Below are 57671 nucleotides of genomic sequence, written 5' to 3'. Positions count from 1 at the left end.
CGTCGCGTTTCGGATTTTCGACGGCCGACGAGTTCTGCACGGCCGATTCCATTCCCAGAAATGCCCATAACGTGAGCGAGATGCTGGAGCCCATGCCTTCGATCAGCCGCAAGCCTTGCGGATTCCACGCCGCCGCGAAGGTATCGGCGCGAAACCAGAACCACCCGGCTATCGACATGAAGCCGACGGGCAGAATGACACCCCATACCGTCACGGAGCCGATGCGCCCCGTCAGCTTGGGGCCGCCGAAGTTGGCCACCGTGGTGAGCCATAGCAGCGCGATCACGCCGACGCAGGTCGCGAACGGCGACGATGTCAGCACGGGGAAGAAAGCGGCGAGATACCCGAGCGCCGAACTGGCGACCGCGACGTTCGCGATCGCGAGAGAGAGGAAGTACAGAAAGAAAACCTGAAAGTAGCCAGGCTTTCCGTAGGCGTCTTCGGCATAGGCGGCCATTCCGCCCGCTCGCTGGTTGAGAATGCCGGCCTGTGCAAAGCCGTAGGCAATGGCCATCGACCCGAGCGCCGTCACGACCCACGACAGCAACGAGATGGCACCGACTTTCGCCATATTGGTGGGGAGCATGATAATGCCCGACCCCATCATGTTGACGGTAACGATGAACGTCAGTTGCACGACGTTCATCTTTTTGGGTTGATCAGCCATGGCGCACACTCCTTGATGGCCTTCCTTATCGCTTATTCACTGACCACATAGGTATAAAAGCGGATACGACCGTCTTCACGTTCCTGGAATACGCCCTGAACCTCGTAGTTGAAGCCAGGGAACCGGTTGAACGATTCCTGGAACGCCATGAAGTAATTCAACATCGGTTGGGCCCGGTCATCCCAACGTTCGCCCGGAAGCACGACGCCGATTCCAGGCGGGTAGATCAACGCCAGGGTTGCGGACACGCGGTTTCTGACCTGATCGAGCGGCACGTACTCGACCCGGTTCGCGACGAGCGCCTCGTACGCTTCTTTGGGCGACATCGCGAGTTCGGGAAAGCTCGACGCGCGGAAGCACAGCCGCTGCAGTTCCTTGACGTTCGCTTCGCGGTAGAAGCCATGCATTTCGTTGCAGACCCGGCGCAGCGTGTAGCCCTCGTAGCGCTCGCTGTGGGCGTTGCACAGCGTAGGCAATACTTCCGCCAGCGAGGCATCGCGATCCCACAGGTTCTTGAACTTGACGAAGCGCGCGATCAGGGTGTTCAGCTTGCTTTCGTCCTCGGCCGGCGTCATCAGGAAGAGGATGCTGTTCAGATCGCATTTCTCGGGGACGATGCCTTCCTCGCGCAGGTAGTTCGCCACGACAGTCGCCGGCACGCCGAACTCCAGATAGTCGCCTGTCTTCCGGTCGATACCTGGTGTCAGCAGATTGAGCTTGTTCGGGTCGACCATCACGTAGCCGTCGGCATACCCCGTATAGCCGTGCCAGGACGCTTCCGGACGGAATTCCCAGCACTGCTGCTCGCGTTTGATGACGTCAGTGGGAATGTCCTCCCATGCGACGTTCGACGCATCGGCCATGAAACGTGAATTGTGGATATCCACGACGTCAGGAACGAAGGGATCGAAGAACCATTGCTCCTGCGCGCTCTTGCCCGTCGTCTCATAGTGGCGCGCGAACTGTCGGAATTTCTTGCGCGCCTCGATGCCGAGTTCGATGCAGCTATCCCACAGCATCTCGCCCGCTTTCCCCTCGTGTACTTTTGCATTGACGTCGAGCGATGCGAAAAGCGGATAGAAGGGCGACGTGCTGGCATTGATCAGAAAAGATTCGTTGAAGCGCTTGTGCTCGATATAGCGTTTCTGTCCGCGAATATGATCGTCCCGCTTGTGAATCTGGGACGCCTGGGAAAAACCGGCTCCCTGCTTATGAACGGATTGTGTCGAGAACAGTCCCGGCATCTGTGGCGTCAGATCGTCGAGGCGCATGGGGCTGTGATCGTCGAACAGCGGGTGGAACGCGTTGTAGCCAATCCACGCTTCGTCCCACAGCACGTAGTCACACAGGTGGCCGATTTTCTCGAGCACCTTGCGGACGTTATAGATCGTCCCGTCATAGGTCGCGAGCTGGATACAGGCGAGCCGGAACGGCCGTTCCGCGTTGCTGCGCTCCCGGTCTTCGACGAGCGGGCTGTTTCGGATCTGCTCGCGAAGATAGCTCTCGTCCCACGCCTGCCAGTCGACTGCGCCGATCATGCCAAACGCGTTACGCGACGTCGGCAGGAAGATGGGAATCGCGCCTGCCTGCACCAGCGCGCCCTGATGCAGCGATTTGTGGTTGTTCCGGTCGAATAGCACGAGATCGCCGCGTTTGAGCACGGCGCCCGTCACGATCTTGTTCGAGGTGCTGGTTCCGTTCAGGACGAAGTAGGTCTGGTCCGCGCCGAACACTTCGGCAGCGTGACGCTCCGCGTCCGCGGCAGCGCCTTCGTGAATCAGCAGGTCACCCAGATTGACGTCGGCGTTGCACAGGTCGTTACGAAAGATGCTTTCGCCGAAATGCTTGAAGAACAACTGTCCAGCTGGGGACTTTCGATAGAACTGCCCTCCCTGATGCCCGGGGCAATCGAAGGCGATGTTGGCTGCCGCGTCGTAGGCGACAAGTCCGCCGAAGAACGGCGGCAGCAGGCTCAGGCCGTATTTGACGAGGCTTGCTATCACCTGCTTCGCGTAAAACGCGGGTGTCTGCAGCCCGAGATAGATGTAGCCGTCCACTTCGCCCAGTCCGCCCGTCACGGCGAGATCCGACAGGCGGTGCGAGTTGGCGAGCGCCCAGAGCGGCGTCCGGAAGCCGAGCGCGCGCACGGAAGCCGCAAGGTTGCGCGCGGCCTCGAGACGAGTGCCATCGATCAGGGCGATGTAAGCGCCGACATCCGCGTCTTCGTTGACGTCGCGTACCAGGCTATCGGTGACTTCGACGCGGAAATGCTCCGACGTGATGTGTTCGAGCAGTTCATTTGTTTGCGCGTCGCTACGGTCCACGATCGCGACCACCTTCAGAAGCTTCTGGAAGGGAATCGGGATGGTGGGCGCCTTGAAAGGCCGGGGGACCATGACCACTCCTTGACTTGTCGGCTGCGCACGTCAGGTTTCACCCAGCCGGCGCGAGTCCGTCGCACCCAGGCGAAGACGAATCGTTCTGCGCGTAAGCATCCGGCGATGTATGCAATGTATGGCTTGGCTCCGCGAGGTACTGGACGGCGGAACAAACGTAAGTGGACTAACGAACTCAGGTGCGATGTGGATGCGAAATGACAACTTGCAGCAATGCGTTGCTGCCGGTCTCCCACTATTTCGTGGTACCCGGCCGAGAGATCGTCAAAGCGGGTTGACGTACTGGCCGGGAGGTCTACGTATATAGTTGGATAGCTTTCAGTTCAATGCAAATTTTTTTTGAGTGACATCGCTCAATAACGTTGACTGCGTCAAATATCAGGCTCGGTGCTGTTGCTATATTTGGTACGAAGGACTAAAGAGTTTCGATAAGAATCAACAAGGCATAGTGTTTTATGACGAGCGAATCGCATTCGCATTGGCATTTTCTGTTTTCTCGTTGTCCGCGTCGTGTTGGGCGGACTGCACCGGCTTGCGCCCACGCAAGATGTCACCTATAACAGCCGACAGAAGTTTATGTGCTCGGCCCAGCTTCACGTTTTATCTCATCGTGTGCGAATTCGGAGATCTTACAAACCGGAGAAGGTTATGAAAATCATCAGCGTCATATCAGCTGGCGCGCTCATTGTGTTCGCATCGAGCGCGGTCGCGCAAAACGAGGCGGCGCCGCCGGCTGCGGCACCTGCTGCACAGACAGGTAGCAATGATGCGATCGTGAAAATGCGTCATGAGGAAGCCGCCGCGAATCGCGCTTACGACAAGAAGGTGGCCGCTGCAAAGAAGGTTTATGACCATAAGAAGGCAGAAGCGAAGAAAGAGCGTGATTCTGCTATTGCCGCAGCGCGATATGGAACGAGTCAATAAGCAGCATGCTTATCTGATGTCCACCTGAAAGCGTAGGGGGAGCTTGAAACCCGCTTGTTGCGGGTTATGTTTCTGTGTGCATCAAAAGCAGATTTGCTTTGGGTATCGCGCCGCGACGGCGTGATACCTCGTGCTGGTGGTTCTTTCCTTCCTTGAACAATACACATTTATCAACCAGAATTTGTTGCAGAAGCTGTTCGGAGAAATTAGTAGCCGACGTACGAAAGTACTCTTCACTAAACGAATAAAAGCGGCAACAGACAGGCATGCACTTGCATAAATAAAAAAGTAGTCCTCTGCTCCGAAGAAAATCGGGAGTCTGGCGAGCCGAATCATGTCTCAACCGGGACGCTGACTCGCGTCGTTCTGTTCGCAGCAATCATCCAGGCTTCGGTCCTCACTACGGATCCATGCCCCTCTCTTTGCAGATGGGAGAACGCGATGAATGCAGATGTCACGAGGCTCGGAGCCTACTCCGAAGTGGGCAAATTGCGCATGGTGATGGTCTCGTCGCCGGGGCTTGCTCATCAACGTTTGACGCCTAGCAATTGCGACGAGCTTCTTTTCGATGATGTGATCTGGGTGAGTCAGGCCAAACGCGATCATTTCGATTTTGTGACGAAGATGCGCGAGCGCGGAGTAGAGGTGCTGGATGTACACAACCTGCTCACGCAGACAATGGACAATCCGGAAGCACGTCAATGGGTGCTCGACAGAAGAGTCGGCGACGATAGCGTTGGCGTAGGACTGAGCACCGAAGTGCGCGCGTGGATGAACGAACTGGATTCACGCCGACTCGCCGAACTGCTGATTGGCGGTGTGTCGCTGGACGATATCCCGGGCAGTGACGCGCCTGTTCTGAAGCTATTTCGCGAGTATCTGGATTACTCCAGCTTCCTGCTGGCACCGCTGCCCAATATGGTGTTCACGCGCGACACCACATGCTGGATCTATGGCGGCGTGACACTCAACCCGATGTATTGGCCCGCGCGGCGGCAGGAGACACTGCTCGCCGCGGCTATCTACAAGTTTCACCCGACCTTCGCCAATGCAAACTTCGAGTTCTGGTACGGAGACCCGGACAAGGATCATGGCGCCTCCACGCTCGAAGGCGGCGACGTCATGCCGATCGGCAAAGGTGTCGTCCTGATCGGCATGGGCGAACGCACATCGCGTCAGGCAATCGGGCAGGTTGCTCGATCGTTGTTCGACAAGGGCGCGGCTGAGCGGGTGCTGGTCGCCGGCATGCCGAAATCACGCGCTGCGATGCATCTCGACACGGTGTTCAGCTTTTGCGACCGCGATCTCGTGACGATTTTCCCGGAAGTGGTCGGACGGATCGTCACGTTCTCGATCAGGCCCGACGACAAGACGGCATACGGCATGAGCATCCAGCGCGAAAGCAAGCCATTCGTCGAAGTCGTCGGCGACGCATTGGGACTGAAGGAGTTGCGGGTCGTCGAAACAGGCGGAAACCGCTTCGCCGCGGAACGGGAGCAATGGGACGACGGCAATAACATGGTGTGTGTCGAGCCCGGCGTCGTGATTGGTTACGACCGGAATACGTTCACGAATACGCTGCTGCGCAAGGCGGGCATCGAAGTGATCACGATCGCGGCGAGCGAGCTTGGGCGCGGACGGGGCGGCGGGCATTGCATGACGTGTCCCATTGCCCGCGACGCTGTCGATTATTGAGGTGTTGGCACTGTGCGCCGCGGATCCGGCGCGACCGCCCGACAAACGGAGACAACTCATGGCTTTCAACCTGCGAAACCGTAGCCTGCTTAGCCTGATGCATCACAGCGGCCGTGAACTGCGCTATCTGCTCGACCTGTCGCGCGATCTCAAACGCGCCAAATACGCAGGCACGGAACAGCAGCATCTGCAGCGCAAGAACATTGCGCTGATCTTCGAGAAGACCTCGACGCGTACCCGCTGTGCATTCGAAGTCGCTGCGCACGACCAGGGCGCGCACGTGACCTATATCGACCCGAATTCATCCCAGATCGGACACAAGGAGAGCATGAAGGACACGGCGCGCGTGCTCGGCCGCATGTTCGACGCGATCGAATATCGGGGATTCAGTCAGGAAGTGGTAGAGGAACTCGCACAATACGCGTCCGTACCCGTCTTCAATGGCTTGACGGACGAATACCATCCGACGCAGATGCTCGCGGACGTATTGACGATGCGCGAATACGCCGACAAGCCGCTACATGACATCAGTTACGCGTATATGGGCGACGCGCGAAACAACATGGGGAATTCCCTGTTGCTGATCGGCGCGAAGCTCGGCATGGATGTGCGAATTGGCGCACCGAAGTCGTTATGGCCGAATGAGGCGCACATCGAGGCGTGCCGGCAGTTTGCCAAGGAGAGCGGCGCACGTGTGACGCTCTCGGAGGACCCGAAGGAAGCCGTGAAGATGGTCGATTTCATTCACACCGACGTCTGGGTGTCGATGGGCGAGCCGGTCGAAGCCTGGGACGAGAGAATCAAGGTGTTGCTGCCGTATCAGGTGAACCGGGCGTTGATCGAGGCGACGGGCAACCCGCGAACCCGCTTCATGCACTGTCTGCCGGCGTTCCACAATTGCGAGACCAAAGTGGGTCAGCAGATCTCGGAGCGTTACCCAAATCTGGTGAACGGTATCGAAGTGACGGAAGACGTTTTCGAGTCCGATTACAACATTGCCTTCGAACAGGCGGAAAACCGGATGCATACGATCAAGGCGATCCTCGTTTCGACGCTGGCCGATATCTGACCATACTGGCCCGTGCTCCCTATCCGTTGTCCTGCGGCGCGTCGTTAGTCGCTGGGCGACGCGTTTTCAGGAGGTCATATCATGCGCCTTGTCATAGCGCTAGGTGGCAACGCGCTGCTGCAGCGCGGTCAGCCCATGACGGACAGCCAGCAGCGCGAGAACGTCAGGGTTGCTGCCGCGCAGATCGCGAGGGTCGCGACGGGCAATGAACTGGTCATCGCGCATGGCAATGGTCCGCAAGTTGGACTGCTGGCATTGCAAAGCGCCGCGTACACGGAAGTCGCGCCGTATCCGCTCGACGTGCTCGGTGCGCAGACGGAAGGCATGATCGGCTACATGATCGAGCAGGAGTTGGGGAATCTTCTGCCGTTCGAAGTACCCTTTGCGACGATCCTGACTCAGGTCGAAGTGGATCTCGCGGACCCGGCGTTCGCGCATCCGACCAAGCCGATCGGACCGGTGTATTCGAAGGAAGAAGCTCAGAGGCTTGCGCGCGAGAAAGGGTGGAGTATTGCCGAAGATGGCGACAAGTATCGTAGGGTGGTCGCGAGCCCGCGACCCAAGAGGATCTTCGAAATTCGTCCGGTGAGGTGGCTGCTCGAAAGAGGGACGGTCGTCATTTGCGCGGGCGGCGGCGGCATCCCGACGTGTTACGACGACAATCGCAAGCTGCGAGGCGTCGAAGCTGTCATCGACAAGGACCTGTGTTCCGCGTTGCTTGCGCAGGAGCTCGAGGCGGACCTGCTGATCATCGCCACCGATGTCAACGCGGCTTATGTCGATTGGGGTAAGCCGACGCAAAAGGCCATCGCCGAGGCCCATCCCGACGAACTCGAAAAGCTGGGTTTCGCGTCGGGGTCGATGGGTCCCAAAGTGCAGGCCGCCATCGAGTTCGTGCGCAATACCGGTAAGGACGCAGTGATCGGCGCGCTGCCGGATATCGTCGCGATCACGCAGGGCAGCGCCGGTACGCGGATCGGCCTGCGCACGCGCGGAATCGGGTTCTATCCGTCTGCGTAGTACGGCGAGAGGTGTTCGCGCCGTGCCGGTGACACGCTACGGCGCGACGGCAGGGCCGGGATTCGACGAGGCGGGCGAAGGATCGGCAGTGTGGGGTACGCTCAATCGTCCATCGGACGATGTGTCCCGCCCGCCGCGTGGCGTCATGGTCCGAAGCAGGATGAAGTCCCGTTCGGGATCGGGCATCGCGATGATCGCGTGCAAGGTCACTCGCGTCATCCAGCACATATCCGATGCCGTTGCCTTCGACGGATTGGACGCGTAATACGCATATCGTTCCATGTTCATCTCGTCGCCGTGCAGTTCCGCGATAAGCGTGCGCGAGAGTTGCTGATCGGCGGCCTCATTCTGTTGTGGCGTTCCCGTTGGAACGGGCGCATTCGACGCCTCGATCACGAGCACCTTGAACAGCAGCGAGAAGTACAGGTCGACGTCGGAATCCGTCATCTCGCGCAACGAGATGCGATTCATCACCGAGCGCATGTCGGACAGACCGAAGCAGTTGACGGGAACCAGCTCGTCGAGGAATCGGGTCAGCAATGTCACGTATTTGAGCCGGTCTGAAGGCGTGAGATGGGCCAGTCCGTTCGACATGTAACTTTCACGTGCGGCCGGATCGAGAAAGATCTGATCGATGCGCCGTGTGTCACCGTTGGTGCCCGTCGCGATGTCGGGGTCGTGCCGGATCTTCTCGACCCACCTGCGAATGATGTGAGCCTTGTTCGAATCCGGATCGATGCTCGCCCTCAGAAGCAGGCTTTCCAGATCGACCTGTTGCGCATCCGTCGGAGCATCGGAGAAGGTGGGGCCGACCGTCAGCGAGTCGAACGCGGGATCGCGGCGTATCGCGGCGCCAGCCAGTGTCGTGGCCGCCAGTGCGACGATCAGCAAGGCGATACAAGAGGCGGAACGTCTCATGTTGCCTCCCCGCATTGAGCCGCTTTACGCGTGTGTTAGCCCTGAAAGTCGGGAATCAGGGAAGACACGGGCTGTTTGCCACGAGGGTCCGTTGTTGTCACGGGCTTACGCGGCAGACCGTTCATCAAGTGTGCGTCCCGACTTCAAGGCTGCACCTTCGCCCAGCCGGGTCCAGGGTCGAACGACGAAATGGCTTTCGCCTTCGCCGCGCTGTCGGGCCCGAGATCGCGTTCATAGACCTGACCCGCATGACTGACCATGAAGCTCTTGATGCCCGTGTCCCCATAGCGCACAGGCCACGCGAGAACGGCGAAACCGCCGAACAGCTTGCCGTGCGCGACATAGTCATAGGCACCGCCCGGCGCATGCGGACCTTGCGAGGTCAGTAGCTTGTAGTGGTAGCCGTGATAGCCCGCATCCGCGGCATTGCGAGTGGTCGCCTGCACGAAAGCCGGGCCGAGCGGGCTGGGAGGCGCATTGGGTTCGGTCGGCCAGTACAAACCGTCATGCTTTCCGGGTGAACTCGACAGTTTCGATGCATACCGGAGCAGGCCGACGCCATCGTGGTCGGTGAGGGCATATTCGCGCTGCGCGTCGTAGATCGCGAGCATCGTCTGAATGACCGCGAGTTCGTTTCGGCCGATGCGACGCAGGCGCATTTCCTCGACACCCGCCTGCATATCGAAGTGCCATCCTTTTGCGCTCTTCACGAGCGGAATGGGAAAAGTCCATCCGTCGTTGCCGACGCCGATGCGGGCATGCTTGTCGCCCGTCTGCTCGACTTGATGCGCCTTGCCCCATTCGTCGAGGAAGCGGCTGCGGATGTCGGCGCCGACGGGCGGAATCAGGTTGCGAAAGTCGCTCCCGAAGATGGATTGCAGCGTCGCCTCGTCGTTGTTCGTGACGGCCTCGCCGAATGCGTTCATTGCGGCATCGGGCGTACTGAAGTCCTTCTCGGCCTGCGCCGCCGGCAAGGCGCCGAAACACAGTACGCATCCCACGACAAAGCTGCGCAAGATGCCCACAAGCCGTTCCGAACGAAATCTCGAGGTGGATGTCATGCTCGTGTCTCCCTAGCGTCTTCCGCCGCGCCCGCCGCCCGCCCGCATGCCGCCGCCGCCGCTCGGTCGGCTGAAGCCCGAGCCCTGCATGCTGGAGCGTCCCCGGTCATAGCTGCGTTGTGTGGCGCCGCCTGCGCCTACACCCTGAAATGCGTTGTCGCGTCCGCCACTGACGCCGCCACCGCCACCACCCACGCGATCGGCGGCGCGCGACAAGTCGCTGGTGCCCGCGCGGTTCGCGCCGCCGCCGAAATTACCGGCCGCGGATCTGTCCGCGCCACCGACACCACCCGCGCCACCCCGATCGCCCATGTTCGACCTGTCCGCGACAGATCCGCGATTGCCTGCATTTCCTCGGTCGGCTGTGTTGGCGCGTCCACCTGCGCCCCCGTCACGCCCGCGGAAATCATTGCGTCCCTCGGCACCGCTGACGTTGCGCGAATACTTGTCGCGAGTTGCATTGTCGCGGTACGCCACGCCCTGGCGATGGCTGCCGTCGTGCTGCCAGCGTCCACCTTCCACCTTGGTGCGGTCGAAGTTGCGATCGATGTTCGCGGCCTTGTTGACGTTGATGTTGACGTCGCCGCCGCCCCAGTTGCAGTTGCTGAAGATCGCGCCCGCCGCGGCGAGCCCGATGCCCCACGCGAATCCCGTCATCAGCGCCGCGCCTGGATAGTAGGCAGGATAGGGCGGCCAGTAGGTCGGCGGATAGGCGGGATAACTCCACGCGCCGTAGACCACCGTCGGGTTGTATGCGGGAACGTAGATCACTTGCGGATTCGCAGGCTCGATCTTCACGATGGTCTGGGTTTGCCCGCCCGCGGGCGCCGGTTCGACGACCACGTTCTGCTGTTCGTTCGACTTGAGATTGCCCGAGTCTTTCGCGCGGGCGCGCAGTCGCTGCACTGCGGCGAATACTTCCTTTTGCTGCGCGAGGAAAGCGTCGCCGAGTTTCTGGGTCCAGTCGAGCTTGTCATTCATCGGCTCGAGAATTTGGGGGAACGCAACGAGCGATTTCACGCTGACATCCCACGGCTCATTTTCGACGGCCTTCACGGCAGCGTCACCCTTGACGTTGGGATTGGCCTTGACCCAACGCGCCGCGTGCACGATCTCCAGCGGATAAGTCGACGCCATCAATACCTGCGACAGCACGGAATCGGGATACAGCGCGATCGGCGCGACCAGTGCCTCGATCTCTTCCGGCTTGAATGATTGGGCTGGCGCGGGCTGCGTATTCTGGGCTTCCTGGGCGAGCGCGGTGCCCGCGCCGAGCGTCAGCACGACAAGCAGCCAAAGACACGTGGCTTTGGCCCGTCGTAGGTTCCACGAGGACATGGCCGCTCCTTCAGACTGGATGACAGGAACCTCGACGAATCGGTCCTGTTGCGACTGACGGCAGATTGCAAATTGGCTTGCGGGATATTGCGGCGTCTTCTCAATACGATGTTAGAACATCTATCGCTTCTTGCGGATTAAATAGTCAGTGCTTTTGGCGCAGGGTAAGTCGGGTGGCGATGATCGATGACGGCTGCTAGAGTGCCTTTACATCTCTGCATTGTGATCGGCTCATTCTTCATCGCATTCAATCAGGCGCGGAGCGCAACGGCTCGCGTTTCGTGAAGCCAAATAATTGCACGTTTTAAGCCTTGCACCGTAATCCGCCTTTCCCAGATCGATGAGTAGGCATCACAAGGCGTGCTGCGTGTGGGTTGTCGTTTGCGGAAGGCGAATACCAACGGCTGACGTCAATGATGACCTTCGACGGCAGCCATTGATGACAGTCGACGTCGGTCCGGGAGTTGACCTTGGTACGTCTCGCACAATGCGGCGCGGCAGTCCTGGCGGTCTGCCTCTTCCTCATAGCGGTTTCAACCCATGCGCGCGCAGCCGACGGCGACACGCTCGCGCAGGTACGAGCACGCGGCGTGGTGAGATGCGGTGTCAGCGAAGGCGTCCAGGGGTTTTCCATCAAGGATCGATCCGGGCTCTGGAGCGGAATCGATGTGGACTTCTGTCGCGCGGTGGCCGCTGCGGCGTTGGGCGATCCATCCAAAGTGGCTTATGTGCCGCTCAGAGCTGCCGCGCGTTTCCCGGCACTCACAGAAGGCATGATCGATCTTCTCGCCCGCAACACCACGTGGACGCTGCGCCGCGAAGCGGCACTCAAGGTGCAGTTCGCGGGCGTTCTCTTTTATGACACGCAGGGATTCCTCGTGCGTAGCGCGCGCGGCGTCCAGACGGCCGCTGGGCTGAAGGGCGCAACAGTGTGTGTCGAAAAAGGAACCTCCACGCAGGTGCATTTGCGCGACTACTCCGCCGACAACCAGCTGGAAATCATACCGTTGGTGATCGACTCCGCCATCGAAGCGCGCCGGGCTTTTTTCGCAGGGCGTTGCAGTGCCTATGCAGCCGATTCGGCACAGCTCGCGGCAGTGCGCCTGGAAGCTCCCGATGGGCCGCAATCCGTGCAGCTCCTGCCGGAGCGGATCGCCAAAGAACCGCTCAGCCCAGCCGTTCGCGGCGGAGATCAAAGCTGGTTGACGCTCGTACGCTGGGTGCTGTTCGCGCTGGTGGCGGCAGAAGAGTTGGGTGTCACGCGCGATAACCTGCAATCGCGCCTGAGCGAAGTGGCAGTCAGGCGCGCGCTCGCCGATGGCGACGAAAGCGATCGCAGCCTGGGCGTCGAAACAGGCTGGCGGGCTCGCGCCGTGCAAAGTGCCGGCAACTACGGGGAAATGTTCGATCGGAACCTCGGACCCGGTACATCGCTGAAACTGGACCGCGGCCTGAACCGGCTGTGGACGCAAGGCGGCTTGATGTATGCGCCGCCTTTCCGCTAAAGATCTGGACGGTGACATGAGCCAGGTGCAGATCTATATCACGGTTGCCGTATTCGCGGCCGTCATTCTGCTGATCGCATTCAATGTGATCGACATGGCCGTCGCGGCATTGACGGGCGCATGCATCCTGATTGCGCTCGGCATCCTGGACGAGCAGGACCTCGTGGAGGCGACCCGCACGGCTGCCGGTCCGCTTGGCTTGCTGTTCGGCGGCATGGTCGTGGCACGCGTCCTCGCCACCACGGGCCTGTTCGACGTCATCGGCGACGTCTATCTCCGGGCGACGGGCGGAAGCGGAACCCGCTTTCTGCTGATGCTGATCGCGCTGGTCGCGCCAATCTGCGCGGTGTTACCGAATGCCACGACGGTCATTCTTCTTGCGCCCATCATCGTGCGCGTGTGTATTGCGCTCGACGCTGACTACGTCAGGCCTATGGTGCTGACGGCGATCATCAGCAACTCGGCTGGATTGCTCACGCTAGTGGGCGATCCAGCAACCTTCCTGGTGGGAAGCGCGATCGGCATGACCTTTGGCGAGTACCTGCGCCGTGTGTCGCTCGGAGGGCTGATCGCGGTGCTTGTCATCGTCCCGCTTCTGCCCGTTCTGATGCGGGACCTGTGGGACCTGAAGCGCGCGTTGCCGCCGCGCGGCCCGGCGAAACGGATTGAACGGCCGGTGTATGCGACGCTCGCTGGCGCCGTGCTCTTTTTCATGATCGCGTTATTCGTATTCGGCGAAAACCTGCCGACGCGTATCGTGCCGCCCGCGGTCGCGCTGATCGCAAGCGCGCTCGCATTACTGGTGGGCTTTGCCGCCAAAGTCGAACCCACCGATAACGTACTGCGCGACGTGGACTGGAAAACCCTGGTCTTTCTTGCGAGCATCTTCTGTCTGGTACAAGCCATGGCGAAGACAGGACTGCTCCAGATCCTGGCGTTCAAGCTGTATCAGGTATTCGGCGTGCAGTTGACGCTCGTTGCGCTGACGCTGCTCGCTGGCATTGGGCTGCTGTCGAGCCTGCTTGCCAATGTACCTGTCGCCGCCGCGTCGATCGTCATGGTCAAGGGTTATCTCGTGATGGCCGAAGTCGTGCCTGAAACCGCGCTTTCGGCGGGCTTTTCCCAATGGCCCGCCGCGTCAGTGCCGGTATTCATCGGCATGATGTTCGGCGCAACCCTCGGTGGCAATGCGACGCTCGTCGGCGCAGCGGCTAACATCGTTGCGGCGGGCATTTGCGCGCGTCAAGGAAGGCCCATCACGTTTGGCACATTCCTTCGGTATGGATTGCCCATCACGCTGGCGCAGCTTGCCATGTCCGCTTTGTATTTGCTCGCTTTGACGCGCTTCTTACGTTGAGGGGCGAGAAGAGTTCGTCACGATACGACCTAACGTCGGCCGCCACGTCCGCCTCCGCCGCCGCCACGTGCTGCGCCGCCCCCACGGTTGAAGTTCGAAGACTGTGCGCTCGCCTGCCCACGATTGAAGTCCCGCTGCGTCGCCCCCGCACCCCCGCCGACGCCCTGGAATGCCGAGTCGCGGCCGCCGCCCCCGCCTGCACCTCCGAAGCCGGTCTGTGCGTTCGACGAGCCGACACGCGTGGGTGTTTGCGCGCGATTGCTCGCGGCCGCACTTCGATTGGACGTCTGCGCGCGATTGCCGGCTGCGGCGTCGCGGTTGGCTGTCTGCGCGCGATGGTTGGCGCCAGCGCCAGCGGTCCGGTTGGCCGTCTGTGCGCGGTTGCCGGCTGTAGCACTTCGGGCCGTCTTGTCGGACCGATTGCCGGCGCCTGCGCTTCGGCCTGCGCGGTCGGCGGTACTCACATTGTTCTGACGACCGGTGCGATTTGTGCCTTCCGCCCGATTGGCGACTCCCGCACGCTCGGTGGCGCCGCCGGTGCGACCGCGATAATCGCGTCGCGCGTCGGCGCCCTGGACACCGTTCGCGTACTTGTTGCGAGTCGCATTGTCACGATAGGCGACGCCCTGACGATGTCCCGCATCGTGTTTCCATTTGCCGCCCTCTACCTTGGTGCGGTCGAAATTCCGGTCGATGTTGGCGGCCTTGTTCACGTTGATGTTGACGTCGCCGCCGCCCCAGTTGCAGTTGCTGAAGATTGCGCCCGCTGCGGCGATGCCGAGCCCCCATGCGAACCCGCTCGCAAGCGCGGCGCCGGGGTAGTAGGCGGGATACGGCGGCCAGTAGGTCGGCGGATAGGCGGGCGCGCTCCAGCCGCCGTAGACGACGGTGGGGTTGTAGGCGGGCACGTAGACGACCTGGGGATTGGATGGCTCGATGCGCACGATGGTTTGCTGCGCGGGAGCGGCCTGGCCGCCTGCACCCGGAGCAGCAGGTGCTTCGACAATGACCTTCTGTTGTTCGTTAGACGCCAGGTGTCCGGCCTTTTGCGCACGCATCCTCAACCGCTGCACCGCGTCGAGCACGTCCTTCTCATTGGCCAGGAACGCATCGCCGAGCCTTTGGGTCCAGTCGAGCTTGTCGTTCATCGGCTCCAGCACCTGCGGAAACGCCACCAGCGACTTCACGCTGACGTCCCACGGCTGGTCTTGCACTGCTTGCACGGCGGCATCGCCCTTCAGGTTCTTATGCGTTTTCACCCAACGGGCAGCGTGCACGATCTCGAGCGGATAGGTCGACGCCATCAGGATTTGCGATAACAGCGAGTCGGGATAGAGCGCAATCGGCGCGACTAACGCCTCGAGTTCTTCCGGCGGGAATTGCTGGGCCTGAGACTCGGGCGCCGAGGCGGGGAGCGGTACGGACGCAGGGGCCGCGACAGATGCCACGGCCGGCGCCGACGCTGGCGCGGAAGCGGGCACAGAAGCCGGCGCCGAAGCGGCCTGGGTCTGAGTCTGCTGATCCTGTTGTTTCGATGGGCAGCCCGCCAGCAGGACGACGAGGCTGGTGCTCAACAGTCGTGCAATCCGTATCGACATGGTCACCCCTGTTTCTTCGTCAGGCAGCGAATTGATCCAGGGCTTCGAGGCACGCGGCCGGATGAGCAGGCGGATGAAATCGCTGATTGATAGATTGACGCGACGCTGCACTGCGATCCGATGATTGATCATTCACTAGATTAGTACTCGTCGCACGATCGGTACAGTTCGATGCAGTGTGATCGAATACTGCAAGTCCAAACGATGACAGTGCGCGCAAAGTACTCCGTCGCGAAGTTGGCGCGTAGAGCGGCATTCAATTAGAGTCATCGAGAGAAGAAAAGCAATAAGCGCGTCGACACGACGCGCTTATTGCGCGCTGCTCTCGTTTACACATGAGTTCACGCAACCATCTTTTTTGAAACAATCAGGCCAATGGATTCGCATTTCGCATTGGTCGCGACGCCTGTTTCGGGTAGCGAATGCCATGTTTATTTCGTTCGTGCGTCAGAATCCGGAATCCGGCAGCGATGTCCATCGCGTGCACAGGATTCGCACCATGCGGACGGACGTTCTCCGTTGCCCTGCAAATTGTTCGAGAGGACGAAGGCGTCCTCGTTATGACGGGTGGTTCCGGGCAGCGTGGACCGCGGCGATTTTTTCGGCTATCGCCCTCACGCCGGTTGACGCGCACGCAAGTGATGAATCTCTCAGTTTCAGGGACCCGGATGACGGGCAATTCGACGTAAGCGACTTCCTGCTCAAACACAAAGGCGCGTTACCCGTACCCATTCTGATCACCGAGCCCGCGGTCGGCTACGGCCTTGGACTTGGACTATTGTTCTTTTCCGATCCGGCTTCCGACGCCGGGCCCGCTCCGCCGCGCGATAGCAAGGATCGCGTGCCGCCCAACGTGACGGTACTGGGCGGCCTGTACACCCAGAACGGTACGTGGGCCGCTGCTGCAGGCCACTTCCACACCTGGGACAACGACCGCTACCGATATCTTGGTGCGATCGCCAAAGTAGATGCGCATCTCGACTACTTTGGCCTTTCCAGTCAGCCGAGATCCTATACGCTCCAGGGCGTTGCCTTGATCCAGCAAATGCTCATGCGTATCGGCAGTAGTCGCTGGTATGCGGGTTTGCGCTATATCTTTTTCGATTCGTCGTCTACGTTCGGTTCTGGCGAAATACCGGGAGAACTCGGCAGCGTGCAAAAAGATCAGCGCATTGGCGCCGGCAGTATCGTCGTGGACTATGATTCCCGAGACAATATTTTCTACCCGGGTGAAGGCAGTTTCCTCGAGATCGAGGCGCAGGCCGCCCGGGCGGCTTTCGGCAGCACGCAAAACTACGATGTCTACGCTGCGCGAGGCTACACATGGCAACCGTTGACCCGTACGCTGATACTCGGCCTGCGCGTGGACAGCAAATTTTCCACCGGTGACATTCCGTTTTACGCACAACCGTATGTCGATCTGCGTGGCGTTCAGAAGGGCCGGTACCAGGACAGGAATGCCTTGACGGCCGAAATAGAATTGAGATGGGATCTCATACCCCGCTGGTCATTGCTCGGCTTTACAGGCGTGGGCAAGGCATATGGACGGTGGCACAGCTTTTCTGAATCGCAGAATGTACAGAGCGTCGGCGCGGGCGTGCGCTATCTGATCGCACGCAAGCTCGGCCTCGCGGTAGGCATCGACGTCGCACACAGCAAGGATCAAAACGCGTTCTACATACAGGTCGGCAGCGGGTGGCGGTGACGGAATCGGTGCGCCCGCACATCAGAGGATGAAACCGATGAAGACGATGCGTGGCGAGATTCTCGGTGCGGTCGCTTTATGTGCTGCGATTCGGAGTGTAGAAGCCAGCCCGATTGACTTGTCGAACGCCTTGCCTAATTTTTTTGGAGGCGGTATCGGATCGACGACGGAGTATGCGGGTGGCAAGGACCGGATAGTCGGCGTCGTGCCGGGCATGCGCTATGTGACGAGCGGCGGTCACTTGCTGGAGTGGTATGGAACCTACGCACAATATAACTTCGGTGACCTTTCAGGCTTCCAGTGGGGCCCAGCTCTGGCATTGCGGCTGGGTCGGCGAAATGTGGACGATGCCGTGGTCTCGCAGGTTCACAGCGTGGACACGACGCTGGAAGGTGGCGGCTTCGTCGGATACGAATACAGCCACGTCGGCGATATTCCGTATCGCCTGCGAGGAGAGGTCACGGTCGTCACGAATGCGGGTGTGGTCTATTCAGGCGCGCGCGTCTCGCTGAACACCAGCGCGTGGTTCCCGGTACATCAGCGGATGTTCGTCGGAGGCGGGCTGGGGGCGACGTGGGTGAGCGCAGGTTTCAACGAAACCTATTACGGCGTCACGGCAGAGGACGCCGCCAAAAGCGGACTGCCCATGTATACGCCAGGCGGAGGACTGAATCAGGTGACGGGATGGCTTGCCGCTATCTATCAGATCAATCCGAGCTGGTATGCGGGCGCCATGATCTACTACCAGCGCATCAGCGGGGACGCAGCCGCGAGTCCGATCGTCACGCAGCGGGGCACGCGGAACCAGCTGACCTATGGAGTCGGCATCGCGTACGCCTTTCGCTAAGTGTTTGCTCGCATCGGTTGGCAGCAACATCTGGCAGGATTAGTTGGCCGGATCGCATGTCGACGGATTGACGAAGTGGATGTGAACAACCACGATACAGAGATTGAGCCGCGGCTTCAGCAACCCGGCGTGTTTCGAGAGCCGCGCGCGGCCGCCAGGCGAAGACGGGTCGCCATCAAAGGAAAGCAACCTGACGCGTCAATTGACGGGAGGGCTTGATGCGGTTTCGCACCATTGAGTCAGCTTGCAGTCTCGAAGACGATCGCCAAGGCACCCTGGAGACGGCCATTTTCCGCCGGCCACGGCCGCGTTGCACGCTATGCCTCGCGATGAGCGCGTGCCTGATCCTCGTCTTGCTGCCGCTTCCGGCACGCGCCCAGCAAACACCGGATCAACAGCTGTCGAACCGCACGGTGATCGGCGGCAACGTGAAGCAGCACGCCGACGCAGTGCTCGCGGTGATGAGCTACACGACGGTCCCGGATGTCACGACCAGTTCGCTTTCGATCAACAACGGTACTTCCGGAAATCCTGGTTTCGGTCAGTCACAACTGGGGGGCGGGTTTACGCTCAGCAGGTCCTTTCCGTTGTACGTAGAGGGCACGCTCGCCTATAGCCGCTACGACCCGACGTTCCTCGCCACGGACGGTGCCCAGCAGCGTGAATTGCCAACCCGATGGAACACCTTCAGCACCACGGTCGGGATCGGCTGGGACTTCCGGATCACCAATGAACTGGTATTCCGTCCGATTCTCAACGGTACGATTGGACGCGTATCGAGCGATCTGAAGATCGGGCAGTCGGTCGTCAACCATGTGACCGACCGCAATCTCCAGTTCCTGCAGAATGGATCGCTGGATGCATATGGCTATGGCGGCTCGCTCGTGCTCGACCTCGAACACTACCGCGAAACCTATGAGATCGACGCTGAATTGCGCGCGACGGACATTTACCTGCGCAGCTTCGGCAGCACGTCGGATGCCGTTCAGGGTTCGGCGATGGCGCAGCAAGTGAGCCTGTGGACGCGCTGGCGCGCGCCGACCGGCTGGCACGCACTCGACCGCCCGATCCGCTATGTGCTGGAACTGGCTTACTCGCACTACTTTGGCGACAGCGCCGGGGTACTCGGTTTCAACGATCTCACGTCATTGGGCGTTGGACTCGAACTCGACAGCAGCAAATATCCGATCGTCATCACGCGCACGCGCGCCCTCGTGAGATACGTCTTTGGACACAATGTGCACGGCGTGTCGTTCGGGTTTGCTGTGAGCTTTTAAGTGCATCGGCGCAACCCATATCTGACATGAGACTAAAGTCCAATAACGTCCTTGGGATAGAGCGCCTAGATTAATAAGTTTCCAGGCCGCCATATCCTCAAATGGAGGACCGTCCGGAAGCGTTCTCCATGGACGCGTTCACGCGGCGTCCGATCATTCGTGTTCAGCGCTTCGCCAGCGAACACGCTGGCGTATCAGTTCGCGTAGGCGCATCAGGCGCTGGCGCGGGGAGGATCATGCCATTCTTCCGCACATGGCGGGCAGTTGCCTGCATCCTGATCGCGCTCGGCGCTTGCATCATTGCCGCGCATGGCGCGCCTCTGCCCGCCACGCTGCAAGGAATCGTCAACACCGCGACGGGAGCGGCATCGCCCGTTCCGGCATCGCAATCCGCATCTTCCGCCGCCAGCGAGGCTGAGCTCGCGCGTTCGCTGGACACCTTGATCGATACACTCGACAACGACACCCAACGCACTGCGCTCGTCACCCAACTGAAAGGGCTGCGAGACGCCAACCAGCATGTTGCGCCCGCAGCGCCTGCGCCAGCCAAAGGCGATCTGCTCGGCGCGATCGCATCCGGCCTTGCATCCGTCGAGAGCAACCTGAACGAAGGCCGCACGCCGCTGCATTTCTGGGCGACCCGTTTCAACGCGGCAGCCGGCGAACTGCGAACGGTTCTCACAGGTTCACGCGGAGAATCATTCGCCGCGGTTCTGATCGGCATGGCTGTGACGCTGGCGGGATGGGGCGGTTGCGCAGGCTTGCTGGCCTATGTGCAGCGACGCGTCGGTGCGCATTATGGCTGGCATGTTGCACTCGCGCCGAATCCGACGTCGGTCGACCTGTTGAGCTTCGCTTTGCGGCAGACCGGGCCCTGGATCGTCGCGTTCGTGGCGGTGCTGCTGTTCGTGCAGGCAATGCCCGATGCACTCGGACGAACCCTCGGGCTGGTGATTGCCTATGCGATCGTCGTGGGATCGGTCTTCTCGGCGATCTGCATGATCGCGTTCTCCGTGTTCGGCACGGCTCATCGGCGCGTCGCCGTCCAGCAGTTGCTGGCGCGGGGCCTTTGGCCGCTGTTTGCAATCGGAGCCTGTGGCGCGCTTGGCGACGCAACGGCTAATCCTGAAGTGATACGCCTGCTCGGCGCGAATCTGGCCGGGCTCGTGTCGAGCTTCGCAAACATGGCGGCGGGCATTCTGATCGGCTACTTTGCGCTCGCTTACCGCCGGCCCGTCACGCACCTGATACGCAACCGCGCGTATTCGCGCAGGCGCGATCACAAGTTCGCCACGGAAGCGCTCGATATTCTCGCTTCACTGTGGCATATCCCGATCCTGCTGATCGCGATCGCCTCCGTCGTCGCGATCATCGACGGGCGTGGTGAAGAGGGGAACGTCTTGCAACCGTCTCTTCTCAGTGCGCTGTTTCTTGTTCTCACGTTGTTCGTGTCGGCGTTGCTGCTGCATCTGACGCGTCGTAAGGATTCGCGCGTGCAGCGCCGTGCGCCGCACCTGATGCGACTGTTGCGCTTCGCCATCATGTTGTTCCTGCTTGCGATGTGGCTCGCGTACATACGTTTCGAACTGGTGCTGTGGAGTGGTCCGATCGCCCGGTTGATCCGACACAACGCAATGACGCCTGGCTTCAGACATGCGCTAGTCGCCGTTATCGCGACGGTGTTTGGCGCGTGGTTGGTATGGATTCTCATCGATACCGTCATTCTCGAAACATTGGGCCCGAGCAGTTCGCGCAACAAGACACTCAATCCGGGCGTGCGAGCACGCACGATGTTGCCGCTGCTGCGCAACGCGACATTCGTGACGGTTGCGAGCCTGGCGGCCATCGTCGGCGCCGCGAGTCTTGGGATCAACCTGACGCCTCTGCTGGCAGGCGCCGGTGTGATCGGTCTGGCTGTCGGCTTCGGTGCGAAGTCGCTGGTCACGGATCTGATTACGGGACTGTTCATCATTGTCGAGGAGACGATCTCGGTAGGCGACTGGATCGACGTCGACGGCGGCCACGCCGGGACCGTGATGGACCTGACGATCCGCACAGTCCGGTTGCGCGACGGACAAGGCGCGGTTCACACGATCCCGTTCTCGCAGATCAAGATCGTCAAGAATCTTTCGCGTGACTTCGCCAATGCCGTCTTCGAAGTCAGGCTGCCGTTCTCGGCGGACATCGATCAGGTCACACGGATGATCGCGGAAGTCGGGGCCGAGCTGATTGAAGATTCCCGCTTTCGCGACGAGATACTCGGTCCCATCGAAGTGTGGGGGCTCGACCGGTTCGACCCCAACTGGATCGTCGTAAAAGGGCAGATCAAGACCCGGCCGCTAAAGCAATGGAGCGTGGCGCGTGCTTTCAATGCACGGCTCAAGCTCGTGATGGACCGGGCTGGCATCGAGATCCCGGTGCCGCAGATGCAGCTGCACGCATCACAGAAGGAGCGCAGCGTGTGATCTCGCCCGAAGCCGGCATTGAATAGCGGCGCGCAGCTGCTTTCTGCAGAAGGTATCTACGCGGGAATGATCCGTTCCTGCTTCAACCTGTCGAACAGTGCGAAGAACGCATCCGGTGTGCTCTGGTAATCGAGGAAGCCGGCTCGACGGCTTTTGCTCATGTCAGTCAGAACTTCCATTGGACGACCGAGATCGGCATCCGTATGCCACCACGACACGAGCCTGTCGATGCTGCTTTCCTTCAACTGATAACGGCCCGCAATTTCCGACCATTGTCTGCTCGCTTCCTGCATGCGATGTTCGAGCGGACGCGTCTCACCGTCGAAGGGCGCGGGCTCGATGCCGAAATACTGCGCAAGCTGCGACCACATCCATTTCCACCGGAACACGTCGCCATTGACGACGTTGAAGTCCTCGTTGCGCGCGTTGGGCGACGTGGATGCCCATTCGAGATGCCGCGCGAGCAGGCTCGCGTCGGTCATATCCGTGAGGCTGTTCCATTGCGCGGCCGAACCGGGAAACACGAACGGCTGCCCCGTCTCCTTGCACAGCGTCGCGTACACGGCGAGCGTGACGCCCATGTTCATCGCATTGCCGAGCGCGAAGCCAATGATCGTATGCGGCCGATGCACGCTCCAGCTGAAGTCATATCGATGCGCTGCTTCGAACAGCCGGTCTTCCTGCTCGTAGTAGAAATTGTCGACGGGCTGGCGGCCCTGTTCCTCGCGAAACGGTGTGAGCGGGACACTGCCTTGCGCATACGCTTCGAACGGCCCGAGGTAGTGCTTGAGCCCTGTGACCAGCGCAGCGTGTTCGAGTGTGCCGGACGGGCCGAGCGCGTCCAGCACGTGACGGACCATTGCGCCGTTCACTTCGATGTTCTCGCGCTCGGTTGCCTGTCGCGACCATGCGGTAAAGAACACGTGGCTGAAATGCTGCTCTTGCAGCGCATCGGCAATGGATTTCGCGGAAGTCAGATCGGCGGTGACGGCTTCGATTCCATCGGGCGCTGCCGTGCGGCCGCGCGAGAGACCCGTGACGTTCCAGCCTCCGGATGCGAGTAAATGTTGCGCGAGATTACCGCCGACGATGCCCGTCGCGCCGATGATGAGAGCCCGTTTGTCCATATCGCGTCAATATCGAAAAGTATCTGTGTTTGCAGGGGGAATCTGTGGATCCACGCTTAGTCGGCGGATGCGTCTGCACGCTGTCGAACGTCCTGTGGGCCACTGCATGCAAGAGTAGCGGGTTCTATAATCTGGCGTTTCGACGCTGGACACAGCGTGCTTCCCGACGGCGCCAATGTGGCATGGTTGACGGAGCGCATCAAGCAATTGCTATTACTAGTAATGGCAGTAACAGGGAAAGCAGAAGGAGGCTGGACATGGAGAAGCAGCAACGCCTGAACGAACTGGCCGATTTTCTGAGAACGCGCCGCGCACGTCTTCGACCTGAGGACATCGACTTTCCGAGCGGCAGCCGCCGCAAGACACCGGGCCTGCGGCGCGAAGAAGTGGCCGAACGCGCCGGCATCAGCGTGACCTGGTATGCGTGGCTCGAACAGGGCAGGGAAGTGAATGTGTCGTTCAAGACCATCGAAAGTCTTGCCAATGCGTTGAAGCTGTCTGCGCATGAGCGTGCGCATCTGTTCGAGCTGGCCAATCACTACACACCGCCTGGCCCGTATCCCATTGCGCAAAACGTGACGGACACCGTTCGACGCATGCTCGATCAGCTTGGCAACATGCCGGCGTATGTCATCGACGGCAACTGGAACTATGTGACATGGAACGAGGCAGCCGTGCGCGTGTTCGCCGATTTCCGCACGATGCCCGTAGGCCGCTGCAATCTGCTGTGGTTCACGTTCCAGCAGGACGGCGCGCGTGCGCTCTTTCAGGGCTGGGACGCCTATGCGAAATGCGTGCTGGCGCAGTTTCGCGGCGACTACATTCTTCGGCCTTCGGGCGAGGTGTTTTTACGCGATCTCGTCGAAGAACTGAGCGAAACGGACGCTGACTTCTGCCGCTGGTGGGCGGAGCATGAAGTGCTCAAGCGCAGCGACTGGCGCAAGGTGATCCAACATCCGGTCGCCGGCGTACTGGAACTGGATGCACTGTCGCTGGAAGTGCCCGATGCGCCGGGGATACGCATCATGGTCTACACGCCGGCGCCGTCGACGGACACCGCGCTGCGCATCGAGGCGCTGATGAAAATCGATCTCGCGGCGACAACGCAATTCGAGGCCGCGACGGTACTGGACACATTTCGAAAAGCGCGAGTGTCGAAAAGCGGTCGAAGCCGTTGACGACACCAGGCGCTGGTATAAACCCTGGGCCGCGCCATGCGAGATGCCACGTCCCAGTCACGACGCCGTGCTACCGCTTCATGCACGAAATGCGTGCACGCTTTTCGGCGTAGAACATCGAGAGGACGCAATTGGAACAGCCAGGACGCGTATTATGAAAATACCCCGTTCGGCCTCGTTTCCGATCGACGTATGACAGTTCGGTTGAGGTAGGTATTGCAGATCGGCAATGCTTACCTCAACGCTTATCCGACCAGATGCGGCAGCGCCGGCTCGTACGTCAGGGCTCGGCGTGAGCATCGATGTGCGAGAGGGCATCCCATGCTGCAGCCATTTGCATCATCTGATCCGTTCACGATGGGCGTCGAACTCGAGGTTCAGGTCGTCAACACCCATGATTACAACCTGACGAAGGCGGCGACGGAGTTGCTGAATCGGGTGAGCGAACAGACCTTTGCGGGCGCGATCAAGCCGGAGACGACGGAAGGGATGATCGAGCTGTCGACGGGGATATGCCAAAACTTCGACCAGGCACGCAGCGAATTGCAGGGGCTTCGCGACACCCTGGTTCGGGCCGCCGACTTTCTGAATGTCGGAGTCTGCGGCGGCGGCACCAACTTCTTCCAGAACTGGTACGACCAGCGTTCCGACGGACGCGAGCGCTCCGAATATCTGATGGGGCTGTATGGCGCGCTATACCAGCAATTCACCATCTTTGGCCAGCACGTGCATGTGGGCTGTCCCGATCCTGATTCGGCGCTCGTTCTTTTGCATTCGCTTTCGCGTTACGTTCCGCACTTCATTGCTTTGGCGGCTTCGTCGCCTTACGTACAAGGGAGCGACACGAAGTTCCAGTGCGCCCGGCTCAATTCGGTTGCTCCCTTTCCTTTGTCGGGGCGAGCGCCGTTCGTGACGACGTGGTCGGCGTTCGAAGAGTATTTCGAGCGCATGGCGAAGACGGGCCTCGTCAATAGCCTGAAGGATTTCTACTGGGACATACGTCCAAGCCCGGGATACGGCACGATTGAGATACGTGTCATGGACACGCCGCTGCGCGTCGAATGGGCCGCCGCGATCGCGGCTTATATCCAGGCCGTTGCGCGTTATCTGCTGGTCGATAAGCCATTGCATCTCAGTGAGCGTGATTACGAAGTGTATCGGGCGAACCGGTTCATGGCCTGCCGCTATGGGCTCGATGGTCTATGCGTGAATCCGGAGAGTGGGCATCGCAGTCCGATTCGGGGCGACATACTCCTCACGCTGGAAGCGATCGCCGAGCATGCGCGCATTCTGGGCGCGGAGGAGGGCCTCGATATCATCAAGCGCACGGTGACCGACGGCGTCAGCGACGCCATGTGGTTGCGCCGTATCTACGGCGTACACAATTCGTTGCATGAGGTTGCCCGTCAGCAATGCCAGGTTTGGCGTGGCGCGCAGATGCCGGGATAGACGCTGGATTTTGCAGACCGTTGTTTTCCTTTCCATGCATGCGATTGGAGTGACAGTCGAAGCCGTGTCGCCAACGGAACGGACGGCACGTCCGCTGCATCCGTAACGGATAGCGGATATGGTAGTCGGCATGCAATGGTTCGCGATTGCTTTCGGAAGAAGTGGTGTCGTCGACAGTCGCGAGCCGATATCCCCGTTGTACCTGCACGTTGTCGCGTACGCACGCGAATTGACGGGCTGCTTTGCGCCTGCGAGGGTGCGGAGGTAGCACTATGGATGCGCCGACAGATTTCCAGCTGCGAAAAATCCCGCTGAAACACGGGCCTGGTGCGATGCCCGCCATCGGGTTCGGTACGCTCATCCCCGATCCGGCCACGACCCGAACGGCTGTCTACGATGCTCTGACAGAAGGGTTTCGACACTTCGATTGCGCGGAGCGATATAGAAACGAGAGCGAGGTAGGCGAGGCCTTGCAGAAGGGGCTCGCAGCGAATGGGATCGCTCGCGAAGAGGTCTTCGTTACGACCAAGCTCTGGAACTCGAACCATCGGCCCGAGCGCGTCCCGCAGGCTTTCGAAGCAAGCTGCAAGAAGCTTGGAATCGACTATCTGGATCTGTACCTGATACACACGCCCTTTGCATTCCAGCCCGGAGACGATCAGGACCCACGCGATCAGAATGGCGACGTGATCTACGACGACGGCGTGACGTTGCTCGACACATGGCGCGCGATGGAAGCGCTCGTCGATGGCGGGAAATGCCGCGCAATCGGACTGTCCGACATTACGTTGAGCGATCTGCAACCTCTATATGAGGTGGCACGAATCAAACCGGCGGCGGTGCAGGTCGAAGCCCATCCGTATCTTCCTGAAACGGAGCTTCTCGAGTTCTGCAACGGCAACGGGATCGTGTTTTTGGCGTTTGCTCCGCTGGGACATGGAATAAGGCCGGGCCCGCTCGATGATCCCGTCGTCGCAGCGATCGCTGCGCGTGTCGAGAAAACACCGGCCCAGGTCCTACTTGCCTGGGCGGTGCAACGCGGCACGGCGATGCTGACCACGCCAAAGACAGCCGCTCGCGCGCGGGAAAACTTCAGTATTGCCGCGCTCCCGGCAGACGCGTTCGAGGCGATCGATCAGATTCAGACCCGGCGTCGATACAACGAAGTCGTGAAGACGGGCACGCCAGGATTCATTCCGTCACGCAAATGAGCGCCGTGTATTGCCGTAGTTGACCAAGCGCGCATCGCGGCAAGGACGCGCTCTGCCGGAAATCGTATAGAGGTGTGAGTGACATGGCTCGACTGCTATCGGTGAATGTTGGCCTCCCGCGCGACATCGAATGGAATGGGCGGACCGTGCATACGGGAATCTGGAAGCTTCCGGTGCAAGGGCGTTGTGTCGCGCGGCGACTGGGCCTTGAAGGTGACGGTCAAGGAGACCTTGGCGGTCATGGCGGAGAACAACGCGCCGTGCTGGCCTATCAGATCGACTCGTATCGACACTGGGAGGCGTCGCTGAACAGGAAAGCGTTCGGCTTTGGACAGTTCAGCGAGAACTTCACGATAGATGGGATGCCGGACCGTGAGGTCTGCATCGGCGATGTCTACCAGATCGGTCATGCAATTTTCGAAGTCACTCAGCCGCGCGTGACCTGCTATCGCCTTGGCATTCGCATGGATGAGCCGCGTATGCCGGCTTTGCTGACATCCAGCGGACGCCCGGGGTTCTATTTGCGCGTCCTGCAGGAAGGCGACGTCGGTGCGGGCGACGAAATCATCAAGCTGCGAAGTGCGAAGGAGCAGATGACCGTCGAAGAGATCAATGCGCTGCTGTATTCGCCTGACCATCCACGCGACCGACTGGAGCGCGCATTGTGTATCGATGCGCTGTCGCCGGGATGGCGGAGGTCGTTCAACACATTACTCGGCAGCATCGAGGCGGGCGCGACTAGCGGCAACGCGGGGCTTGCACCTGCTGCGGCGTCGAATGCGGTTGCGCCCGGCTTTCGACCACTCACGGTCGTCGCAATCCAAACAGAGTCAGCCGACGTTCTTTCGTTCGTCTTCGAGGCGACGGACGGACTGCCGCTTCAGCAGGCTCGTCCGGGGCAATATGTCGTGTTGCGATTGAGACAGAGCGCTGACGATGCGCCGTTCTTTCGGAGCTATTCGCTCTCGGGCGCGCCATCGACAGGCCGATATCGCATCAGCGTGAAAGTCGAACCGGACGGTGTGGCCGGCACCTATCTCGGCGGTCGGGTTCGGGTTGGAGATACGCTCGATGTCAGCGCGCCACGCGGGGACTTCATCCTCAAGGAAGGAACGAATCCCGTCGTGTTGCTCAGTGCGGGAATCGGCGTGACGCCGGTTCTCTCGATGCTGAACGCACTGTCGGCGGCAGGGGTGGAGCGGCAGGTACTCTGGATTCATGCGGCCCGTGATGGCAAGCATCATCCGCTCAGCGCCGAATCTGGCCACCTGCTTAGCATGCTCGAGCACGGACGCAGCTACGTTTGCTACAGCGCGCCAGCGGCGGGCGATCGTATCGGCGTCGATTTCGACGACACGGGGCGTGTGTCGCAAACGATGTTGGAAAAGGTCGGCCTTCCCGCGGATGCCGATGTCTATCTGTGCGGACCCACATCGTTCATGCAGGACATGAAGCGAACGCTGGGAGAAGGCATGGGTGTTCCGGGTTCACGGCTTCATATGGAGCGCTTCGGCGGCGTCGAATCGCTGAATCCCGGTATGACGGACACGTCGGTACGGGCTCCGCATTTGCCGGTAGCCGCGTCTACGGAAGGGCCGCTGGTGTCGTTCGCGCGCAGTGGCATCGCCACGCACTGGAATGCGCTTTCTTATCAAAGCATTCTTGAACTGGCCGAAGCCTGCGATGTGCCCGTCCGGTGGTCATGCCGGTCGGGAATATGTCACAACTGCGAGAGTGGGCTTGTTTCAGGGGCGGTCGCCTATGCGCCGGAGCCGCTCGACAAGCCTGCCGATGGCAATGTGCTGATTTGCTGCGCGCGGCCCGTCGGAGATGTCGTGGTGGATTTGTAGTTTTGATCGTCGCGTGCTCATTGCTTACCGAAGAGGGTGATCGGCTTTTTGGTGTTGGTGCCAAGGCCGCCGTCGGCATGTCATGACCATTAAAACGGATTCCTAATCATATGCCGTGTCGAAACACGACGACGCTTCGACGGCGACACGATCAAGCGTTTATCTGACGTGAGAAATCGGAGCAAGCCACTGGGCTTCGAGGAGGCGCGATCTATCGTCGTTTTGAGTCGTCCACGCGTGATCGGAAATGACAAACGCGACCGCGGCGCACGGTGGCGCCCGCAGAAAAGCACCTTGACCCCACAAACGGACCAGACTTCGATTTGCGGCAGGTGCCTAAACTATGACCGATGCACGCTTGCGTAATTCGGCATGGCGGGTTGACGCTGGCGCGCCGCTGACGGATATTGGCCAATCTGCCCCGCGCCATTCCGATTCGTCTTATCTATATGCGACAGCGTTATCGTTCGCATCGAATGGCGCAGCTACATTTTTACGGGGGAACATTTTGACGATGGACGCGCAAGCCGCTCGTCGCCCGGTTTTTTTGACCACGTGTGCGCGTTGCGGCGGTAAGTTATTCGAGCCAGTTAATTTTTGTCCACATTGCGGAGCGCCTGCGAAGCTCGCGTCCAGCGAAAGCGCCTCGGTGAAGAAGCCCGATGCTCCAACGGCATCCAGAACGGCGAGTGCAACTGCGGCACGGCCCAAGGTTGCGCCCGAGGGTCGCAGCCAGCCGGTTCGGCCGACACGCCTGGCCGGGGCTGACCCCTATGGCGACACGCGTTCGCCTTCGCTATTGCGTGGCGGTTCCCGAAACTGGCGTGTGAAAGTTGGAGCCGCCGCGCTGGCGGCATTAGTCGTGCTCTGCGGAGCAGTGGTGTTGTTGCACCGGCATGATGATTCCTCTGATGGGGAACAGGCAGCGGCGTCGAACACGGTGCAAGGTAGCGTCACGCCAAATGGCACGGGTCAGGCCAGACAGGCGCCGGCCGCTAACGCGCCGACAATCGCGCCCGGCCCGGCGCAAAATCCAGCGGGGGCGCAAAGCCCGACGGTGACAGCGGGACCCACGCCTGCGTCGGAGGCCGTGTCCGCACCGCCCCCGCCGTCCACTGCGACACCTCAGCCATCTCAATCGGTGTCCTCGCCGAGAGAGGGCGACAAGAATCAGAGGCTGATGGCTCTGGCACTTGCGCGGGCACACGCCGGTCTCGAGAAAAACGACCTGCATATGGCACGCTCGGGCGTTTTTTGGGCGCTGTCGTTGCAGCACGACAATAGCGAGGCACTCATGTTGAAGCAGGAGTTGCTATCGCGAGAAAGAGCGCGTCGTACCCCATGAGCACCACGTGCGGAGCCCGTATTTAATTAATTGATTGTCGAACTCCGTGAGATAGGAGCAGGGGACACGTCTGACGGGTCAGGCGAATCGTCATGGGTGAACCGACCAGGATCCGGCGCATTGCAATGCAATGCGCCGACGTCTCCAACTGTACGCCTGCCATCTGAAATGCAGCGAGCGGTCAGCATGGGTCCATCCTTCACTCGATCTCGCGATACCCAGTGCTATAGTGTGTTCCACACTCTTCTGCGATCCTGACTGCCATGTTTTGCGACGCATGCGACGGAATGCTACAGAGCGCTACTCCTGTTCCCCATCCGCAATTGGAGAAAGCACGCTGTTCGACAAGGCTGCGTCCGCTACGTCGCAGCCCGCTCGAAGTGTGCAGATATCGTTGTCTGCAGTGCGGGGTGAACTGGATGCTCGAAACTGACATGTCGAATCCAGGCGTGCAAGAGTGGATCTGTCTTTACCAATCGTCGAGCATTCTCGAGCCCGGCAGCGTTTCGGCTGTCACTTCGCAGTCGGAAGCTGATTCTCCAAAGATCACGCACGTGAACGCAGCTCATGCGGTGGGCCCGGAACGGCCTTATCAAATGTTGATCCGGCTAGGATCGCTGCCATTCCTGTAACGCGATAAATGACTAGGCGCTAATGTCGGTGAATTGTCGCAAAGTCAATCACATTCAATACTTGATGTCGCGAGCTGTCTGCCGGCCGTGTTGCTTGGTTTCACGTTTATCCTGCCTGCATTGCGAGTTGGATTGCTGGTTGGCAGCCCGGCAATCCCGTTTTGTGTGGCGGGAGCCCTGGCGTGTTTCCTGTCGAACATCACGTCCAGCGCGACGTTGCTGAGCCTGTTCGGTTGCCATCGAATTCCCGGCAGAGACTGCCAGCAAGATTGCGGCGAAAGTCACCGCGCACCGTCTATTCCGTAAGAACATGATGCAGTCTCCCTGGGCGTGATGGCTCAGGCGCGATGTCACGCCTGTCGTGATATGGTCGCCTTTGCTTCCGCGATCAATGGACACTCGGTCTCGTCGTCACCGTGCGTTCGCGGTGTCACGTGTGTCAATTCAGATCGAGAAGATGACTTGCACGGTAACGCACCTACAACCACAAATGCAATGCTTCTTCTTCCCGGGCAGAACAGTTTTCCCGCCGCCCGACCCGTCATTGGACCAAAGTCCAATACAAACTTTTGTTCGGCGTGTATAGGCTGAAATTCTCTACCTGCGGGTCATAGGGCGTGTGTCATGCAAATCATGAATATGGCCTGAAGAGAATCTGGACGCGAGTCCAACGGTTTCTGAATTCAAGCGGGGGCGCGGTTAGCAAAAAGATCTACGACCACAAGAAATCGGAAGATGCTGCGACTAAAGCCGCCCATCACGGCATGAGTCAGGGAAAGTGCTTTGCATTCGCAAGGTGTTACGCGTTCGCGGCCGAATGTGAATGGAACTGGCGCACGTTCGCGACAAGATACGAGGCCTCTGCATACCAGCTTCAACAGTGGCATTTACGTCAATATCAGTGCGCGTTTCTCCCTGCCATGCCGGTGATGCCGATTTGGGCTCGCCCTGATTTGTCGCCGGCAAATGATCAGGGTGACCTGCCGGGAGGATAGTCATGCTGCTCACACCGGATACCCAACGGGTGCTGTCCCGGCAATTGCTCGATGTACTGATCCGCGCCGGACTCGTCGCCGTTCTGGCCATCTTCTGTTTCCGGATCTTTGTCCCGTTCCTCAACCTCATGGTTTGGGCATTGATCCTTGCCATCACGCTGTATCCGCTGCAGGTCAGGCTTCGGCGTTCGCTCGCCGGCAAGGATGGCCTGATCGCCACGGTGATCATCCTCTGCGCATTCGTGATAATTCTCGTGCCGACCTACTTGCTGGGCGTCGCGGTGGCCAATTCGATCGAGCGGGCGATGGCCGTTTTCAGGAGCGGCAGCTTCCAGATTCCGCCACCTGATCAATCCGTCGCCGCGTGGCCGCTAATAGGCGAGCGGGTTTATGGCTTCTGGACGCAGGCTTCGACCGATCTCACTGGACTCGCGCAGAAGTTCGCACCGCAACTCAAGGAAGCCGGGCTCGCAATTCTCGGCACGGTCACGGGTCTGGGTGCGGGACTGCTGGTCTTTTTCATTGCGCTGATCGTCGCGGGCATTTTCATGGCGCATGGAGAGAAGGGCTACCAGAGTTCAGTGCAGATTGCCTCGCGCATCTCGGGTCCCGAAAACGGCCAGCAGATTGCCGATTTATGCACGTCCACCATTCGGGCCGTGGCGCAGGGCGTGGTCGGTATTGCGTTTATCCAGATGCTGCTCATCGGCATCGCGTTCATCGTCATGGGTATTCCCGGCGCGGGCCTGCTCGCGCTTGCCGTGCTGCTGATCGGCATCATGCAGTTACCCGCAACGCTGATTACAGTACCCGTCATCATTTTCGTGATTGTGACGCAGGGGGTGAGCACGGCGACGGTGGCATTCTCCGTCTACGTTTTCGTTGCCGGTCTGGCCGATAACGTGCTCAAACCGCTGTTGCTGGGCCGTGGCGTCGCGGTGCCGATGCCCGTGGTGCTGATCGGTGCGATCGGGGGCATGGTGACGGGCGGCGTGATCGGGCTGTTCATTGGTCCCGTCATGCTCGCGGTGGGTTACCAGCTGTTCTGGCGATGGGTGAAAGACCAGCCGGCATCCGCGCAGTGCCAGACACCCGAACAACCCTGAGTCTCCAGAGACCGCGCTGTGTCGCCTTCAATGCTCCCATGCGGGGCGGCGATGCCGCTTCGCACCGTGTTGCTGATCGGGAGCCTCTCGGGCCTCCTGAACGGGTGCATGCGCGTGGGCCCGGACTTTCATCCGCAGCATGAGGCGTGGAGCGAGCACTGGAGCAGCGCATCGATCGGGCAGGTCACGCAGCAGGCAGCGCAACCCGATGCGCGTCAGTGGTGGCAGATTTTCGGCGACGAGAACCTCGAGCATCTGATCGCGCAAGCCGATGCAAACAACGGCGATCTGAAGATTGCCGGCCTGCGCGTGATCGAGGCCCGCGCGCAGCTCGGTATCGCGCTGGCGGGACGCTATCCCCAGGTGCAGCAGGTCAACGCCGACGTGCTTTACGCGGCGCGCAAGAACTCGGATGGCTTCAACCCGCGCTCGGGTGCCTACTGGCAATACGGCACGGGCTTCAGCATCGGCTGGGAACTCGACTTCTGGGGGCGTTTCAGCCGCGCAATCGAGTCGGCCGACGCCGCGTTCTTTGCCGCGCAAGCCAACCGCGATGCCGCGTTGGTCCTGTTGCATGCGCAGGTTGCCGATACCTATTTCACGCTGCGCACGGCCGAGGCGCGTCTGCGCATCGCGCGGGACAACGCCCGCTTGCAGAAGCGCAGTTACGACATCGCGCAAAAGCTCTTCAAGAGCGGCGAGACGGATGAGCTCGACTTCCAGCAGGCCAAAACGCAGTATCTGGGCACGCTGAGCAGCATCCCCGAACTCGAGAGCCAGAGCATTCTCGCGCGTCATGCGCTGTCCGTACTGACGGGGCGACCGCCCGGGCCGCTGCCGGAACTCGACGTGCAGCCCGGCAAGGAAGGCGTGATCCCGCTCGTCGACCATGCCGTGCTGCAGGACGTGCCCGCCGATCTGCTATTGCGCCGCCCCGACGTTCGTGCTGCCGAGTATCAGATGGCCGCACAGTCGGCGCAGATCGGTGTGGCGAAAGCCGATCTGTACCCATCCGTGTCGCTGGTGGGCTCGCTCGTCTGGAGCGCGAGTTCGCTCACCGGCTCACCGAATACGCTGGCCGTGGTAGCCGGCCCGAGCGTCACGTGGAACGTGTTCGATCATGGCCGGATCATCAACAACGTGCGCGTGCAGGACGTCCGGCTGCAACAGTTGACGGTCGCCTATCAGAACACCGTGCGCGAAGCCGCGCGTGAAGCGGATGATGCCGCGACCGCGCTGATCTCCGCATTGCAGCGGGACACCATTCTGAACGACGCTCAAGGGGCCGCGCGGCGCTCGCTCACGCTCGCCAATACGATCTATCGCGAAGGGTATTCGGACTTTCAGCGCGTGCTCGATGCGCAGCGCGCGCTGTTCGCACAGCAGGACGCGTATATCGTCAACCGCAGCAATGCCGTGGGCAGTCTGATCGCGTTGTACAAGGCGCTCGGCGGGGGCTGGTACACGGAGCAGCCGACCGTCGACGCGGCGACCCGCGCGCAGATGCAGGAGCGCACCAACTGGGGCGATCTGCTGAACGAGCCGGGCACGCCGCCCGCTGCCGCCGTTCCGTCCTCAGGTCCGTCCTCAGGTCCGTCCTCAGGTCCGTCCCAATGAGCGACACGCCCGAGTCCTCCAAAGCCGCACCGGCACCGTCTCCCGACGCCGATCCGTCGGGGAGGGCGGTGAAGTGGGTCGTCGGCCTGATCGTCGTGAGCCTGATCTGGTATTTGCTCGCCGATCGCTTCACGCCCTACACGCAACAGGCGCGTGTGCAGGCCTATGTCGTCCCCGTCGCCGCGGAAGTATCGGGACGGGTGACGCGCGTCCTCGTGCACAACAACCAGGAGGTCAACGCGGGTGACGTGCTGTTCGAAATCGACAGCGAGCAATACCGTATTTCCGCCGATCGCGCACGGGCCGACCTCGAGTCCACGCGCCGACAGGTCGGCGCCAGCACGGCCGGCATCGATTCGGCGCTCGCGTCGCTGCGAGCGGCGATCGCAAACGAGGTCAAGGCGCGCCAGGACAGCGAGCGCCTGGAACGGCTGTACCGCGAAGACGAAGGCACGGTCTCGCTTCGACGTCTCGAGGTGGCCCGCGCGACGCACGAGCAGGCCGAAAGCCAGGTTGCCGCAGCGCGTGCCGAAGTGGAGCGTGCGCGTGAGCAGCAGGGCGGTCACGACGCGGAGAACGCGCAATTGCGCAGCGCGGCGGCTGCTGTCCAGAAGGCCGAACTCGATCTGGCCAACGCGCGTATTACGGCCCGCACAGGTGGCGTCATCACGGATCTTCGCGCCGAGGTCGGTCAGTTCGCGGCGGCAGGCAATCCGGTGATGACACTGATCGCAATCGGCACCGTGTGGATCAGCGCCGATATGACCGAGAACAACCTGGGCCACCTCCGGCCCGACACGCCCGTGGCTATTGCACTGGACGCACTGCCGGGCGAAGTCTTCGAAGGGCGCGTCCGCAGTATCGGTTATGGCGTGAGCGCGGGGCAGAGCACGCCACCCGGCGGTCTGCCTACCGTGCAGAACAGCCGCGACTGGTTGCGTCCCGCCCAGCGCTTTCCGGTCATCGTCGAGTTCGACCCGAATGAGCGCGCGCGTCTGCACGACATCCGCGTCGGCGGACAGGCCGAGGTGATGGCGTTTCCAAGTCAGGGCAATCCGCTCAATCCGCTGGGTCGCGTGTTTCTGCGCGTGATGAGCTGGGTCTCCTACCTCTACTGACGTCGATGGCAATCACCCTCCAGATCCTCGGTCGCCGCACGCTGCGCGTTGCCACAGGGACGGCACTCTGCCTCGCGGTCAGTTTCGGGCTGGACCTGCCGATTCCCGTGGTCGGGCCGGTGTTCGCCGTCTTTCTGCTCGCGACGCAAAACCGGCCACTGTCGTTCAGGGCAGGCATCTCGTTCGCACTGGTCGTCGCATTGACCACGGGCAGTGGCTTGCTACTCGTTCCGCTGCTTCGTCATTACGCGTTCGCTGGCGTGATGATCACGGGTCTCATGCTGTTTCTGGCCTTTCGCTACGGATTGCGCGGCGGGAACAATCTGGTCGCCACCTTTCTGGTGGCGGGACTGACGATGATCTCCGCAGCGGGTACCGCCGACTTCCAGTTGGCCGCGACGGTCGTTGGCGCACTGGTGAAGGGGCTCATGCTTGCCGTGGTGGTATCGGCTTTGGTCCACCGGCTGCTTCCTGAGCCCTTGAGTGCGCAGCCCCAGCGTGCGGCGCCCGTCATGCCGAACGGCCTGGCCGTACGCGTTGCGCTGCGCGCCGCGCTCGTAGTGATGCCGGTCTACCTGCTCGCGATGACCGACCCGGCGAGCTACATGCCGATCATCATGAAGTCCGTCAGCCTCGGCCGACAGAGTTGCACCACGTCGGCCCGCAGTGCGGCGCGCGATCTCATCGGCTCCACGCTGCTAGGCGGCCTGCTCGCGGTCGCGTTCTGGTTCGCACTCAGGCTCTTCGTGGACCTGTGGATGTTCTTTCTTTGGATGCTGCTGTTCGGTCTGCTGGTGGGACGCAAACTGTATCGCATCAGCCCGACGCGTTACTCGCCGGGATTCTGGCTGAACAGCCTCGTCACGATGATCATCCTGCTCGGCCAGTCGGTGCAGGATAGCGTGGCAGGCAAGGACGTCTACAGCGCATTCGCCGTACGCATGGGGCTCTTTCTCGCTGTGACGCTCTACGCGTGTCTGACGCTTCAGCTCTTCGACCACTACAGCCGTGCACACTGACATAGCGCGACGGCGCGACTGATGAGAAGCGTGATTTCCGATTGGACCAAGGTCCAATATCACCGGCGCCATGCAGTGAATAAACTGAAAGCAAAGCGTCTTTGCTGGTCGGCGACGCGGTTCCGCAGCCCGCCCCCAATGCGTTGCCTGGAACCCTGTCGACGGTCTGTTCAGGAGAACACCAGATGACGAAGTTGCTGATCGACGTAGTCATCTTCCTTGCGGCGGCGCTGATTGCCGTGCCGCTGGCAGTCCGCCTCGGCTTTGGCGCCGTACTTGGCTATCTGGTGGCCGGCATCGTGATCGGCCCGTGGGGATTGAAGCTGGTGACCGACATCGACGCGATCCTCCATTTTTCCGAATTGGGCATCGTGTTGATGATGTTCGTGATCGGACTGGAAATGCGGGTCGACGCATTATGGGCGATGCGCCGTACTATCTTTGGCTACGGCACCATGCAGATGACCGTCTGTGCCGCGGCGTTGTCGGGGATTTTCCTGGTGTTGGGGCTGCCCTGGCGCATCGCGTTGGCGGGCGGCCTTGCGCTGTCGCTGTCATCGACGGCAATGGTGATGTCCGAACTTCAGGAGCGCAAGTTGATGGATGAGCCGACGGGCCGTGCCGGGTTCGGCATTCTGCTGTTTCAGGACATGGCAGCGATCCCGCTGATTGCTCTGCTGCCGTTGCTTGGGCCGACGGTGCCCACTCCCGCAGAGGAACCGGGTTGGCTCGTCGCCCTGAAAGCGCTGGCCATGTTGGGTGCGATCGCGCTTGTCGGCCGTTATCTGTTGCATGTCGTGCTGCGTTTGATTACCAGCATTGGCGTTCCCGAGATTTTCACCGCGTTTGCACTGCTCTGGATCGTAGGCATCGCATTGCTCATGGAAAGCGTTCATCTGTCGATGTCTCTGGGCGCCTTTGTCGCGGGTGTACTGCTTGCGGACTCGGACTTTCGCCACCAGGTCGAAATCGACATGGCGCCCTTCAAGGGATTGTTGCTCGGTCTGTTTTTCATTGCAGTGGGGACGTCGATCGATTTCGGTGTGTTGATGCGCGAGCCGGTACGTGTCGCGGTACTCGTCGTGGCACTGGTCGGTATCAAGTCGATTGCACAGTGGCTGCTTGCGAACCGGTTTGGCGTGCCGCCTTCGCAACGCAGCTATTTCGCGATTCTGCTGTCACAAGGCGGCGAGTTCGCGTTCGTGGTGATGGCCGCTTCGCTGGCCGCGGGGGTGATCGATCAGCGTCAGTCGTCCCTTGTTACGCTGGTCGTTGCGCTCTCGATGGTCGCGACGCCTTTACTGTTGCTCGTGCATCGCCGGCTCTTGCAGCCGTTTGCCAGTCGTGAGGTTGGAGAAGGGTAGTCGAGCGCATCCATTGCGAAGCCGGATCGCGGATTACCCGGGGCCGTCGATCGCGACGAATCTCTTCTGCCTTGATTGAATCCGGCAAGACCACGAGGAGTGCCGCTAACATGTCAAATGAACGCGAACCCTTGATTGAGCCGATCGACAGAGTCTGCGAGATCGTCTTTGGTGTGCTGATGGCGCTGTCGTTCACAGGCGCCCTTAGCGTTGCGACCGCCGGCAGCCAGGAAGTCCGGACGATGACGTTCACCGCGCTCGGGTGCAACCTCGCGTGGGGGCTCGTCGATGCCGTCATGTATCTGATACGCACAGCCACTGAGCGACGCAGGAAGGTCACGTTGCTGGCGCGGCTCCGGGCGACACAAGACAAGCCCGAATCGCATCGCCTGATTGCCGATGCGCTCCCGCAACTTTACGCGGCCATCGTCCAGCCTGCGGTGCTCGATGCACTGCGCCAGGGGCTGCTTACCGTACGCGTGCCGGCTGTCCGGCTCGAGGGGAAAGACTATGCCGCCGCATTCGGCATATTCGCGCTGGTCGTCCTCGCGACTTTCCCGGTCGTGGTTCCGTTCATGTTCATTTCGAAAGTCGTGCTGGCGTTGCGCGTCTCGAACGCACTCGCCGTTATCACGCTCTTCATCGGCGGGTTTGCGCTCGGTCGCTACACGGGTGGAAGACCGTGGGCGTACGGTCTTGCCATGTCCGGAATTGGCGTCGCACTGCTTGCGATCATCATCGCTTTAGGAGGTTGATTAGGCGTATCGGCTACCGCAGGGCGAACACCTCCCTGAAGCTTTCGGTGGAGTACTTTCTTTAGACCAATGCAGCAACACGGTTTGACCGTGAACCACGATGGAGGTAACCATGCTCAGAAGAAAGTTTATAAAGACGGGTAGCGCTGCACTCGCTGTTTCGGGCCTGACGCTGGCAGGTTTCACGGTGACACTGAGCGACGTCCTCGCCGCCGAGTCCAACACAGCGAAACGGCATGAAATCGACACCAAGGTCCACGCGACCTTGTCGCGCCTGTACGAGACGGTCAAAGGATCGAAGGAACTCGTCGGCAAGGCGAACGGCGTTCTCGTGTTCCCATCCGTGCTGAAGGTCGGCTTCATCGCGGGCGGCGAATATGGCGAAGGCGCATTGCACGTAGGCGGGAAGACGTCTGGGTACTACAGCACGGTGTCGGGCTCGTTCGGTTTGCAGGCAGGCGCACAATCGAAGGCCGTCATTTTTCTGTTCATGACGCACGAGGCGCTCAACAGCTTTCGCAATTCCAAAGGCTGGTCGGTTGGTGGCGAAGGGTCGGTCGCGCTGTTGAAGGTCGGCGCGAACGGAGAGATCGATACGACGACGGCCACCGCGCCCGTCGAAGCGATCGTGCTGACCAATGCCGGTCTGATGGGGGACGTGTCGCTGTCAGGCACTAAAGTTTCGCGCCTGAAAATCTGATGACGAAGCCTGCTGGGTTTCGATGGCGAACGTCGATAGAGGGGACAGTGTCGCATCGCGTGCCGCTTTTCCTGCAAGATATTTGCACCGCCAAGTGTGCGCTGTCCCACCTCGCGGCCTGTCGCTGCGCCAACCGATGTTCTATCGTCGATCTGAAGCCGTGTGTTCAGACAAACCCGTGGCGAACGCGAACGTCACTGCTCCACTAACCAGCATCTCTTTACAAAAGGCGTTATCCAATCGTTTTGTATCAGTCGGGAGAGCGCCGGTTGGCTACCTGCACCCGTCGAATGAACAGGGGAGTTCACATTTCCAGGAGCGAATGTCGTGGAAGAACTCGACGAATTCTTCTGGAGTGACCTGCTCGACTACATCGACGAAGGGCGGGTCATTGCAGTGGTGGACGACGGGCTGCTGCCCGTCAGTCAGGACGGTCGATCGCTGGGATTCGATGCGCTCGTCGCCACCCGGCTGGCCGAAAAGCTCCGCATCGGCCTGACCGGACTCGACGATCCGCCGCGGCTCGACGACGTCGTCAGCCGTTACCTGCTGCAGCCGCGCGCGCGCAAGGAAGACCTGTACGTTCGCACCTCGCAGGTCGTGAGAGATCTGGAGATCGAGCCGCCGCAAGCGTTGCTGGATCTCGCCGCGGTGTGCCCGTTCGATCTGTTCGTGACGCTGTCGTTCGACGGCCTGCTGACCCGCGCAATCGATCTCGTCCGTCACGGCGGGGAAGCGCGCACTGACGTCGTGACCTTCTCTCCGAATCGGCCCGCCGATCTGCCGCTCCCGCGCGGGCGCCTGACCTCGCCAACCGTGTTCCATCTGCTCGGCCGCCAGTCGTCAGCGCCCGATTGGGTGATCTGCGACGAGGATCGCCTGGAGTTCCTTCATGCGTTGCAGGACGACGCGCGCCGGCCGAAGCTGCTGTTCGATGCATTGCGCGACGACCATCTGCTGCTGCTCGGTTGCCGGCTGCCGGACTGGCTCGCGCGTTTTTTCCTGCGCGCTGCCAAGAACGAACGGCTCTCGTCACGTCGCGAAACGGTGGAATACCTGGTCGATCCGATGGCTGCGCGCGATCCGGCGTTGAAAGCCTTTCTCGCCGACTTCAGCCCGGCAACCCGGGTCGTCTCGCTGGAGCCGACCGTTTTTTGCGCCGAGTTGCGCACGCGTTGGGTCCAGCGTCATCCCGCGGGCGTTGCGAAAGTGCCATCGACGCCCGTCGCGCAGCGCGCTGTAGAGGGCGCAGTGTTCATCAGCTATTCGAGCCAGGATACAGACGCCGTGCAAGGTCTCGCTCGAGAACTCGATGCTGCAGGCATCGACGTATGGTTCGATCGAAGTGAGCTTCGGGGCGGCGATGATTGGGAGCGCAACATCCGGCGTGGCGTGGACACCAGCAGCCTGTTCATGCCCGTGATTTCGCGCGCCACGCACGACCCTGGCCGGCGGCGCGACTATTTCTGGCGCGAGTGGATGGCCGCCGACGAGCGCGCTCGCGGCATGGCGCCCGACGAACCCTTCCTCGTCCCGGTGGTGATCGACGACACGCCGACGTACGGCGACTGGCTCCCCGACCGCTTTCGCTCAGCCCAATGGATGACGCTGCCGGGCGCGCGCACTGACGAGCGGTTCGTCGCGCACGTGCGCGATCTCTACCGGCAAATCTCCAGCCGCGCACGGCGGAGCTGACATGGCAGATGACGCTGTCGAGCCCGGGGACGAAAAGCTGTCGACGGATGCGCTGACGCCGTCGCGCCCCTGGCCCGGCCTCGCGTCGTTCACCGAGGCCGATCAATACTTCTTTCGCGGTCGCGAGAACGAGGGCGAAGAACTTGCGCGGCTGGTGCGCCGTGAAGTGCTGACCGTCCTGTTCGGCCGCTCGGGGCTGGGAAAGACTTCGCTGCTCAATGCGGGGCTGTTTCCGCGATTGCGCGAGAACCTGCACGTGCCCGTGATGATACGTCTCGCGCACGGCGCCGCATTGCCGCTGCGCGACCAGGTCTGGCAGGCGCTCGCCGCCGCTTGCAGTGCCGCTGGCGTCGACGCAACGGAGCCGTTGCCGGGGGCGTCGTTGTGGGAACACTTTCATCGCGCCGGTGCCGGGTTCTGGAACACGCGCAACCGGGCCGTGATACCCGTGCTGGTTTTCGATCAGTTCGAAGAGCTGTTCACGCTCGGCCAGGTCGACGAAGAGACGCGCCGCCGCGCTGCCGGCTTCGTCAACGAGCTTTCGGACCTGATCGAAAACCGCCCGCCGGAAGCGTTGCGTCAAGCGCTCGATGCCGGCACGGTACCCGCGGAGCGCATCGATTTCGGCCGCCGGGATTGCAAGGTCGTGCTGAGCTTTCGCGAAGACTTCCTGGCGGACGTGGAAGGCTTGCGCGGGAGCATCCCGTCGCTCATGCGCAACCGCTACCGCCTGTTGCCGATGGACGGCTACCAGGCCCGTGCGGTGGTCGACAGCGGCAGTGCGCTCGTGGCGCCGGCGGTGGCCGAGTGCATCATCGGTCTGGCGTGGCGCAATCGCGCCGAAGCGCCTTCGCCAGACGACTATAGCCGGATGGAGGTCGATCCCGCGCTTCTGAGCGTGATCTGCAGCGAACTCAATTTGCGTCGTATCGCACAGGGTAGCGATCACATCGGTGCCGAACTGGTAGCCAGCGCCGAGCGCGAGATTCTCGTCGATTTCTATGAGCGCTCGCTGCGAGATGTCGACCCGCGTGTGCGTGTGTTTATCGAGGATGAGCTGATCACGGCCGCTGGCCACCGCGACAGCTATGCGCTCGAGGATGCGCTCGTGCTGCCCGGTATCTCGCGCGCCGACATCGAGCGGCTGGTGGCCGGCCGGCTGCTGCGCGTCGATGACCGTTTCGGCGTTCGCAGGCTCGAACTCACCCATGATGTGCTGACGCGCGTCGTCAAGGACAGTCGCGATGCGCGGCAGGCCCGTGAAGCGGCGGCGGCTGCCGCGGCGCGCGTGCGTGAGGCGCTGGAGATACAGCGGCGTAACCGCCGCAACGCAATGTGGGTCGGCGCTGGCTTCGTGTTCGCAGTGGCTTTGCTGCTCGTTGCGGCGTACGCCGCATACGAAGCGACGGTGCAACGAGACCGTGCGCGTACGGCGCAGAACGATGCTGTCGCCGCGAAGCAGCAGTTGGTCAAGGAGACCGAGAAATCGATTCAGGCGAAGCTCGCAATCGAGGAAGCCCAGGAAAAGATGAAGCAGGCGGCAGTGGAGTTGCAAAAGATGGGCGACTCCGCAGCCGAGGCCGATCGTCGTGCGAAAGAGGCGCAGGCGGTCGCAGCGAAAGATGCCGCGTTGGCAGCTATCCAGCAGAAGCGGGCAGACGAAGCCACCACGCATGCCGGGCAACTGACGCGCGAGGCGATGATCTCCGGCGTGATCGCCAATGCCAGTTCCGAGGACGCGGAGCATCCCGATCGCGCGCTGCTGCTGGGTGCCGAAGCCAGCCACGCGGACCCCTTGCGGCTGGATGCGCAGCTTGCGCAACTGGCGCGGCTGATTGCCGACGAAGGCGTGCACAAAATGCTGCGGATCGGCGATAAGGTGACCGCGTCGGCAACCAGCGCTGACGGCAAGCGGATGGCGATGGGTACCGACGGCGGCGACGTCATCGATCTGGATATGACGACGTGGACCGTGCTGAGGCGCTGGAGAGGGCATGACGCTGCCGTGCGGGCGTTGGCATACGACCAGGGCGCATCACGTCTCGTATCCGCCGATGCAAAGGGTAACGTCATCGCCTGGCAAGTGCGCGATGCGAAGGAAATCGGGCGTGTCACGGTCCGCGATGCCCGCGAGATCAGAAGGATCGTCGTCAGTCATCGTGGCCAGTTCGTTGCGGTTGGCAGCAGCTCGCAGGTCTACGTGTGGACGATGCCCGGCCAACCGGGTGATGCGGTGTTGAAGCGCGTCGGCAGCGGCGACGGTCAATGTCTCGGGTTCGACCGCGAAGACGCCACGCTGCTCTATGGTTTCGGAAATAGCATCGTCGCTGCGCCGCTGCCCGTCACGGGCACGGCACCGTCGCCCAGGGCCACACGGCCCTTGCTCGCGCGCACGCCCGACTGCCGCTTCGATGCCTTGCTTCACACTAACCCCGATGGCAAGCGCGTCGTCGAGCTTCGCGACGAATCGACCGACACGGTCATCGGAACATTGGACGCAGACGCAGGCGAATTACAAGCAGTCTTCGAACCGCGCGGCGGCTTTTTCGCGCTTCGGGGTGCCCAGGCGACAAGCGTGTGGAAGATCCAACCGCTGCAGAAGATCGGCACGATACGTCATGAAAGCGGCAGAGCCGTTCGCATGTCGTTGAGTCCGGACGGCCGGTGGCTGGCCACGGCCCTGGCCAGCGGTGAGGAGATGATTCAGCCTACCAACGGCGGCCGGGCGCGAGTCAAGACGAGGCAAGGACAGCGCGTTGCCGGCTTTCAGTTTTCGCCGAACGGCGACACCGTCGCTTACCAGGTCGACCAGCAGGAGACGCTGTACACCATATGGTCGCTCGCGCCGGGGTCTGTATTGCGGTCCGGCAAATCCCTGTACTACGCCGAGGAAGTGGAATTCAACCGCAGCGGCAAGGTGCTGGCGACCGTTCCGGCAGGCACCGATATCGCCGATTTCTGGAATCCCGACGATGCCATGCAATTGCGTAGCGAAAGCGGCATGCTTCGCGCCGAGTTCAGTCCTGACGGTTCGCTTCTCGCTATTCAGCGCGCCAACGGCACCGTCGATGTACTGGATATGACCGGCCATGTTCTTCGGCAGCTTCAGAAGCCGGCGGAGGCCGACGTCGAGCGCTTTGCGATAAGTTGGGACAACCGGCGTCTTGCGATCACGCTGTCCGACGGGTCGATCCATGTGTACGAGATAACGGCAGCGGGACGCGAAACTGTGCTGTCCGGGAAGCGTGGCTCGGAAGTCGTCGCGTTCAGTCCCGACGGCCGGGTGCTGGCGGTGGCGGGCGACGATGGCGTCGTGCGCCTGTTCCGCTTCGGGTCGCAAAAGCCCATGATCGAATTGCCTGATCCGCACAAGGAGAGCGTACGTCAGCTGGCATTCAGCCCGGACGGCAAGCGGCTCGTATCGGGGGGCGACGATCAGATGGCGATTCTGCACGACGTCGAAAGCGGTCAAACTGTGGCCAAATTCGGCCCTCATGACGGCCCGGTTGACCGGCTGGTATTCATTGGCAACGGCGAGGCGCTCGTCAGCGGTGACGCGAAGGGGGAACGCCACGTGTGGGATCTCCGCAAGGGGAGCCAACTGGCCAGGCTGCGTGCCGCGGGCGGCACTGTGTCGAGCGTCGATATCAGTCCGGGCGGACGTCGTGTGGCTGTGTTGCATGAGGATCAGACTGTGTCGTTGCGCAACTGGGACAGCGAGTCGATGCTGACGGATGCTTGCGCGATCGCGAATCGCAATCTCGATTGTGCGGAGTGGCGACAGTTCATGTCGGGGGCGCCTTATCGCAAGACGTGTGCGGCGTTGCCTGCGCCAAAGCCGGCTTGTCATTGAGAGGGATATACGGTTGTGGTCATTCCGTGTGGGGTAAAGCCGAATGGTATCGGTGAAGATCCTTTGTTCGTAACTGGCGTAAGAACTGAATCGTCTTCTTTGTGGAAGATATCCGGTAGAAAGCAAATTAAATGAGACGATTTTGCTTTTTTACCGATGCCGCCTTCAGGCGTCCTTTTGATGGCTACACTTCTTGGGAGAGTGGATGAATCTGTAAAAGCAGATCATCGCTTGACATTGAAGCGTGTCAGATAGTTGTGCAGGAGAAAGCGGACGCCAGCCCGCTCGCGGGCACGGCCTACCAGACCCGGTAAGGCAATCCCATGGAATTTCTCTTATTGGCCGCAATTTTCACTACGTCGACTGCATTTCTTTTCGGCGCATCGGGGGCACCATCACCGCCCGCGGAGATCGAGCCAACCTCCGTTTCCAGACACATCGAAGATGGGGCAATTGGCTTGCCGCTAATTTCCCAATTGCAAGGGGCGAACGGCCTGTTCGCTCAGCAAGCTGGCGGAGTGACCTTCGGCAATACGATGTCGGACGAGCGCATCAGCAGTGAAGCGCACGACTGAACCGTTTGTTTGACGCTGTGACGATTACCGTTTATCTCGTGCGGCTTTCACGGCATATCGCGTGACAGCAAGAGACCGCGATGTGTCCGCCAGGCGGCGAATTGCTTGAATGTTCAGCCTGTCGAGAACCGGCCGCCGGTTCATGAGCAAAGGCATTAAATGCTTGTGTTGCAACGAAGCTTCGTGATTATTTCATGAATCAGGGGATCGTGATGCGCGCCCACCTTGCTCTCGTTGTCGTACCTTTTGTGCTTCTTGGTTGCAACACGCCACCCATTCCCCCGGGAAAACCCGTCGATATTCCCACCGCATTGGAGCAGGTGATGACGGGGCTTTGCAACTTCAAGAAGGAACAGGCGGCGCGCGGAAAGGACTGGGGCGTCGCAATGGAATCGATTACCGTCGAACTCGACCTGACCGTGGACGGGGCAAGAAATCCACCCGTGGCCGTGGCGCCCGACATTCAGTTTATTCCGACCGTCAGTTACGGGCAGATCATCACGGCCAATCGCGGCAGCAGGATCGCGCTGACTTTCAAGAACACCAGTGGCGTTGTACCCACCGGCGAATGCGCTTTGTCCAAAGCCGAAAAATAGGTGACGTCATATCGCACTGCAAATAGTCACGGACTTCCGAGTCGTCCGATGCATTGGGAACAGTTGTCGAAATAGTTGAGAACTCAAAGAAAGAACGAATCGCATTTGTCGGTCATTCGCGTGTTGTTTCTCCCGGTCTCAGGCTGAGGCAAAAATGAACAAGTTACTTATAACCGGCGCGACGACGATGATCACCCTGGCCAGCGTGGCAGCGCATGCGCAAAGCAGTGTCACGCTATACGGGCTGATCGACGCGGGTCTCACCTACACGAACAGTCAGATCAGCGGGACGGGTGGCGGACACAGCAACTGGGAGATGACGAGCGGTGCGGTTCAGTACAGTCGCTGGGGCTTGCGAGGGGCTGAAGACCTCGGCGCGGGGCTGAAAGCCGTCTTCGTCCTGGAGAGCGGCTTCAACCTGAACAACGGGCAGTTCTCGTCGAACAATCGCATTTTCAATCGACAAGCCTACGTCGGCTTGTCGAGCCGCGAATACGGCGCGCTCACGCTAGGCCGTCAAACCGACGGCATGGTCGATTTTGTCGCGCCACTTTCATTGACGGGTACGGAGTTCGGCGGTACGCATTTCGCGCATCCGCTAGACAATGACAACCTGAACGATTCGTTCCAGATAAATAACTCGGTGAAGTACATGAGCCCGGATTTTGGTGGCCTGAAGTTCGGTGCGCTGTACGGTTTTTCCAATCAGGCGGGTGGATTCACGAACAATCGCGCCTATAGCTTTGGTATGTCCTATGTATGGGGAGCGCTGAACTTCGGTGCTGGTTATCTCCAGCTCAACAGTTCTGCGCGCACGCCGGGACAGTTGAACACGAGTGGCGCAGTCACCGATACAACCGGCTCGTCCCTGCAGGGTGCGCTCTCGCCGACCTCTGTACCCTTAGGCGTACTGGCCGGCAGTCAGAAGACCTTTGGCGCCGGGGTGAACTACACCTTTGGCCCGGCGGTGGCGGGTTTCGTGTACTCGCACAGCAAGCTCGCGCAATTCTTTCAGACCGGGCTAAGTGGAACTTTCCAGAACTTCGAGGGCAACTTCCGCTATGCGCTGACGCCGGCGGTCGAAGTGTCGGGCGCCTACACCTATTCGCGCGCAGGCGGAAACGGAGGCGGCGGCATCCCCCATTGGAATCAGGTGAGTGCGATGGCCGACTACCGCTTGTCGCGGCGCACCGATGCCTACCTTCAGGGCGCGTGGCAACGCGTGAGCCCAAGCGGCACTTCGCCCTTGGGCGTGGCATGGATCAACGGCGTCACCGCGCCGGCATCCACCAGCAATCAGATTGAGGCAACCGTGGGCTTGCGGCATCGCTTCTGATGCCCCAGGAAAGACCGAATTGCCTGACAGAGCATCGTCACCATGGATTTGTGGTGGTCCGTCGAATGCCTGTTGCCCGAGTGTCCTGGCGGTTGCGTAGGAACTCATCCGCGCCCGCGCCGATTACACTTCCGGGATGCGCGACGCCCATCATCAAACCCCTATGACGCGAACGGTCGGATGGCTGACGGGAGCCGCGCTCACCCACGCGGCCTTTCTTGCCGCCTGTTCGACCGTTCCGCTCACGCCCGCCAGCGGACCGCCGGTGACCACGATCGATGTGGTCGAGCGCGGCTGGCATACGGATGTCTGCGTGCAGGTGCGGGACGTGCCGGACCTGCAGGTCTGGCTGGCGCAGGACTTCGTCGGCGCCACCTATCTGTGCTTCGGCTTCGGCGAACGTGAATACGCGATGACGCGGGAGCACAGCATCCTGGCGACGCTGTCGGCCCTGTGGCCCGGCCCCGGCGCGATCCTGATGACCGTGCTGCGCGACACACCCGTCGCGGCGTACGGCGCAGACAAGGTGGTCACGCTGCAGGTGGCCGCGGCCGGCAAGGCAGGTCTCGCCGCCTACCTCGACCAGTCGGTGCAGCGCGACAAGCTGGCGCGCCCCGTGCAACTCGGCGACGGCCCCTATGCCGGCAGCCGGTACTTCGGGGCCTCGGCGAACTACGCGGGCTACTACACCTGCAATACCTGGATCGCCGACGCGCTGCGGTCTGCGCAACTACCGGTGGACGGCGCGATCCTGTTTGCCAGCACCGTGTTCCGACAGGCGCGCGACGTCGCCGCCTGCCAGCACCCCGGCACCGTCACTGGCACGGACCGGGCGTGCATACCACCGTAGAACCCGCAGGCACGACAACCGTGTGAGAGTTCGGCTGAGGCGAGGAGTCGCTGCTGCTCAACGAGATGCAGCCGGTCAGGGTCAGCAGAGGCAGCAATGCCAGCGAGCACGCAATGAATCTGAACCTTGCCATGACGGTCTCCAGGTCAGGTCGGGCGGGTGCCGATGCGGGCGTCCGGAACCTCGCCTTTCTGGAGTATAGGTAACAACTGATAGGTCTCGCATGCGCGGCCGCACCGTTCTCGTCAAGTGCGGTATGTGCGATATCGGTCGAAGGGGGCTCATGCGATTGACGAGCGCTCGTCACTTCCCGCAAGCGCCCTGGTCGAGCGCCGCGTCAGTCGCCAGTCTCAGAACCGATGCCGAAGCCCCAGCGTCACCGATGCGCTATCGTCATACCCCGCGTAGGGACCGTTGAACGCGCTGCTCACCGTGCTATACGCGCCCGCCAGATAAACATCCGTCCGCTTCGACAGCAGGTAATCGCCCGTCAGGAAGGCCGAGAGCTTGTTTCCCCCTTCGCCATTCGCATTCACATGTCGGCCCAGGTCATAGATCGCCGCGGCCTTGAACTGCAGCGCGGGCGTCGCCTGCCAGGTCGTGCCCAGCTGGAAGACGTGATCGGTGCGTGCCTCGCTGCTCGTGCCGATGTTGGTGTTACCCGGATTCGTGTAGAGCTGCGCATAGGAGCCATAGGTCGGGGAGAAATCCTGTCCGGCGGTGGGTGTGAATCTGCCGTCGCGGCGGGTGTACAGGTAATAGGCGCTCACGGTCACAGGACCCGTCACATACAATGCACCCGCACCGAGATTCGATTGCTTGTTGCCGGCGAGATCCTTGGCCTGCTGGGCGGTGAGTCCTGCAGAAAAAACGTCGCCCTGATAGTTGAGCCCGACTGAATAGGTCGAACCATGCGACACGCTGCCCGCCTGTCCGCCGAACGAGTAGGCCGCGGCAAACTTCCACTTCTGCACGTTGAGCGTGTACTTGGCCGTATTGTCGAGCCGCGATCCTGCAAACTGCTGCACCCAGACATCCGAGGCCGCCGAGTTGGCCCAGCCGATGATGTCATAAGGCAAGAGCGTCTCGAACGGCAAGCTGTACTGCCGCCCGAGCGTCAATTGCCCGAAGTTTCCCTTGAGGCCGACATAAGCCTGTCGTCCGAATTCCCGGCTGCCTTGCAGCGAGACGCCCGTCGTCGGATTGAAGCCAGACTCGAGGCGAAAGATCGCCGACGTTCCTCCGCCCAGGTCTTCTGTGCCGAACAAGCCCCAGCGTGAACCGTTGAAGAAGCCGGGACCGAGCGCAACCGAGCTTCCGCTCGAAGTGGCGCGACCATTCGAGGCCGTCGAGCCGACCTGATGCGTCTGCCATGACAGCGCTGTGTCGATCAGCCCGTAAAGCGTCACGCTGCTTTGCGCGTGAGCCGCGCAGGAAAAGAGAAGTGCAGCCGCAGGCGCGCACACGTATTTCATTGCTTGAGTCTCCGTTGTTTTGATTAGATATCCGAAATAATTGAAAGTCATCGGGCCGACAGGAAAAATAGAAAAGCCCGAAGACGCTACTGCAGCGATCAGCCGATCAGACGCCCGACCGCACTCCGATACTCATCGACGAGACGCATCACCACATCCGCGGCACCAGGCAGATCGTCGATGAGGCCAGCAGACTGCCCCAGTTCGACCTTGCCACGTTCGATGTCGCCGTCGAGCGCCGCCTGTTTGAGCGTGCTGCTCATGAAAAGCGCGTGGTACGCATCGTCGTCGGCTTCATGCTGGTCGGCGTGAAGCACGTCGTCGGCGAAGCGGTTCTTCGTCATGCGCACGGGCAGTTTGCGCACACCGACCAGCACCGTGCCATCGATCTCGGTTTGCAGCACCGCGCGCTTGTAGTTCTCATGCACGCCCGCTTCACGCGTGGCGATGAAGCGCGTGCCCAATTGCACCGCGTCAGCGCCGAGCGCGAGCAGGGCGGCGATGCCGAAACCATCGGCGACGCCACCGCCCGCAATGATCGGCATCGAAGGAAAGGCCTGCACGGCACGCCGCACGGCGACGAGCGTGCTCACGCCATTGGCAGGCGGATGCCCGCCTGCTTCGGCGCCTACCACGACGAGCGCATCGACCCCGGCCGATGCCGCCTTGCGCGCATGCTCGAGTGTGGAGACGACATGGACCCAGCGCGTCCCGATGCTCTGGAAGCGCACGAGATGCGCCTTCGGCCCGCCTTGCGATGCGAACAGGACGGGTACGCGTTCATCTTCGATCACATCGAGAAAGCGCTCCGCCTCCGGACGGTACAGCGGAAGATTCACACCGAAAGGCTTGCCGTTCACCGCCCGCTTCACTTCGCGCACGGCGTCGCGGAACGCATCGAGGTACATCGGGCCGGCGGCGATGACGCCCAGGCCGCCCGCATTGCTCACCGCGGCGGGCAGCGCTGCATTGGACGACGCCCAGCTCATCCCGGCCTGAATGATCGGATACTCGATGTTCAGCATCCGGGTGAGTCGAGTCGACATCATCGTCATGTCCTTTCTGTTCTGGTGTGCGCAACGCGCGAGGTGATCAATACGTGCGAGGTCAATCGAAGGGCAGAGTTCATGCGGCCTTGTCCACCGCGAGCAGGCGCGCAGGAATGCCGATCAACAGGCCGATGCCGCCTGCCAGCATCACGCATCCTGCGAGCTGGATGCCAAGCGTGAGACTGCCCGACACGGACTTCACATATCCAATCATGCTCGGTCCCACCAGCCCGCCGAGCGAGCCGATGCTGCTCACGAGCGCGATGCCCGCCGCCGCGCTGGAGGACGCGAGATACGTCGACGGAATGGTCCAGAACACGGACAGACTGGAGAGATGCCCCGATGTGGCAATCGCGAGCAACGCGACGGCGAGCGCCAGGTCGCCGCGCGCAAAGGGCAGGGCGATCAGACTCGCGGCGGCGATCATCAGCGGAATGGCGGCGTGCCAGCGGCGCTCCCGCGTACGATCCGAGTGGCGGCTCACGATCACCATCATGACGATGCCCGCGACGGCTGGAATAGCGGCAAACAGGCCGACGCGGAATGGATCGTGCACACCGCTCGCCTGGATGACCATCGGCGAGAAGAACGCGATGGTACTCGCGAGCACATAAGCGCAGAACGACACGAGGCCCGCGACGAACACGCGCCAGTCGCGCAGCGCCGACAGCATGCCGCCATGTCCATGCGTCGCGCGTTGACGCCGTTCGGCATCGAGCAGGCCGACGAGACTGGCTTTCTCCTCGGGCGTGAGCCACGATGCGCCCTCAGGCCGGTCCTCGAGACGGAAATATACGACGACGCCGAGCAGAATCGCAGGCAGCCCTTCGAGCAGGAACATCCATTGCCAGCCGGCGAGCCCGTTGACGCTGTGAAAGCTGCGCATGATCCATCCGGAGATGGGCGCGCCGATCATCGTCGCGACGGGAATGGCGATGAACGACAGTGCCGTGACGCGCGCGCGTCGGGCGGCGGGAAACCAGTAGCTCAGGTACAGGATGATGCCGGGAAAGAACCCGGCCTCCGCCACGCCCAGCAACATGCGCGCGATATAGAACTCGGCGGGCGTGCTGACGAACATGGTCGCGCTCGATACGGTGCCCCACAGCACCATGATGCGCAACAACGTCTTTCGCGCGCCCATCTTCGCGAGCAGCAGATTGCTCGGCACCTCGAACAGCAGAAAGCCGACGAAGAACAGACCCGCGCCGATGCCGTACACGAGATCGCTGAAATGCAGATCGGCCTTGAACTGAATCTGCGCAATGCCGATGTTCACGCGGTCGATGTAATTGATGATGTAGCACAGAAACAGTAGCGGCAGAATGCGCCGGCTGATCTTCCGGTATGTCGATTCGCTGACGGCTTCGTTGGGACGCAAAAGTCCCACGGCGTCAGATGCGCACGTTGTCATTGTCTCCTCCATTGGGTTTTGGCCGAACCGCGGCGCGTCGACGCCGCGGTTCCCGGCGCATCACGTCAGGCCGAATTCGCGGATCGCGTAATCGCGCAGCTTGTTTTTCTGAACCTTGGAACTGCCCGTCATACCGATGTCGTCGAACGACTGCACGAGCCGCAAATAACGCGGCACCTTGAAGTTCGCGCAGCGTCCCTTGCACCATTCGATGAGTTCTTCGCTCGACGCCTGCGTGCCCGCGCGCAGCACCACGAATGCAGCGGCCACTTCGCCCAGCCGCGCATCGGGCACGCCGACGACCTGCGCGAGCTGCACGGCGGGGTGCGCGAACAGCGTTTCCTCGACTTCGGCGGGCGCGACGTTCTCGCCGCCGACGCGGAACACGTCCTTCAGCCGCCCGAGCATGCGCATGCGTCCTTCGCCGTCGATCACGCCGAGGTCGCCCGTACGCAGCCAGCCATCGTCGCTGAATGCGTTCGCGGTTTCCTGCGGCTTGTTGTAGTAGCCCTTCATCACGCCCCAGCCGCGCACCTGGATTTCTCCCGGCATGTCGGCGGGCAGTACGTCACCCGTTTCCGTCGATACGGTACGGATCTCGATGCCCGGATGCGGCGCGGCCCAGCCTGCGACACGCAATTCGAGTGGATCGCGCCAGTCGTTGAGCACCACGTTGGGCGACGCTTCCGATTGCCCGTAAGCGCCCACCATGTGCTTCACGCCCATGACGTCGTGGATCTTCTGCATGATTTCCGGTCCTGCCGCTGCCCAGCCGCCGCGCAGATGAATCCGCTCGCGCCTGAACTCGGGGTGGCCCATCATCATCAGGAAGATCGTGTCGTTGCCGGACGTGAGCGTGCAGCGCTCTTCGTCGAGAATGGTCAGCACCCTGGCGACGTCGAATGACGGCACCGACAGCAGACACGCACCGGAGACGAGCGCGACGAGCAGCGACATGGTCGTGCCCGCGACGTGAAAGAACGGGCGCACGCTGAAATAGCGGTCGTCGGGCCGCACGCCGATGCGCAGCGCCGATGCCGCCGCGTTCATCAGCATGTTGCGATGTCGCAGCAACACACCCTTCGGAAACGACGTGGTGCCGGACGTGTATTGAATCAGCAGGATATCGTCAGGGCTCACGCGTTGCGCGCGTGCGGCGGCCTCGGCGCGCGTGTCGGGCGTATCCGCGAGCGTATCGAAACGTTCGACGCCCGCAGGCAGCGCACGTTCGCTGTCGCCCATCAGCACGGCGCGGCGCAATAGCGGCAGGACATTGCCCGGCAACGCGAGGTCGAACCCGGGTTCGACGTCACGCAGCAAGCGCGTGTAATCGATATTGAGAAACGTATCGACGTAGAACAGCACACGCACGTCGCCTTGTTTCAGGCAGTAGTTCAGTTCGTCGAGCTTGAAGCGCGTATTCACGGGCACCGTGACTGCGCCGATCGACGCCGCTGCATAGAAGAGCACCACCCAGTCGATGGAGTTGCCCATCAGGATGCCGACGTGCTCGCCATGTTCGACGCCTGCCGCGATCATCCGCGCCGCCGCGCTTTGCACGCGTTCATGCAGCGTGCGATAGTCGATGCGCTGTCCGTCGATGACGAGCGCTTCCGCGTCAGGCGTCGCAGCGGCGCGCGCCGCGAGCGTAGCGGGCAGCGTCACCGGCTGCTTGAGGCCGAAGCGCTCAGCAAAGTTGGCCCAACCGGCACCGTGAGTGTCGTCACGCATGGCGGGCTCCGTTCTGATCTTGCTGTACGGCACGTTCCGTGTTCTCGCCGAAGGTCGAAATAGACTGCTTCCAGTCCGACGTTTGCAGCAAGGTGTCGATGGCGAGCATTTCGATCGCCAGCGCGCCTGCCGGGTCGCTTTCCACACCCCGGTCGATGCAATCGCGTGTGAGACGCATCGCGAGCGGCGGGGCGGCGGCGATATCGCTTGCCATCTGCCGGATGGTGGTCAAGGCTTCAGCGGCCGAGACGATGCGCGAGACGAGTCCCGCCTGCAGCGCCTCCTGCACGGAAAGCGTGCGGCCCGTGTAGGCCATGTCTTTCGCGAGCCGCTTGCCCACCGCGCGCGGCAGGCGCTGCGTCGCGCCAACCGTGCCCCACAGCGCTTCCGGCGTGCGAAAGCTCGCGTTTTCGGTTGCGATGATGAAATCGCACGCCATTGCGATCTCGCCGCCGGAGCCCACGGCCGCGCCTTCCACCAGCGCGATGCATGGTTTGCCGATTTTCTCGATTGCATCGTACGCGGCGAATGCCTTGAGGCGGCGTGCGCGGACTTCGTCGATGCCCATCTCCTTGCGCTCTTTCAGGTCCGCACCCGCGCAGAATACCGGGCCGTTGGCGCGCACGATCACGCAGCGGATCGCATCGTCGTCACGCAGCGTGACGGCGGCGGCGCGCAGTGCGTCGCACATGGCCGCGTTCAGCGCGTTGCGCTGCGCCGGCCGGTTCAGGATGATCTCGGCCACGCCTTCGCGGCGCTCGACGATCAACGTTTCGTCATGTGTCATCGTGTTCCCTTGATGTCGTATCTCGTGCACAGCATCAGATCGCGCCGTCGCGGCGCAGCGCCGCAATGTGCGCTTCGTCGTATCCCAGCCGTTCGCGCAACACCTGTTCCGTGTGCTCGCCGAGCAGCGGCGGCCGCGCGACCTGCGGGTCGGCGAAACCGTCGAACTTGAAGGGCAGCGGCAATGCGCCGAACGTGCCGATAGACGGATGTTCGAACGCGCTCACCATGCCGCGCGCGTTCACATGCGGATCGGCGAGCACTTCGGCGACGTTCTGAATCGGTCCCGCCGGCACGCCCGCGGCATCGCAGGCTTCGCACAATGCCTTTCGCGTCCAGCCTGAAATGGCTTGCGTCAGCGTGCTCATCACACGTTCACGATGCGCCACGCGTCCCGCGTTGGTGGCGAGCGTCGCGTCGCTGGCGAGCGCGTCGAGTCCAAGCAGTTGGCAAAGCGGCAGCCAGTGCTGATCGCTGCATGTGATGTGGACGAACGCGCCGTCGCTGCATGCGAACGTGGCCGACGGCACGCGGCCCGGATGCTCGGTGCCGAGTCGCGGCGGCACTTCGCCCAGCGCAAAGTAGCGACCCGCCGCGAGCGTGAGCAGACTCACCTGACCGTCGAGCATCGAGAAGTCGATATGACAGCCTTGACCCGTGAGCGCCCGGCCATTGAGCGCGGACAGCAGACCGATCGCGATCCACATGCCCGAGGTCAGATCGGCGATGGGCAAACCGGGTTTGACGGGGCCGCCGCCGCGCTCGCCCGTCAGGCTCATCAGGCCGCCCATCGCCTGGAAAACGGTGTCGTAGCCTTTGCGCGCGGCGTATGGACCTGTTTGGCCGAAGCCGGTGCACGACACGTAAATGAGCCGCTCGTTCGCGGCACGCAATGCCGTGTGATCGAGACCGTAGCGCGCCAGCGACCCCACGGGGAAGTTCTCGATGAAGATGTCGGCGCTCTGCGTCAGGTCGCGCACGATGCGCCGCCCGGCCTCGGTCTTGAGATTCGCCGTCACCGATTGCTTGCCGCGGTTGCAGGCGAAGAAATACGCCGATTCGTCGCCGACTTGCGGCTCGAAGCTGCGCGTTTCGTCGCCGCCGCCCGGTTGCTCGATCTTGATGACGGTGGCGCCCAGTTCGGCCAGGATCATGTCCGCGAACGGGCAGGCGAGCACACGCGCAAGCTCGACCACCGTGACGTTGGCGAGCGGCTTGATCGGCGTCGTGGTCATTGCTGCTCCGCCCGGTTCTGACGGAAGCTGCGCATCATCAGGTTCGTGTCGAGCGATGCGTCGAGTGCCTGTTGCAGCGAGAGATCGGCCACGCGATGGAACAGCCGCTTGGTAGCCGCCATGGCAGGCGCATCGAAGGACGCGAGGCGTTCGGCAATGCCGACGGCGGTGTCGATCAGGGAGTCGTCGGAAACGACGCGATTGGCGAGCCCCAGCGACAGCGCGCGCAGCGCATCCACTGGCTCGCCCAGCGAGACCAGTTCGAAAGCCGTCTTGCGGCCTACCTGGCGTACGAGGTTCGCCATCACGATAGCGGCCACGATGCCGTGCTTCAGTTCCGGATAGCCGAGCTTCAGGGTCTCGCCCGCCACCAGCATGTCGCAGGCAAGCGCGAGCCCTGCGCCGCCGCCCATCGCATAGCCTTGCGCCGCGCCGATGACGGGTTTGCTGATCTGCGAGAACACGCGATGCAGATTGGTGGTGAGGTGCGCGCGATTCAGCGCGGCTTGCGCGGCGTTCACGGAGTCGCCCGTGTTGACGAAGCCGCCGAATTCGTTGATGTCGGCGCCCGCGCAAAATGCCTTGCCCGCGCCGGCGAGCACCAGCGCCTTAACGGAAGGGTCACGGTCCGCGGACTGCAGGGCGTCGAGCAGCGACTGCGTAAGTTCGTTGTTGAGCGCGTTGCGCTTCTCGGGGCGGCTCATCGTCAGCACGCGCACGCCGGCGCGGTCTTCAACGAGGAGGCAAGGGGAGATCGTCATATACGGCCTTGCGAAGATGATGACTGAATGCGCCTGCTGTGGCGGCGCGATAGATCAAGAGTAAAACAGGATGCGTGACGAAGTCAAACAAATATGCGTGATTGTGACAAGCAGTTGTCACGCATGCGGTTCATTGATACGGCGCTTTTTGCTGATTTCCTGATCGGCATCGCAGTCGGGAATGTTGAGTTAAAATCTATATAAAACAATAAGTTGAGTGAGAATTTTCGGCGCCACATGACGGGATTGGTGCGACGAAAGTATCGCGATATTTAGTTGACAATGAATCACAATAATGTTTTGATTTTCCCGAAAGTCAACTATCTTCGATACACCGCGAACCATGTCCGACCTGACACTGTGTGAATGTTTCGCCCGCGACGGGCTCCAGCATGAAACCGGATTCATCCCGACAGCGCAAAAGGTCGAGTTGATCGATCGCTTTGCGCGGGCCGGATTTGCTCGGGTGGAAGCCACGTCGTATTCCAACCCGACCGTCGTCCCGCAGTTCGCGGACGCGAGCGCGGTGCTGGAGGCATTGCCGCGCATCGATGGCGTGTACTACAAGGCGACGTGCGCAAACGTCCGCGCGGTCGAGCGCGCGCTGACGGATCTCGATGCAGGCTTTGGCGCAAACGAAATCAGTCTGCTGGTTTCGGCGAGCGAGGCACACTCGCTTCGCAACCTGAAGCAGTCGCGCGCGGATCAGTGGACGCGCATCGAAGCGATGGCGACTGCCGCACGAGGGCGCTTTCGTATGATCGGCACGATCTCGGTTGCATTTGGCTGTCCATTCGAAGGCGAGATCGACGAGGCAAGTGTGCTCGCCGATGTGGAGCGCTTTGCGACGCTCGGCGTGCGCCACGTGACGCTTGGCGACACGATCGGCGTTGCGACGCAAGCCGCTACGCAACGCCTCTTTCGCGAGATGTTGCGTGTGTTCCCCGACGTACACGCCATCGCGCATTTCCACGATACGCGGGGTACCGGCATCGTCAATTACCTCG

At 61.4% G+C, this 57671-nt stretch carries 43 protein-coding genes (2 of these 43 cut by a window edge); 28 read left to right on the top strand and 15 right to left on the bottom strand.

The genetic code is table 11. From position 1 onward, the window contains the following. Both potE and speC read right to left on the bottom strand, forming a co-directional pair. Positions 1 to 667, bottom strand: partial view of a putrescine-ornithine antiporter gene (potE, locus tag PPGU16_RS20450; RefSeq protein WP_180724591.1) — the start only. The gene continues 1583 nt to the left of window position 1, outside the view; the window shows 667 of its 2250 coding nt (coding positions 1–667); its start codon is at positions 665 to 667; its stop codon lies beyond the left edge, outside the window. A gap of 32 nt (positions 668 to 699) precedes the next feature. Then, positions 700 to 3063 carry an ornithine decarboxylase gene (gene speC, locus PPGU16_RS20445; RefSeq protein WP_180724590.1) on the bottom strand — a complete coding sequence of 788 codons (2364 nt, stop codon included), beginning with the start codon at positions 3061 to 3063 and terminating at the stop codon, positions 700 to 702. Positions 3064 to 3711: 648 nt separating this feature from the next. On the opposite strand from speC, the gene PPGU16_RS20440 reads away from it, so the two are divergent. From PPGU16_RS20440 to arcC, 4 genes are all read left to right on the top strand, one after another. Further along, positions 3712 to 3987, top strand: a complete 276-nt coding sequence (locus PPGU16_RS20440; protein ID WP_180724589.1) for a hypothetical protein — start codon at positions 3712 to 3714, stop codon at positions 3985 to 3987. Between the two features lie 441 nt (positions 3988 to 4428). Further along, complete coding sequence (arcA, locus tag PPGU16_RS20435) at positions 4429 to 5682, top strand: arginine deiminase (RefSeq protein ID WP_180724588.1); 1254 nt, start codon at positions 4429 to 4431, stop codon at positions 5680 to 5682. A 58-nt stretch (positions 5683 to 5740) separates the two neighbouring features. Further along, entirely contained in the window at positions 5741 to 6751 is a 1011-nt protein-coding gene (locus PPGU16_RS20430) for an ornithine carbamoyltransferase (RefSeq protein WP_180724587.1), read from the top strand. Between the two features lie 81 nt (positions 6752 to 6832). Further along, positions 6833 to 7771, top strand: a complete 939-nt coding sequence (gene arcC, locus PPGU16_RS20425; protein ID WP_180724586.1) for a carbamate kinase — start codon at positions 6833 to 6835, stop codon at positions 7769 to 7771. A 36-nt stretch (positions 7772 to 7807) separates the two neighbouring features. Here the strand turns inward: arcC and PPGU16_RS20420 are convergent, their stop codons facing one another. The 3 genes from PPGU16_RS20420 to PPGU16_RS20410 form a co-directional block, all read right to left on the bottom strand. Then, a complete protein-coding gene (locus tag PPGU16_RS20420; RefSeq protein ID WP_180724585.1) occupies positions 7808 to 8689 on the bottom strand; it encodes a hypothetical protein in 882 nt (293 codons plus the stop codon). Between the two features lie 143 nt (positions 8690 to 8832). After that, positions 8833 to 9750, bottom strand: a complete 918-nt coding sequence (locus PPGU16_RS20415; protein ID WP_180724584.1) for a DUF2950 domain-containing protein — start codon at positions 9748 to 9750, stop codon at positions 8833 to 8835. Positions 9751 to 9762: 12 nt separating this feature from the next. After that, positions 9763 to 11088, bottom strand: a complete 1326-nt coding sequence (locus PPGU16_RS20410; RefSeq protein ID WP_180724583.1) for a DUF3300 domain-containing protein — start codon at positions 11086 to 11088, stop codon at positions 9763 to 9765. Between the two features lie 470 nt (positions 11089 to 11558). On the opposite strand from PPGU16_RS20410, the gene PPGU16_RS20405 reads away from it, so the two are divergent. Together PPGU16_RS20405 and PPGU16_RS20400 are read left to right on the top strand one after the other, a co-directional pair. Continuing rightward, complete coding sequence (locus PPGU16_RS20405) at positions 11559 to 12593, top strand: amino acid ABC transporter substrate-binding protein (RefSeq protein WP_180724582.1); 1035 nt, start codon at positions 11559 to 11561, stop codon at positions 12591 to 12593. After that, positions 12574 to 13950: an ArsB/NhaD family transporter gene (locus PPGU16_RS20400; RefSeq protein WP_243460646.1), complete on the top strand. Its 1377-nt coding sequence runs from the start codon at positions 12574 to 12576 to the stop codon at positions 13948 to 13950. The genes PPGU16_RS20405 and PPGU16_RS20400 overlap by 20 nt, the downstream gene beginning before the upstream one ends. Before the next feature lie 29 nt (positions 13951 to 13979). On the opposite strand, the gene PPGU16_RS20395 is transcribed toward PPGU16_RS20400, so the two are convergent. Beyond that, positions 13980 to 15548, bottom strand: a complete 1569-nt coding sequence (locus PPGU16_RS20395; RefSeq protein WP_224032637.1) for a DUF3300 domain-containing protein — start codon at positions 15546 to 15548, stop codon at positions 13980 to 13982. A 427-nt stretch (positions 15549 to 15975) separates the two neighbouring features. Here PPGU16_RS20395 and PPGU16_RS20390 point away from each other — a divergent pair, with 427 nt between their 5' ends. From PPGU16_RS20390 to PPGU16_RS20375, 4 genes are all read left to right on the top strand, one after another. After that, positions 15976 to 17253, top strand: coding sequence for a BamA/TamA family outer membrane protein (locus PPGU16_RS20390; protein ID WP_243460645.1), 1278 nt, complete (start codon positions 15976 to 15978; stop codon positions 17251 to 17253). Between the two features lie 37 nt (positions 17254 to 17290). Continuing rightward, a complete protein-coding gene (locus PPGU16_RS20385) occupies positions 17291 to 18100 on the top strand; it encodes a MipA/OmpV family protein (protein ID WP_180724581.1) in 810 nt (269 codons plus the stop codon). A gap of 329 nt (positions 18101 to 18429) precedes the next feature. Beyond that, on the top strand, positions 18430 to 19377 hold the full coding sequence (locus PPGU16_RS20380) for a hypothetical protein (protein ID WP_434064431.1): 948 nt from the start codon (positions 18430 to 18432) through the stop codon (positions 19375 to 19377). A 128-nt stretch (positions 19378 to 19505) separates the two neighbouring features. Then, positions 19506 to 21842, top strand: a complete 2337-nt coding sequence (locus tag PPGU16_RS20375) for a mechanosensitive ion channel family protein (protein ID WP_180724579.1) — start codon at positions 19506 to 19508, stop codon at positions 21840 to 21842. Between the two features lie 56 nt (positions 21843 to 21898). On the opposite strand, the gene PPGU16_RS20370 is transcribed toward PPGU16_RS20375, so the two are convergent. Continuing rightward, entirely contained in the window at positions 21899 to 22969 is a 1071-nt protein-coding gene (locus PPGU16_RS20370) for an SDR family oxidoreductase (protein WP_180724578.1), read from the bottom strand. Between the two features lie 257 nt (positions 22970 to 23226). Here PPGU16_RS20370 and PPGU16_RS20365 point away from each other — a divergent pair, with 257 nt between their 5' ends. The 4 genes from PPGU16_RS20365 to PPGU16_RS20350 all read left to right on the top strand — a co-directional run bounded on the left by PPGU16_RS20365 (position 23227) and on the right by PPGU16_RS20350 (position 28657). Continuing rightward, complete coding sequence (locus tag PPGU16_RS20365; RefSeq protein WP_180724577.1) at positions 23227 to 24147, top strand: helix-turn-helix transcriptional regulator; 921 nt, start codon at positions 23227 to 23229, stop codon at positions 24145 to 24147. Positions 24148 to 24468: 321 nt separating this feature from the next. After that, positions 24469 to 25596 (top strand): YbdK family carboxylate-amine ligase, encoded by a 1128-nt coding sequence (locus PPGU16_RS20360; protein WP_180724576.1) that lies wholly within the window; start codon positions 24469 to 24471, stop codon positions 25594 to 25596. A gap of 272 nt (positions 25597 to 25868) precedes the next feature. Next, positions 25869 to 26807: an aldo/keto reductase gene (locus tag PPGU16_RS20355; protein WP_180724575.1), complete on the top strand. Its 939-nt coding sequence runs from the start codon at positions 25869 to 25871 to the stop codon at positions 26805 to 26807. A gap of 83 nt (positions 26808 to 26890) precedes the next feature. Then, positions 26891 to 28657: an MOSC and FAD-binding oxidoreductase domain-containing protein gene (locus PPGU16_RS20350; protein ID WP_180724574.1), complete on the top strand. Its 1767-nt coding sequence runs from the start codon at positions 26891 to 26893 to the stop codon at positions 28655 to 28657. A 2031-nt stretch (positions 28658 to 30688) separates the two neighbouring features. On the opposite strand, the gene PPGU16_RS42695 is transcribed toward PPGU16_RS20350, so the two are convergent. Next, on the bottom strand, positions 30689 to 30946 hold the full coding sequence (locus PPGU16_RS42695; protein WP_243460660.1) for a hypothetical protein: 258 nt from the start codon (positions 30944 to 30946) through the stop codon (positions 30689 to 30691). 685 nt (positions 30947 to 31631) lie between these two features. Here PPGU16_RS42695 and PPGU16_RS20345 point away from each other — a divergent pair. From PPGU16_RS20345 to PPGU16_RS20285, 13 genes are all read left to right on the top strand, one after another. After that, entirely contained in the window at positions 31632 to 32735 is a 1104-nt protein-coding gene (locus tag PPGU16_RS20345) for an AI-2E family transporter (RefSeq protein ID WP_180724573.1), read from the top strand. 51 nt (positions 32736 to 32786) lie between these two features. Beyond that, the gene (locus tag PPGU16_RS20340; protein ID WP_180724572.1) at positions 32787 to 34352 is read left to right on the top strand and encodes a TolC family protein; all 1566 of its coding nucleotides are present in this window, start codon (positions 32787 to 32789) and stop codon (positions 34350 to 34352) included. Further along, complete coding sequence (locus tag PPGU16_RS20335; protein WP_180724571.1) at positions 34349 to 35470, top strand: HlyD family secretion protein; 1122 nt, start codon at positions 34349 to 34351, stop codon at positions 35468 to 35470. Before PPGU16_RS20340 ends, PPGU16_RS20335 begins: the two co-directional genes overlap by 4 nt. 5 nt (positions 35471 to 35475) lie before the next feature. Beyond that, the gene (locus PPGU16_RS20330) at positions 35476 to 36489 is read left to right on the top strand and encodes a DUF2955 domain-containing protein (protein ID WP_180724570.1); all 1014 of its coding nucleotides are present in this window, start codon (positions 35476 to 35478) and stop codon (positions 36487 to 36489) included. A 185-nt stretch (positions 36490 to 36674) separates the two neighbouring features. Further along, positions 36675 to 37853 (top strand): monovalent cation:proton antiporter-2 (CPA2) family protein, encoded by a 1179-nt coding sequence (locus PPGU16_RS20325; protein ID WP_180725151.1) that lies wholly within the window; start codon positions 36675 to 36677, stop codon positions 37851 to 37853. Positions 37854 to 37924: 71 nt separating this feature from the next. Continuing rightward, positions 37925 to 38608, top strand: coding sequence for a VIT1/CCC1 transporter family protein (locus tag PPGU16_RS20320; protein WP_238269318.1), 684 nt, complete (start codon positions 37925 to 37927; stop codon positions 38606 to 38608). Between the two features lie 112 nt (positions 38609 to 38720). Next, a complete protein-coding gene (locus PPGU16_RS20315) occupies positions 38721 to 39308 on the top strand; it encodes a BPSL1445 family SYLF domain-containing lipoprotein (protein WP_180724569.1) in 588 nt (195 codons plus the stop codon). Positions 39309 to 39635: 327 nt separating this feature from the next. After that, positions 39636 to 41003 (top strand): toll/interleukin-1 receptor domain-containing protein, encoded by a 1368-nt coding sequence (locus PPGU16_RS20310; protein WP_180724568.1) that lies wholly within the window; start codon positions 39636 to 39638, stop codon positions 41001 to 41003. Between the two features lies 1 nt (position 41004). Further along, a complete protein-coding gene (locus PPGU16_RS20305; RefSeq protein WP_180724567.1) occupies positions 41005 to 44856 on the top strand; it encodes a WD40 repeat domain-containing protein in 3852 nt (1283 codons plus the stop codon). A gap of 323 nt (positions 44857 to 45179) precedes the next feature. After that, positions 45180 to 45431, top strand: coding sequence for a hypothetical protein (locus tag PPGU16_RS20300; protein ID WP_180724566.1), 252 nt, complete (start codon positions 45180 to 45182; stop codon positions 45429 to 45431). Positions 45432 to 45625: 194 nt separating this feature from the next. Beyond that, positions 45626 to 46027 carry a hypothetical protein gene (locus PPGU16_RS20295; protein WP_180724565.1) on the top strand — a complete coding sequence of 134 codons (402 nt, stop codon included), beginning with the start codon at positions 45626 to 45628 and terminating at the stop codon, positions 46025 to 46027. Positions 46028 to 46181: 154 nt separating this feature from the next. Next, positions 46182 to 47363 (top strand): porin, encoded by a 1182-nt coding sequence (locus PPGU16_RS20290; RefSeq protein ID WP_180724564.1) that lies wholly within the window; start codon positions 46182 to 46184, stop codon positions 47361 to 47363. A gap of 163 nt (positions 47364 to 47526) precedes the next feature. After that, on the top strand, positions 47527 to 48213 hold the full coding sequence (locus PPGU16_RS20285) for a DUF2459 domain-containing protein (RefSeq protein ID WP_243460643.1): 687 nt from the start codon (positions 47527 to 47529) through the stop codon (positions 48211 to 48213). A 350-nt stretch (positions 48214 to 48563) separates the two neighbouring features. Here PPGU16_RS20285 and PPGU16_RS20280 read toward each other — a convergent pair whose 3' ends face one another. The 7 genes from PPGU16_RS20280 to PPGU16_RS20250 all read right to left on the bottom strand — a co-directional run bounded on the left by PPGU16_RS20280 (position 48564) and on the right by PPGU16_RS20250 (position 56664). Continuing rightward, positions 48564 to 49688, bottom strand: coding sequence for a porin (locus PPGU16_RS20280; RefSeq protein WP_180724562.1), 1125 nt, complete (start codon positions 49686 to 49688; stop codon positions 48564 to 48566). 98 nt (positions 49689 to 49786) lie between these two features. Further along, the gene (locus PPGU16_RS20275) at positions 49787 to 50737 is read right to left on the bottom strand and encodes an NAD(P)H-dependent flavin oxidoreductase (protein ID WP_197986849.1); all 951 of its coding nucleotides are present in this window, start codon (positions 50735 to 50737) and stop codon (positions 49787 to 49789) included. A gap of 76 nt (positions 50738 to 50813) precedes the next feature. After that, the gene (locus PPGU16_RS20270; protein WP_180724560.1) at positions 50814 to 52151 is read right to left on the bottom strand and encodes an MFS transporter; all 1338 of its coding nucleotides are present in this window, start codon (positions 52149 to 52151) and stop codon (positions 50814 to 50816) included. A 60-nt stretch (positions 52152 to 52211) separates the two neighbouring features. After that, on the bottom strand, positions 52212 to 53882 hold the full coding sequence (locus PPGU16_RS20265) for an AMP-binding protein (RefSeq protein WP_180724559.1): 1671 nt from the start codon (positions 53880 to 53882) through the stop codon (positions 52212 to 52214). After that, the gene (locus PPGU16_RS20260) at positions 53875 to 54669 is read right to left on the bottom strand and encodes an enoyl-CoA hydratase/isomerase family protein (RefSeq protein WP_180724558.1); all 795 of its coding nucleotides are present in this window, start codon (positions 54667 to 54669) and stop codon (positions 53875 to 53877) included. Before PPGU16_RS20260 ends, PPGU16_RS20265 begins: the two co-directional genes overlap by 8 nt. Positions 54670 to 54703: 34 nt before the next feature. Beyond that, on the bottom strand, positions 54704 to 55903 hold the full coding sequence (locus PPGU16_RS20255; protein ID WP_243460642.1) for a CaiB/BaiF CoA transferase family protein: 1200 nt from the start codon (positions 55901 to 55903) through the stop codon (positions 54704 to 54706). After that, on the bottom strand, positions 55900 to 56664 hold the full coding sequence (locus PPGU16_RS20250) for an enoyl-CoA hydratase/isomerase family protein (protein ID WP_180724557.1): 765 nt from the start codon (positions 56662 to 56664) through the stop codon (positions 55900 to 55902). The genes PPGU16_RS20255 and PPGU16_RS20250 overlap by 4 nt, the downstream gene beginning before the upstream one ends. A 343-nt stretch (positions 56665 to 57007) precedes the next feature. Here PPGU16_RS20250 and PPGU16_RS20245 point away from each other — a divergent pair, with 343 nt between their 5' ends. Then, positions 57008 to 57671, top strand: partial view of a hydroxymethylglutaryl-CoA lyase gene (locus PPGU16_RS20245; RefSeq protein ID WP_180724556.1) — the 5' portion only. Its footprint extends 287 nt past the window's final position; only the first 664 of its 951 coding nucleotides appear in the window; its start codon is at positions 57008 to 57010; its stop codon lies off the right edge, out of view.

This window comes from Paraburkholderia largidicola (assembly GCF_013426895.1).
Taxonomy (GTDB): Bacteria; Pseudomonadota; Gammaproteobacteria; order Burkholderiales; family Burkholderiaceae; genus Paraburkholderia; species Paraburkholderia largidicola.
This window is presented reverse-complemented; position numbering and strand designations above follow the sequence as displayed.

Bases quoted from the DNA above. Each gene is read 5' to 3' on its own strand.
- speC (WP_180724590.1), bottom strand. From the start codon at position 3,063: ATGGTCCCCCGGCCTTTCAAGGCGCCCACCATCCCGATTCCCTTCCAG.
- PPGU16_RS20440 (WP_180724589.1), top strand. From the start codon at position 3,712: ATGAAAATCATCAGCGTCATATCAGCTGGCGCGCTCATTGTGTTCGCA.
- arcA (WP_180724588.1), top strand. From the start codon at position 4,429: ATGAATGCAGATGTCACGAGGCTCGGAGCCTACTCCGAAGTGGGCAAA.
- PPGU16_RS20430 (WP_180724587.1), top strand. From the start codon at position 5,741: ATGGCTTTCAACCTGCGAAACCGTAGCCTGCTTAGCCTGATGCATCAC.
- arcC (WP_180724586.1), top strand. From the start codon at position 6,833: ATGCGCCTTGTCATAGCGCTAGGTGGCAACGCGCTGCTGCAGCGCGGT.
- PPGU16_RS20420 (WP_180724585.1), bottom strand. From the start codon at position 8,689: ATGAGACGTTCCGCCTCTTGTATCGCCTTGCTGATCGTCGCACTGGCG.
- PPGU16_RS20415 (WP_180724584.1), bottom strand. From the start codon at position 9,750: ATGACATCCACCTCGAGATTTCGTTCGGAACGGCTTGTGGGCATCTTG.
- PPGU16_RS20410 (WP_180724583.1), bottom strand. From the start codon at position 11,088: ATGTCCTCGTGGAACCTACGACGGGCCAAAGCCACGTGTCTTTGGCTG.
- PPGU16_RS20400 (WP_243460646.1), top strand. From the start codon at position 12,574: ATGCGCCGCCTTTCCGCTAAAGATCTGGACGGTGACATGAGCCAGGTG.
- PPGU16_RS20395 (WP_224032637.1), bottom strand. From the start codon at position 15,548: ATGTCGATACGGATTGCACGACTGTTGAGCACCAGCCTCGTCGTCCTG.
- PPGU16_RS20390 (WP_243460645.1), top strand. From the start codon at position 15,976: ATGTTTATTTCGTTCGTGCGTCAGAATCCGGAATCCGGCAGCGATGTC.
- PPGU16_RS20385 (WP_180724581.1), top strand. From the start codon at position 17,291: ATGAAGACGATGCGTGGCGAGATTCTCGGTGCGGTCGCTTTATGTGCT.
- PPGU16_RS20380 (WP_434064431.1), top strand. From the start codon at position 18,430: ATGAGCGCGTGCCTGATCCTCGTCTTGCTGCCGCTTCCGGCACGCGCC.
- PPGU16_RS20375 (WP_180724579.1), top strand. From the start codon at position 19,506: ATGGACGCGTTCACGCGGCGTCCGATCATTCGTGTTCAGCGCTTCGCC.
- PPGU16_RS20370 (WP_180724578.1), bottom strand. From the start codon at position 22,969: ATGGACAAACGGGCTCTCATCATCGGCGCGACGGGCATCGTCGGCGGT.
- PPGU16_RS20365 (WP_180724577.1), top strand. From the start codon at position 23,227: ATGGAGAAGCAGCAACGCCTGAACGAACTGGCCGATTTTCTGAGAACG.
- PPGU16_RS20360 (WP_180724576.1), top strand. From the start codon at position 24,469: ATGCTGCAGCCATTTGCATCATCTGATCCGTTCACGATGGGCGTCGAA.
- PPGU16_RS20355 (WP_180724575.1), top strand. From the start codon at position 25,869: ATGGATGCGCCGACAGATTTCCAGCTGCGAAAAATCCCGCTGAAACAC.
- PPGU16_RS20350 (WP_180724574.1), top strand. From the start codon at position 26,891: ATGGCTCGACTGCTATCGGTGAATGTTGGCCTCCCGCGCGACATCGAA.
- PPGU16_RS42695 (WP_243460660.1), bottom strand. From the start codon at position 30,946: ATGTTCTTACGGAATAGACGGTGCGCGGTGACTTTCGCCGCAATCTTG.
- PPGU16_RS20345 (WP_180724573.1), top strand. From the start codon at position 31,632: ATGCTGCTCACACCGGATACCCAACGGGTGCTGTCCCGGCAATTGCTC.
- PPGU16_RS20340 (WP_180724572.1), top strand. From the start codon at position 32,787: ATGCCGCTTCGCACCGTGTTGCTGATCGGGAGCCTCTCGGGCCTCCTG.
- PPGU16_RS20335 (WP_180724571.1), top strand. From the start codon at position 34,349: ATGAGCGACACGCCCGAGTCCTCCAAAGCCGCACCGGCACCGTCTCCC.
- PPGU16_RS20330 (WP_180724570.1), top strand. From the start codon at position 35,476: ATGGCAATCACCCTCCAGATCCTCGGTCGCCGCACGCTGCGCGTTGCC.
- PPGU16_RS20325 (WP_180725151.1), top strand. From the start codon at position 36,675: ATGACGAAGTTGCTGATCGACGTAGTCATCTTCCTTGCGGCGGCGCTG.
- PPGU16_RS20315 (WP_180724569.1), top strand. From the start codon at position 38,721: ATGCTCAGAAGAAAGTTTATAAAGACGGGTAGCGCTGCACTCGCTGTT.
- PPGU16_RS20305 (WP_180724567.1), top strand. From the start codon at position 41,005: ATGGCAGATGACGCTGTCGAGCCCGGGGACGAAAAGCTGTCGACGGAT.
- PPGU16_RS20300 (WP_180724566.1), top strand. From the start codon at position 45,180: ATGGAATTTCTCTTATTGGCCGCAATTTTCACTACGTCGACTGCATTT.
- PPGU16_RS20295 (WP_180724565.1), top strand. From the start codon at position 45,626: ATGAATCAGGGGATCGTGATGCGCGCCCACCTTGCTCTCGTTGTCGTA.
- PPGU16_RS20290 (WP_180724564.1), top strand. From the start codon at position 46,182: ATGAACAAGTTACTTATAACCGGCGCGACGACGATGATCACCCTGGCC.
- PPGU16_RS20285 (WP_243460643.1), top strand. From the start codon at position 47,527: ATGACGCGAACGGTCGGATGGCTGACGGGAGCCGCGCTCACCCACGCG.
- PPGU16_RS20280 (WP_180724562.1), bottom strand. From the start codon at position 49,688: ATGAAATACGTGTGCGCGCCTGCGGCTGCACTTCTCTTTTCCTGCGCG.
- PPGU16_RS20275 (WP_197986849.1), bottom strand. From the start codon at position 50,737: ATGATGTCGACTCGACTCACCCGGATGCTGAACATCGAGTATCCGATC.
- PPGU16_RS20270 (WP_180724560.1), bottom strand. From the start codon at position 52,151: ATGACAACGTGCGCATCTGACGCCGTGGGACTTTTGCGTCCCAACGAA.
- PPGU16_RS20265 (WP_180724559.1), bottom strand. From the start codon at position 53,882: ATGCGTGACGACACTCACGGTGCCGGTTGGGCCAACTTTGCTGAGCGC.
- PPGU16_RS20260 (WP_180724558.1), bottom strand. From the start codon at position 54,669: ATGACACATGACGAAACGTTGATCGTCGAGCGCCGCGAAGGCGTGGCC.
- PPGU16_RS20255 (WP_243460642.1), bottom strand. From the start codon at position 55,903: ATGACCACGACGCCGATCAAGCCGCTCGCCAACGTCACGGTGGTCGAG.
- PPGU16_RS20250 (WP_180724557.1), bottom strand. From the start codon at position 56,664: ATGACGATCTCCCCTTGCCTCCTCGTTGAAGACCGCGCCGGCGTGCGC.